Genomic DNA, 57,671 nt, shown 5'->3' on the forward strand with positions numbered 1-57,671 from the left:
GCTTGGCCCTTTACGACGGCAAAACGATCGTCGGCGCGCTTGGCGTCAGTGGCGATTCCTCTTGCGCCGACCACAATGTCGCCTGGCGCGTTCGCGCGGCTCTCGGCCTCGACAAGGTCCCGGCAGGCGTCAATCCCAACCGTAAGGATGCCATCATCTATGATCTCGATCCCGGCGGAAAAAGCGCCTCCGGCTGGGGTCACCCGCTATGCTCGGGCACCGAGGCCGACATCGCGGCGGAAATCGGTTCAGGCGTCGGAGGCGCGACACCGAAATGAAGCAAGCAGCGCGGTGTGCAACACCCTGCGTCGACGCGGTACGCACGAACCGCCCGGCGGCAGCTAGAAAACGTCTCCAGAGCTTCCTTGCGGGGTTGCTGCTGGCTTGCACTCCTCTGCTGACGGGCGCTTCCGAAGCTCCGCCACCGTCGGCGATCTCGCCGCCGGCTTCCGCCGCACCTCGCGACGATGGGCAATGGACGATGCCGGCCAAGAACTACGCGTCGACCCGCTACAGTGAGCTCACGGAAATCAACGAAGGCAACGTCAAGAACCTGCAGGTGGCCTTCACCTTCTCCACCGGCGTCAACAAAGGCCAGGAAGCGGCGCCGCTGGTCGTCGGCGGCACGATGTACATCGTGACCCCCTTCCCCAACATGGTGTACGCGCTCGACCTCACCAAGCCAGGCGCGCCGATGAAATGGAAGTTCGAACCCAATCCCGAACCCGCGGCGCAAGGGGTTGCCTGTTGCGACGTCGTGAATCGCGGCGCGGCTTTCGCGGACGGGCGCATCTTCTTCAACACACTGGACGGTCACACCATCGCAGTCGATGCGAACACCGGTCAGCCGATCTGGAACTCCCATATCGGCAACATCAACATAGGCGAGACCATCACCATGGCGCCGTTGGTGGTGAAAGGCAAAGTGCTGGTCGGCAATTCAGGCGGCGAGATGGGCGTCCGCGGCTGGGTCAAGGCGCTTGACGCCGGCGACGGTCATGTCGTCTGGACGGCCTACGGCACCGGACCGGACAAGGACGTGCTGATCGGCCCCGATTTCAAGCCGCATTACGACATGGACAAGGGCAAGGACCTTGGCGTCACGACATGGCCGCCGGAAGCCTGGAAAATCGGCGGCGGCAACATGTGGGGCTGGATTTCCTACGACCCGGATCTCAACCTGATCTTCCACGGCACCGGCAACCCTGGACCGTGGAACCCGGATCTGCGGCCCGGCGACAACAAATGGACGTCAGGGATTTTCGCCCGCGACCCCGATACCGGAGCGGCGAAATGGTTCTACCAGTGGAGCCCGCATGACCTTCATGACTATGACGGGATCAATGAGCAGGTCCTGCTCGACATGAACTGGCAGGGCAAGCCGCGTAAGGTGCTGGTCCGGCCCGAGCGCAACGGCTATCTCTACATTCTCGACCGGACCACCGGCGAAGTGCTGTCCGCGAAGCCCTACGGCCCCGTCAATTCCAGCAAGGGTGTCGACCTCGACAGCGGCCGTCTGGTCGAAAATCCGGACAAGAAGACCGGTACCGGCAAGGTCGTCCGCGACATCTGCCCGACCGCATCGGGGCTCAAGGACTGGCAGCCTTCCGCCTTTTCGCCGAAGACCGGGCTGCTCTACATCCCGCATAACAATCTGTGCATGGACGAAGAAGGCGTCGAGGTGAACTACATCGCCGGCACGCCCTATGTCGGCATGAACGTACGCATGATCCCCGGGCCTGGTGGGAACCGGGGCGCCTTCACCGCTTGGGACATCGCCGCGGAGAAGCCCGCCTGGAGCCTCAAGGAGAACTTCCCGGTGTGGAGCGGCGCGGTCGTGACCGCCGGCGATGTCGTCTTCTACGGAACCATGGAGGGTTGGTTCAAGGCGGTCAGCGCCAAAACCGGCGAGCTGCTTTGGCAATTCAAGACGTCATCCGGCATCATCGGCCAGCCCATCACATATCGCGGCCCCGACGGACACCAATATGTGGCGATCCTGTCGGGTGTAGGCGGCTGGGCCGGCGCCATCGTGTCCGGCGATCTCGATCCGCGCGACGCCACCGCTGCCCTCGGTTTCGTCAACGCGATGAAGGATCTCAAGGACGCGACAACGGCGGGAGGCACGCTCTATGTGTTCCGGCTCCCCTGAGGCACTCGAGCGGCCCTCGCGCCAGGTGCGAAAGGCGCTCCAGCGGATGGCAACCGGCATGGCCGCCCTCGCCTTGCTGCTCTTGCCGGCGACAGCGAATGTGCGTGAACTGAGGGTCTGCGCCGACCCGAACAACATGCCCTTCTCCAACGCCGCCGGTCAGGGCTTCGAGAACAGGATCGCTGAGATCGTGGCCGCCGATCTCGGCGCCAAACTGACCTACACTTGGTGGGCACAGCGCCGGGGCTTCGTGCGCAACACGCTGAAGGCCGGCCTTTGCGATCTCGTGCCCGGCACACCGGCCAATCTCGAAATGCTGCGCACCACCACCCCCTATTATCGGTCGTCCTATGTTTTCGTCACCCGCCAGGACGGTCCGGATGTGGCATCCTTCAACGATCCGCGGCTGCGCGCCATGCGGATCGGCGTGCAACTCATCGGCGACGACGGGGTCAATTCGCCTCCCGTCCAGGCGCTCGGCCGCCGTGGCATCGTCGGGCATCTCGTCGGCTATCCCGTCTATGGCGACTACTCCGCACCCAACCCTCCGGCGCGCATCGTCGAAGCGGTGGCGACCGGCGACATCGATCTTGCCGTCGTCTGGGGCCCGCTCGCCGGCTACTTCGCCGCCAAGCAGAAAGTGCCCCTCCGCGTCACGCCCGTCATGCCTCGCATCGACGGACCGCAATTGCCCATGATCTACGACATCTCGATGGGCGTTCGGCGCGAGGACGATGCGCTGCGTGGCGATGTGAACAGCGCGCTGGCCAGGCACAAGGCAGAGATCGACGCGTTGCTGTCGCAATATGGCGTGCCGCGCCTCGATGGCCCGGGGAGCCCAGTGCGATGAAGCACGGTGCCGCCATGCTCTTGTTTACGGCCCTAGCGCTTACGGCATGCCAGCGCGAGGAGCGCGACACGCGCCCGCAATCCTCGCTCGGATCGGGCGAGCAGCCGATGCCTGTGACGACATTGGAACCCGGTGGACAGCGGCCTTCGGCCAGCGACAACAAGGCAGCCAGCTTCGAGGCCAATGCCTTCCACCTCAGCGAGGGCAAGCGCCTGTTCAGCTGGTTCAACTGTTCGGGCTGTCATGCCAATGGTGGCGGCGGCATGGGGCCGGCCTTGATGGACCAGAAATGGCTTTACGGCAGTTCGATCGAGAGCATCCACGCTACCATCCGCGATGGGCGGCCAAAAGGCATGCCGAGCTTCCGCGACAAGATTCCCGATGACCAGATTTGGGAGCTTGCCGCCTTCGTTCGCTCGCTGAGTGGCAACGCACCCTCGTCCGCCGCGCCGCAACGCAACGACGACATGATGCCGCATCCGTCGGAAAACCGCATGCCGGATGCAGCCACGCTGGGGAAATCACCGTGAAGCGCCTTGCGTCGACCGGGTTCGGCACGGCCTGCGTCTTGTTTCTGCAGGGATGCGCGGGATGGCAATCAGCGCTCGACCCGAAAGGGCCAGCTGCCAGTGAGCTGGCATGGCTCATCTGGTTTTTCACCGCGCTTTGCTCGGTGATCTGGGTCCTGGTGATGATCGCTCTTGCCACACCGTTGATGATGCGGTCGCGGGACGGCGCCGAGCCGCTCGTGCTCGACGCCGGCGCCGACCATCGAAAGTTGCGCGTTGTCGTGATCGCCGTCGGGCTGACCGCAGCGATCGTGGTCGGACTGACCTTGCTGAGCTTCTTCGCCAACAGGACACTTGCGGCGATCGGCTCCGACGCCGCGCTCACCATTCGCGTCACGGGCCACCAATGGTGGTGGGAAGTCCGCTACGAAGACGCCACGCCGAGCCGCATCCTGACCACGGCGAACGAGATCCACATCCCCGCCGGGGAGCCCGTACGGCTTCTGCTGACATCGACGGACGTGATCCATTCCTTCTGGGTGCCGAGCCTTTCCGGCAAGCTCGACCTCATCCCCGGCCATATCAATGTGCTCGACATCAAGGCCGACAAGCCTGGCGTATATCGCGGCCAGTGCGCCGAGTTCTGCGGTGCGCAGCATGCGAACATGGGTACCTTCATCATCGCTGAGCCGAAGGAAAAGTTCGACGCTTGGTGGAACGACCAGTTGCAGCCGTCTGGCCCTCCGGCGAGCGACGAGGCCAAGGCTGGCGAGGACCTGTTCCTCAAGCGTCCCTGCGTGATGTGCCACAGGATCGGGGGCACTCCAGCGGGAGGAACCGTCGCGCCGGATCTGACGCATATTGCCAGCCGGCGCACGCTCGCCGCCGGCACGTTGACGATGAGCCGAGGCAATATCGCTGCCTGGATAGCGGACCCCCAAGGCGTGAAGCCCGGTTCCCACATGCCTGTGGTGGAGCTCAACGGCGACGAACTCAACGCCATCGTCGCCTACCTTGAGGGTCTGAAATGAGCAGCGCGGATCTGATCAGCGAACGCGACCTGCCGCCGAAACGCGAGACCGCCACCAAGGGCGACCTGGCTCCCGAGCATGACGGACCGCGCGATACTGGCATGGACGATGCCAGCCTGCACCACTGGCTCATGCGGGCATGGCGCACGCCGCCCGGCATCATCGGAGCATTGTCGAGCGTCGACCACAAGGTCATCGCAAGGCGCTATCTGATCACGGCCTTCATCTTCCTATGCCTTGGCGGGCTGAACGCGGTCGCCATGCGAATCCAACTCTCCGGGCCGCAGCGCGGGCTGATCGGGCCGGACCTCTACAACCAGCTGTTCACGATGCATGGCGTCACCATGATGTTCCTGTTCGCTGTGCCCATCGTTCAGGCAACGGGAATCTATCTGGTGCCGCTGATGGTCGGCACCCGTAACATCGCCTTCCCGCGGCTCAATGCATTCGGCTACTGGATCTACGTCTCGGGCGGGGCCTTTGCCTGGATCTCATTCCTCCTCAACATGGCGCCGGACGTCGGCTGGTTCGCCTATGTGCCCCTATCCGGACCGGAATTCTCTCCTGGCAAGCGCGCTGACGTCTGGGCGCAAATGATCACCTATACCGAAGTGTCGTCGCTTGCGGTCGCCGTCGCCACCATCGTCACCGTGTTCAAGCAACGCGCGCCCGGCATGTCGCTGGACAAGATACCGCTTTATGTGTGGGCACTGCTGGTCACTTCCTTCGTCGTCGTCTTCGCGATGCCGGCGGTCATGATCACCTCGACCTTCCTCATTCTCGACCGGCTTGTCGGAACCCACATTTTCAACCCCGCGGAGGGCGGCGACGCCCTGCTGTTTCAGCATCTGTTCTGGTTCTTCGGTCATCCCGAGGTCTACATCATCTTCCTGCCGGCGACGGGCATGGTCTCCTCCATCATTCCCGCTTTTGCCCGGCGACCGACGTTCGGCCATTTAGGGCTGGTCCTGTCGCTGATCGCGGTGGGTTTCCTGTCGTTCGGCCTCTGGGTGCATCATATGTTTGCAACCGGATTGCCGAAGCTCGGGGCGAGCTTCTTCACGGCGTCCAGCATGCTGATCGCCATCCCCAATGGCGTGCAGATCTTCTGCTGGCTGGCGACCTTGTGGGATGGCAGACCGGTGATCCGCACGCCGCTGCTGTTCGTCTTCGGCTTCTTCTTCATCTTCGTCATCGGCGGGCTAACCGGCGTCATGCTCGCCTCGGTGCCGCTCGACCTTCAGGTGCACGACACCTACTTCGTCGTCGCCCACTTCCACTATGTGCTGATCGGCGGATCGGTATTCCCGCTGCTGGGCGCGGCCTATTTCTGGTTCCCCAAGATCACCGGGCGCATGATGAGCGAACGTCTCGGACGCTGGCATTTCGGGCTGGCCTTCATCGGCTTCAACGCGGCCTTCTTTCCGATGCATCTCGTGGGCCTGTGGGGCATGCCGCGCAGGGTCTATACCTATCCGGCGGAGCTTGGCTGGGGCAACATCAACCTGTTCATCAGCGCCGGCGCGGTGCTGTTCTTCCTGAGTTTCGTGCTGTTCACCTTCAACCTGATACATGGCGCATTGAAAGGGGCTCCGGCCGGCGATAACCCCTGGGATGCCGGCACCCTGGAATGGGCCACGTCGTCCCCGCCTCCAAGTTACAATTTCTCGCGCATTCCGATCGTGACGAATGTCGAGCCGCTGTGGGCCGAACGAGAGGCGCTTCCCGTCGCAACTGGACTCCGCGTCGATGTCCGCGAGTTGCTCATCTCGACGGTGGCGGAGGCCTACCCCGACATCCGCGAGAAATCGGCGACGCCGTCGATCTGGCCGCTGCTGGCGGCGATCGCCGTGGGCGGCACGTTCCTCTACTCGATCTTCACGCCGTGGGCGATCGTCTGGGGCGCCATGCCGATCGCGCTCACGCTGCTCGGCTGGTTCTGGCCCAAGGGCGATCCGGAGGACGAGGAATGAACCAGCGGCCCGTCACCGACCTTTCCGCCCTCCCTACGTTTGGCCATGGTCCGCGCAGCCCAACCTGGTGGGGCACGCTCGGCTTCATGGCATTGGAAGGGACGGGCTTCGCGCTGGCGGCCGGCGCCTATCTCTATCTGGCGATGTCATGGCCCAACTGGCGTCTGAGCGCCCCGGAACCTAACCATTGGCCGGGAACGATCGTCACCCTGTTGCTGATCGCCAGCCTGGTACCAAACCACATCCTCAATCGCTACGCCGAGCATTGCGCAATGGTACCGGTGCGGATCGGCATGGTCGTGATGTCGCTGTTCGGTGTCGCCCCGCTCGTGGTGCGCTGGTTCGAGTTCCCGGCATTGAATATCTTTTGGGACACAAACGCATACGGCTCGATGCTTTGGGTGTTGCTTGGACTGCACACCACGCATCTGATCACCGACGTGGGCGACACGATCGTGCTGACGGTGCTGATGTTCACACGCCATGGGTATAGCGGCCGGCGCTTCGGCGATGTGGGCGACAACGTCTTCTACTGGGATTTCGTGGTGCTCACCTGGATCCCGATCTACCTGCTCATCTACTGGGTACCGAGGCTAGGCTGATGCGCGCGCTGCGGTTGGGAATGTCCTGGGGTGGTCTTCTGTCGGGGCCTTTGGCTTGGGCAATCTCGACGCAGCTGAACTACGCGCTTGTTCCGTGGCAGTGCAATCGCCAGGTTCCGGTCGTGCTTCCGATCGCATTGCTGCTGGCCTTCCTTTCACTTCTCGGCGGCATGCTTTCTTGGCGGGCACGGCGGCAAGGGGGCGCGGCTTTCAAGCCGGAGCGCACGCGCGGCACCGAGCAATTCGTCGCCGATCTCGGCATTCTTGCGGCTTTGCTTTTTGCCCTCGTCATCGTCATGCAGGGCAGCGCCGCACTCATTCTCGACGAGTGCCTGCGATGAGCTTCGAGGCCTTCTTCTCAACCTCGATCTGCTATGGCGCCGGCGCGCCCGAAGCGGGATGGACGCTTGCGTTTCCCATCACGCTCCCTTTGGCCGCAATCGCGCTCATCTATGCGCTCGGAGCGAGCCGGCTATGGCGCCGCAGCAGCCGGGGCCGCTCCGAGCGGACGCGGCAAGTTCTGTTGTTCACCGCCGGCTGGGGCGTGCTGACCGGAGCGCTGGTCAGCCCGATCCATGCGCTTGGCGAACGGGTGTTTGCCGCCCACATGATCGAGCATGAACTGCTGATGGCGGTAGCGGCGCCACTCCTTGTCGCCGCCTGCCCCGGCGCAGCCCTGATATGGGCATTGCCGACCGGACTTCGCCGAGGGACGGGAAGGCTCACGCACGGCAGGACTCTTCATGCGATATGGACCGTTGCCAGCCGCCCCCTCAACGCAACCGCCATCCACGGCATCGCGATCTGGATCTGGCACGTTCCCGTCCTGTTCGAGGCAGCGCTTCAGCAGGGCGTGCTGCACTATGCCCAGCATGCGAGCTTCCTCGGCACAGCCCTGCTGTTCTGGTGGGGGATTTTGCCGCGTTCCGGCCGCCAGCAGGCCTATGGCAGCGCGGTCATGCATCTCTTCTTCACGTCACTGCACACCGGTCTGCTCGGCGTGCTGCTGCTGTTGTCACCCAGACTCTGGTACCCGCAGAATGCCGCCGACGCGGCGCTCTGGGGTCTAACCCCGATCGAGGACCAGCAGCTCGCCGGACTGGTGATGTGGGTTCCGACTGGCCTGATCTATGGCGGAGCCGCCTTGCTGCTTGCCGGCCTTTGGATAAGTAAGAGCGGAATCAGGGAGGCAAGCCATGCGCTCCGGCCTGGCTAGGATGGTGGGCGGCGCGCTCGCCGCGATCCTGCTGCTGACCGCGGCAGTCGCCGCAGCGACCTTGTGGTCCGACCGGCGCGATCGTGTTCGCCACGAATCGGACATGGCGACCGGCGGCTTGGAAGCGCGCGCCATTCCGATCATGATCGCGAACGGCTGCTCTGGATGCCATACGATCCCCGGCGTGCCGGGGGCACAAGGCCAGGTTGGTCCGCGCCTCGATTCCAGCCTTGCCGACCGGGTCTTTATCGCCGGCGTGCTGGCGAACAATCCGGAGAACCTGATCCGCTGGATACGAGCGGCCAGGGAGATCAATCCGCACACGGCCATGCCATCGACGGGGATCACAGAGCAGCAGGCGCGTGATATCGCTGCCTACCTCTACGCCCTGAAATGATCAGCCCTCGCCGCCGCGCCGGGACCACAGGCCGCGGCCGGGGTCGTAGCCGACCACTGCCGCCAGGAAAAACACGACGAGGCAGGCGAGAACGATTTAGGGCGGAAACGAGATCGAAGCGCAGATAGAGCGTGAAGCGTATCAGTTCGACCGCCGAACTGAACGGCCCTCGAGCGACAGCGCCTTCATGGACCGATCACCACTCCCCAGGGGCCGCGTCCCACCGGCACCGACTTCACCACCTCCTCATTCTCCAGATCGATGAACGAGATGTCGCCGGAATTGCCATTGGCGCTGACCAGGCGCTTCTGGTCATCGGACAACGCCAAGTGCCACGGCCGCTGGCCGACGAGATAGAGGCGGCGCACCGCCAGCGTCTTGGCATCCACTTCGGCCACCCGGTTGGCCGAACCGAGCGCGACATAGGCAGTGGCGCCGTCGCGTGCCATTTCGATGTCGACCGCCTGGACGCCCTCGCTGCGGATGCCTGGGACCTCGAACTCGACCTTGCCGGTCTCTGCACGAGACGTGGTGTCGAGGCGGTCACCGTCCCGGGACCAACAGAAGCAGCAGGATCGAGAGCGCCAGTTTCATTGATGGAGAGGTTGGGCGAGAATAGGAGTTCATTGACGACCTGAGGATCGGCCACGTCGATCTTCGCCTGCGGGCCGTCAACTGGCGACGGAAGAACCGGCAATACCGATCCGTCCAATCCATAGCGAATTTTGCTTCCAGCATGTTTGATTTTAGTTGCTCTCTGCCGAGGCTGGTCAGTGTTGATCACCGAACAGCTTGGAAGCCTGTAATCTACTGCATTCTCTTTGTATTTCAGACACTTGGCGGGCGAGCATTGCCGCGATTCACGGCTGTTCGATGCTCGTTTGAATCGGTTTAGATTCATATTAATTTCAAAAATGCAATAGGCATATTGAATTATCCACAAATTGGAGTAGCTTTTTAGCTATTGCTAATAAAAGGAGGACGGCATGCACATCCGTGCGTGCCAAGGGAGGGGGGTCATCATCATGGCCTATTTATTGCCTGATAGCATCCGCCGGCTGCGGATGATCCACGCGCGCAGGACACGTCCGCGCGGGAACGCCTGACCGGGGCATGAGCGAAGGGCTTGGAACGCCCTCGACGCCCTACCCCCGATCCATTCCACCACTCCACTTTCTTTAACGAGGACGCGTAGCGTCGGCCGTACCGGCGGATGCGCGCCCATGCGGCTGGTTGTCGGCGTTGGGGCCGATTTGGGCCTGCCGCAATAACCAGGGAGAATTCCGATGGCACTCGACATCCTCGCCCAAGACATCATCATCGACGAGACGACCGGCCTCCAGCAGCCCAGTGAAATAGACCCGACCGGCAACAGCAATGGCACGTTGCTATATCTCCTCAGCCGCGACGGAGCGGGGGGGCTGGCCTCACCGCAGGTCGCCTTCCAGTCCAACTTCGTGGTGGCCTCGGCGAGCGCGGGGGAAACCATCGACTCAGTCGTTCTTACGCAGAACGCCTCCGGAACCCCGTTTTCCACCACCGTCGGTGTGAACAGCGGCATTCAGACGGCCGACGGCAATTATGTCTGGCTATTCCAAGCCGTGGGGCACCCAAATGTAGTGATCGGCGTCATTGGGACCTCTAGTCTGGTCATCGCGCCAGACGCGAACGGCCCGCTCGCCTTCTCGTTCGGGCTGGATGGCACCGGCGCGAGTGCGGACCTCTACCTGGTTCAGTATGTGCCGTTGCTCCATCTGAACCCGGCCGACCCAGACGACCGCATCGATCTGACCGGCAAGGTGTTCGCATCGGTCTCGGGAACCACCGTCGTCAATTTCAGCCAACTTGGCGATGCCCCTCCCGGACACAACAAATGGTACATTCTCGACGCCGATGCGGCGAGCTCACAGAAGATTCTCGTCACTGCTCACGACAATGGCGTGCAAGCCGAAGTCAACATCAGCACGCAAGGCCTGGGTGTCTCATCCCAGGACGTGCGCTTTGGCCGCGAGCTACAGATTGACCTCATCAATGGTGGCACCCAGAGCGCGGGCAAGAACTTCACCAACTCGCCGCTCGCGCCAGACTACGGCAGCCACATCGAAACTGTCATCAGCGCCGGTTTTTCGGTCTCGCAGTCCACACCTACCAATACCAAGGCCGATATCGAGATCCACGCCTACAACAATAACGACAACGCGGAAGGCGCCGCGTTGCCCGGCGATGACAACGATGCAGAGATAAATATCTCCGCGGTGACCTTCAAACTGAACGGCGTCACAACCACGGCCGCAGCCCTGGGCATCACCATTAATGACAGCGGCCCTGGACTGATCCTTCATGATGTCGGCGAGGGCGTGACGGTCGATTTCACTGCAGACGCTACCTTTGACCGCTTCACCATCAAGAACATCGATACGCAGAAAGATTATTTCGATGTGAAGGAAGTTCACTTTGGTGGACAATCAACCAACGCCTACACCGAACAAGTCGGCTCCTTTATCAACTTCGACGACGACGGCCCGGCGGCCAGTTTGATCGAGGAAACGGCCACGCTGCTGCAGGACGAGACATCCGGTGTCGACCTCAACTCCGATGACCAGCCGCTCGGCTCCCTGCCCGCCGCCTTCGTGGCGCTTGGCTCGGCTATTGGCTGGGCGTCCAGCGCTTCCGCCGCTGTCACGCCTAACTCGAACTTCGGCGCGGACGCACCTGGCACAGAGACGCTGTCGCTTGGCGTCAGCGGGCCAAACGCTGACTCCGGCTTTGATTCGCTTGATGGCCATAATATCCTGCTTAATGTCGAGAATGGCCTCGTGATAGGCCGGGTTGATGTCGGCAATGACGGCAGCGTCGCCAGCGACCCGATCGCGCTCGCTGTCTCGATCGACCAGAACGGCATTCTCAGCATCGCGCAGTACTTGGCGATTGCCCACTCGAATCCCGGCGACGCGGACGACGTGCAGACAATGCTCGACAGCGCGCTGGTCGCCAAGCTCCATGCCGTCGACAGCGACGGAGACAGCAGCGACACCAGCGTCGCCATCGGCGATAAGGTACAGATCAGGGATGACGGCCCGAGCGTCACGGGGGACGGCACCAAGCCGACGATCACGGTTGACGAGTCCAGCCTGGGCGACAACAGCGGCGATTTCTCTGCCGCCTTCCAGTCGAATGCCGGTGCAGATGGTGGCGACATCAGCTATGCGCTCGGAATAAATCTGGTCACGAACGACAGCGGCCTGATCGATACCTTAAGCGGCCAGTCCGTCCTGCTTTTCGTCGAAAGCGGCGCCGTGGTCGGTCGTGCCGGCTCAGCCGGTGGCGCCGTCGTGTTCACGGTTAGCGTGGATATTGACGGTAACGTCACACTCGATCAGGAGCGCGCCATCATTCATTCGCCGGACACCGGGCCGGATCAGCAAACAACATTGACGTCCGATGATCTCATCACGTTGACGGCAACCATCACGGATGGCGACGGCGATCAGGATTCTGACACCGTCAACATCGGCACGAGTCTCATCTTCAAGGACGATGCTCCGACGATCACCGTGCCGTTCGACGGCGACCAGACCGGCACTGCCGGCACCCCCGAGACTCTGGCCAATACGACCAGCGCATCAGCCATAGGAGCCTTCGGCTACGACGTTGGCGCGGATGCTCATCCGGCTGCCTTCTACACGGGTGGCGGTTCGGACTTTGTCGACCAGGACAGCGTGCTCTCCGGCATCCAGCTCAGCCTTGGTGGTAACCTCACCGGCCTTGCACCAGGCGCGACTCCGTTCATCAGCTCGTTCGCGACGCTCCAGTCGGAAGACGCCCATCAGGCATCGTTCAACTGGCAAATCACTTACGACAGCGACCCCAACTCGGCCGCCGACCCCCCGGCAACGGCGGGCGGCACCCTTGTCTTCGACAAAGATAATGACACCTACACCATCAACTTGAACGACGCGGTGGAGGGCTTCACCAAAGACATTCTTCACACCAGTGAGCTTCTATCCAAGGAGCCTACGGGCAATACCGGCCACCCGAATATCGTGGTGGAGAAGCTCTTCGAGGCGGACAGTACACCGGAGACGACCGACCGTGACTTCTTCGTGCAGTTCACGGCGAACTCGACCACCAACACCATTAAGTTCGGGCTTAACACGACCGGCGACAGTGACGGGGTCGGCGCGACACCTACCGACACCCAGTGGAACCCCGGCGACCTGGTCACAAACAGCCACGAGGATTGGGTGTCTGCCACACAGAGTACGAACGGGGTTGCTGGTGACACCATCCAGAAGGGCGAATTGCTGACGCTGCGGTTCTTCGACCACAGTCCCGGCATCGCCACCGAGGACACCGTTCCCACCCAGGCGGCCAGCGACATGGCGATCAAGTTCGACGGCATCGGCAGCAGCGAGGACCTGATGGTCATTCTTCAACTGGTCAGCAGCACCGACAGTTCGGTGCACACCTCCAAGGCGGTCTACATCTCCAACGCCGATATCTACAAGACTGGGCAGGTGCCTGCCGCCTACGCGGCGGACTTCCCGCTCGATAACAACGACGGCCTCGTGATCATCGAAAAGAACGACTACAACGCTGCCGGCGAGAACTGGGTGATCCAAGGTGCCCAGATCATGCAATCCGGCAACGGGATCACAGGCGACAACACTGCGATCGACCTGCAACGGGCGATTGGCTCTGGTGGTGGTAGCTCCCAGAACACACTGGTGAACTGGGACGCGACCGACAACGATGTGCTGAAGATCGTCGACCTCGGCTTCACCTCGACCCAGACCACGACACCGGACGCGCACCTCGACTTCGGCGTCCAAGTGGCGGACGCGGACGGCGACATGACCAACGTGCAGTTCATCCACGTCGACATCGCCTGACGGTCAACTACGGGGGCAGCAGCTGCTGCTGCCCCCACCCGCCACGCCCCAGCTGAGCGCCCGGGCACTCGCAGTAGCATCGAAGTGGGAAATCCGTGATGCAGCCAAGACCGCAATTCCAGGAGGTAATGCATCTGGCACGCCACCAGGTCCCCGCCCTCCTCCTCTTCAGCCTGGTCTCCAATCTTCTCCTGCTCGCCAGCACCGTTTACATGCTGCAAATCTACGACCGGGTACTGTCGAGCGGTTCCATCGACACATTGTTCTGGCTCACATTGGCCGTCATCGGCGCCATCGCCGTCTACGGCCTTCTGGAACATGCCCGCCGGATGATGCTGGGGCATATCAGCCAATGGCTGGACGACCAGCTCAGCGTTCCGGTGATCGAACGCGCCATGGACGCGCGGCTCGCCGGCAGCAGCCTCGAAGCCGGCCTGAAGGACGTAGCGGACCTGCGCGGTTTCATCGTCGGCGACGGCATCCTGACCTTTCTCGACGCCCCATGGACACCGGTCTTCCTGGCGTTCATGTGGTTGCTGCATCCCGCGCTGGGCGTGGTCGGTCTTGCCGGCGCTGTGCTTTTGTTCTGTGCAGCGCTCGCCAATGATTTCCTCACACGCCGCAAGAGCCAGGAGGCCGCGGCCGGACTGCGCCGCAGCCAGACCGCCGTAGGGCAGTTTATCGACGGCGCCGAGACATTGCGCTCGCTCGGCATGTCCGAGCCGGCGCTGCGGCGCTGGGAGGAAAACCAGCAGTCGCTGATGGATATCCAGACCCGGCTCCTGCGGCGCACCACCGTCATCGGCAGCTTGTCGCGTTCGCTTCGCCTAGCGCTCCAAGTGGCGGTGCTCGGGCTCGGCGCCTATCTCGTCCTGCGTCGCGAGCTGACGCCAGGCTCGATGATTGCGGCCTCGATCCTGCTCAGCCGCGCGTTGGCGCCGATCGAGCGCTCTATCGGCGCCTGGCGCGGCCTGGTCAGCGCGCGAACCGCGCGCCGCAATCTCATGAAGCTTTTCGCCGACACCAGATCGATGCAAACGGTTGGCGTCACATTGCCCCGCCCACAAGGCAGGCTGAAGCTCGAGAACCTGCATTACTGCGCGCCGGGAACGTCCCAGGCGCTTGTCAATGCCATAAGCTTCGGCGTTGAGCCGGGCCAGACCTGCGGTGTGATCGGCCAGTCCGGTTCCGGCAAGACCACGCTCTGTCGTCTTATCGTCGGCGCGCTGCGGCCTTCGCTCGGCCATGTCAGGCTGGATGGCGCGGAGGTGTGCAACTGGCCTTCAGACGAACTTGGCATGCATCTCGGCTATCTGCCGCAGCAGGTCGAGCTGTTCCCCGGAACGATCGGCGAGAACATCGCGCGCCTGCGTGACGTCGACAGCGACGCGGTCATCGCCGCGGCGCAGCTTGCCGGCATCCATGATATGATCCTGCGGCTGCCGAACGGCTACCGGACCGAAGTGGGGCCGCATGGCGCTCGCATTTCGCGCGGCCAGCGCCAGCGTATCGCGCTGGCCCGGGCACTGTTCGGCGATCCGCAGCTGATCGTTCTCGACGAACCGAACACCGGCCTGGACGGTGAAGGCGAAGTGGCGCTGTTCAACGTTCTCCAGCAACTGAAGGAGCGGGGCCGCACCGTCATTCTCGTCAGCCACCAGACCAATCTCCTGCGCACCGCCGATCATGTCGTCTTCCTCCATGACGGATCGGTTTCGATGTTCGGCACGCGCGACGAGGTGCTCGGCGCGCTCGGCGGACCGCCCAGGCGCATTCCGGTTCCGGCGGCCTTGCGGGAAAAGCTTGTTGCCAACGCGGCAGCGAAACTGAACGCAGCGGAGTGAGCCATGAGCGATCGATTTGGCGACTTCTCGACGACGCTGAACCGGCTGACGGACAGCTTGCACGAACTCACTGACAGGCTGACCGCCTCCGCCAACGACCTCAGCACAGCGGTATCGGTTTGGTTGGATGGGACCGACACGCCGTCTCGCATAATGTTGCTGGCGGTGGCTGGCGCGCTCTTCCTGCTCTTGATTGCGGGATTGCTCCGGCGACGCTCGCGCGCCTACCGCGCCAGCAGGCGCAATCTGAAGCTGCGGACGCGGCCGGCGCGAATGCTGGGCTACGCTTCGGCCATCCTTTTCGTAGGCGGCACCGCTGCTTGGTCAAGCGTCGCCCTGCTGGCGAGCGCTGTCGTTGCCAACGGCGTCGTCAGCCCCGAAGGTTATCGTAAAACCATCCAGCATCTGGAGGGCGGCATCATCGGCGCGATCCACGTTAAGGAGGGCGATAAAGTCAGCGTCGGCCAAGTGCTTATCAGCCTGAAGACGACCGATGCGCAAGGGCGATATGACGAGCTGGAGGGGCGCTATGTTCGCCTGCTGGCGACCGAGGCGCGACTTGTTTCGGAACTTGCCGGTCGGGACCGGATCACCTTCCCCAAGGAGCTGACCTCGATCGACAGCGAGAGCGCGCGAAAGGTGGTCGCCGAAGAACAGGCGCTGCTCGACAGCCGCCTCGCAACCCGCGAAGGCCGCACACAGATCCTCAACAAGCGCATCGCGCAGATCGAAGAGCAAAGCACGGGAGCGAGGGATGTCATGGCGGCCGAGGCCGAGCAACTCGGCCTGATCGACCAGGAGATCGCCTCCGCACAGGAGATGTACAGGAAGGGCCTCGAACGCCTGCCGCGGATATTGGCGCTTCAGCGCTCCCAGGCCGACATTCGAGCCAACCAGGCATCGAACCGGGCGCAGATAGCGAAGAACGATCAGCAGATCGGCGAGACCCAGTTCCAACTCCTCAACCTGCGTCAGCAGGATAGCGAGAGCGCCAACGAGGATCTTGCCAAAGCGCGCACGGATCTCGCCGAATTGCGCAGCCAATTGCCTTCGCGCCAGGACGTGCTGGCGAGGACGGACATCGTCGCGCCAATCGCCGGAACGGTGATGAACCTGCGCGTAACAACGGAATCGGGCGTGATCTCCAGCGGTCAGGCGCTTCTCGACATCGTCCCGAACGAGGCCAATCTGATCATCGATTCCCGCATCAAGCCCACGGATATCGACGTGGTGCATCCGGACATGCCGGCCCGTGTGGTGCTGTCGGCCTATCCAACCAGACACCTGCCGCAAATCCATGGCCTGCTGACCTCGATTTCGGCTGACCGGCTGACGGACGAGAGAACCGGAGAGCCTTATTTCCTTGCCAAGGTCAAGATCGACGCGGCCGATCTCAGGGATCTGCATGACATCCATCTATCGCCCGGCATGCCGGCGGAAGTCATGATCCTGACCGGCGAGCACACGCTGCTGGACTATATGTTGGCGCCGGTTCGCGATTCGCTCAATCGTGGGTTCAGGGAGAATTGAGAAGCGATACTCACCGACCTGCCCCGAGGGTCAAGCATAACCTCCATCGCGCCCGTAAGGGGCGCGATCCACCAGAGGCAGAGGGGCGTGGCGGCTATCGCCGCAGCGCGTGTATGCTCGCCATGCTGTCGCTGCCCATCGGCAGTGCCATGTCATCGTCGAGAAGCCGCGTGATCCGGGCAAATCCGGTGAACGCCTTTCTGGCTTCCTCCGCCGACATCTGTCCCGACAGGGCAGCCGAGCAGCAATTCAGCGCGCACTGATACACTGGCCCACGTCGTCCCGTCGGCCATTTACGCAAGAAAACCATCGCCTCGGCAACACTATCCACTTCTTCTACAGGATGCCCCTGCCCGCGCGATATCCGCACGGGCGCAAAGAAATGCAGGTAGTCCATTGTTTCCTCCCGGTCGATCGAGATGCGCTCGATCGAACCCTATGAAACGCCCGGCCTGGCGATTTGTTCCATGCGAAAACAGAATTTTAAAAGATTCTGGCGATCGGAATGAGGTCGGCTATACCGTCGGGAAGTGGCAAGCCGCTTTGCGGCCGGATTGGTGCTCCCTCAGCTCCGGCCGTTCCGAACGGCAGCGCTCAACCGCGATTGGGCATCGGGGGTGGAAACGGCAGCCGGATGGCGGGTTGAGCGGGCTCGGTACGTCGCCTGTCAGAATGATACGCTTGTGCGTCCCAGTGGGCGTCGCCTGCACGACGGGAACGGCCGAGATCAAGGCCTGGCTGTAAGGGTGGGCCGGGGCTGAAAACACCTCTTCCGCCGGTCCTTCCTCGACGATCGAGCCGAGATACATGACCGCGATGCGGGTCGAGACCTGACGCACCACGGACAGGTCATGGGCGATGAAAACATAGGTGAGGTCCAACTTCTCCTGCAGATCGGCAAGCAGGTTGACGATCTGCGCCTGTACGGACACGTCGAGCGCGGAGACCGGTTCGTCGAGAACGACGAGATCGGGATTGAGGGCGATGGCGCGCGCAATGCCGACACGCTGGCGCTGCCCGCCCGAGAATTCATGGGGAAAGCGCATGACATGGTCCGGCAACAGCCCGACGAGGTCGAAGAGTTCCGCGACGCGGCTGGCGATCTCGCGCGATGAAAGCCTGCCATGGATGCGCAGCGGTTCGGCCACCAGGTCGCCGACGCGCCGGCGCGGATTGAGCGAGGCCGACGGGTCCTGGAAGACCATTTGCAGGCGCCGCCGAAGCGGCCTCAGTTCAGACAGCGACTTCGAGGTGATGTTGTCGCCTTCGAACAGGAGCTTGCCGTCCGAAATGTCGTAGAGCCTGACCAGGCATCGCGCCAGCGTGGACTTGCCGCATCCGGACTCGCCGACCAATCCAACAGTTTCGCCGCGCCGCACTGTCAGGGAGACATTGTCGACCGCGTGGACGGTTCGCCTGCCCTCCGCGGAAAAACGGCTGCCGATCGAGAAGCGTTTACCGAGCCCGCGCGTTTCGAGGATTGGACGGTCTTTGTCGATCATCGGTCCGCTCATGTCTGCGCCACCCGGAAACAGGCCGCCGCGTGCGGGGCGGCGCCAAGCTCGGGCTTCCTGGTTAGGCAGGGCTCGTACCCGACGGGGCAACGCGGGCCGAAAGCGCAGCCTTGCGGCAATCGCAGCAGCGATGGCGGAGACCCGGGAATGGCCGGCAGGCGGCGGGGTTTGGCACCGGTCAGCGGCGGGATCGAACCAAGCAATGCACGCGTATAGGGGTGTCGCGGGTCGGAGAACAGCTCCGTGCGGCTGCCGCGTTCCACGATGCGGCCCGCATACATGACCATGACCCGGTCTGCGAGTTCGGAGACCACGCCCATGTCATGGGTGATGAAGACCACCGCCGATTTGTGCGTGGCGCGCAGCTTGCGCACGAGATCGAGAATGCCGGCCTGCACCGTGACGTCGAGCGCCGTGGTCGGCTCGTCCGCCACCAGCAGCGCCGGGTTGCAGGACAGCGCCATCGCGATCACCGCCCGTTGGCGCATGCCGCCCGAGAGCTGGTGCGGATAGCGCGACATGGCTTCGTGCGGGTTGGGGAAATTCACCTCCGCCAGCAGTTCCTCCACCCGCTCCATGGCCTTGGATTTGCTGATGTTGCGATGCGCGCGGATCTGTTCGGCGATCTGCCAGCCGATGGTGTAGACCGGCGTCAGCGCCGTCATCGGATCCTGGAAGATCATTGCGATCTCGTTGCCCCGCAAGCGCCTCAGTTCGCGCGGCGGCAGTCCGACCAACTCGCGACCCTTGTAGCGGATCGAGCCTTCGATGATGGCGTTGGGATCGGTGATAAGCCCCATCACCGCAAGCAGCGACACTGTCTTGCCGGAGCCGGACTCGCCAACGACACCGAGAATTTCGCTTTCCGCGAGGTCGAAGGAAACGCCATCGATGGCCCTCACCAGGCCATCATCGGTCCGGAAGGATACACGGAGATCACGCACCGACAATATCATGATGTCCTCAGGCGCGGATCGAGAAGGATGTAGACGAAATCGACGACCGCGTTGGCGACCACCACGAACATGGAAGCGTACATCACCGTCGCCATGATCATCGGCAGATCGAGGTTCTGCAGCGCGTCATAGGTGAGCTTGCCGATGCCGTGCAGCCCGAACACCACTTCGGTCAGGAGGGCCGAGCCGCCCACCAGTGCGCCGAAGTCGAGACCGAACAAGGTGACGAAGGCGATGAGCGACGTGCGCAAGGCATGGCGCAGCAGGATGCGGGTCTCCGAAAGGCCCTTGGCGCGGGCCGTACGGATATAGTCTTCCTGCAGGGATTCGATGATCGCCGCGCGCAAGACGCGGCCGTAGATGCCGATGTAGAGGATGGCGAGGGTGATCCAGGGTATGACCAGGGTCAGGAACCAGCCTTTCGGATCGTCGGAAAAATTCTTGTAGCCAAGCGGCGGCACCCAGGAAAATGCCCAGCTGTCGTGATAGCGGCTCTGGGTGATCAGGTTCATCACCTCGCCCAGCCAGTAGACCGGCATGGAAATGCCGAGCAAGCCCAACGCCATCAGCAGCCTGTCCAGCCAACTGTCGCGTGTGGCGGCGGCGATGATGCCTATGCCGATGGAGACAACCACCCACAGGATCGCCGCCCCGAACACCAGCGAGAGCGTGACCGGTATGGAATCCATCACCGCCGGCACCACCTTCCAGCCGCGATTGACGAAGGAAGTCAGATCGCCCGTGACGAAGATCTTCTCCATCATGGTCACGTATTGCACGTAGAGCGGCCGGTCGAAGCCGAAGCTGTGGCGTACCGCCTCGAGCACTTCGGGCGATGCATTGCGGCCGGCGATACGGGCCGCGGGGTCGGCGCCGGGCGTGGCGAAGAAAATCAGGAAGACGATGACCGAGATGCCGAACATCACGAACAGCATCTGACCGAAACGGCGCAGGATGGCGTAGATCATCAGTCGCGCCCCAGCCGAACCTTCGAGCGCGGGTCGAGCGCGTCGCGCAGGCCGTCGCCGAAGACATTGAGGGTCATGACGGAAATCGCGATCGCCAGGCCCGGCACCAGCGCCACGAGTGGCCTGGTGTAAAGCAGCGCCTGCCCGTCCTGGATGATGGTTCCCCAGCTCGCCGCGGGCGGCTGGACGCCAATCGAAAGGAAGGAGAGCGCCGATTCGGTAAGCATGTTGAGCGCCATCATCAACGGTATGAACACGATGAGGGTGGTGGTGATGTTGGGCAGGATGTCGCGCCATAATATCCGCCATCCCGGTACGCCCAGATTGATCGCGGCCAGCACGAACTCGCTGTGCCGCAGCGACAGAACCTGCCCCCGGATCGGACGCGCCACATAGGGTATGTACACGATACCGATGATGATGACCGGCAACCACAGGCTGCCGGACTCGATCTCGATCGGTCCGATCGAGATGCCTTGCGAAATTGTGACGATGGAAAGCGAAATCGCCAGGAGATAGATCGGAAATGCCCAGAGCACATCCAGCAAGCGCGACAGAACCGTGTCGGTAACGCCGCCGAAATACCCCGCGATCAATCCCGCCGCCGTGCCGAGGACTAGCGTGAAGATGGTCGCGGCCCCGGAGATCAGCAGCGAGCTCAGCCCGCCATAGAGCATCCGGGCCATGACATCGCGCCCCTGGCTGTCGGCACCGAGGAAATAGTTGCCGACCCGCCAGGTCGGGCCGAGCGGCGTGTAGCCAAGCCCGAGCCCCTCTGTCGATTGTTCCATCACCGGAACGTCGGCACCGTCGATCTGAATGACGGCGTCGAGCGTCGAGGCGAAGGGGTCTGTCCCTGTCCATTTCGCGTAGAGAGGCGCACTGAGACAGGCAAGGACGATGACGAGGAACACGGCCAGCGACGCCATGGCGGCCCTGTTTCTTGCCAGCTTCGCAAACGCGACGGCCCAGGGCCCTCGTGTTTTGCGCGGCACGGCAGCGACTTGGTACGACACGGACGTGCCCCTCCGCGGTTCGTTACTGCACCCAGGCCATTACTGTACCCAGGCCATTACTGTACCCACGACTGGGTGATCATCCAGTTGAACTGCCGGTTGAACTTGAAATTGCCCACGCGCTTGCTGACGAAGTCAAGCCGCTTCGGCGTAAAGAGGCCGACGGCCGGTGCCTTGTCCGTGACTTGCCTGTCGATTTCGGCCCACATTTTGTCGGCGGCTTTCTGGTCGGTCACACCGAGGTCCAATGCCTTCTGCATTTTGGCGTCGATATCCTTGTCGCAGAAGCCGGCGATGTTGATCGAAGCGTCCGAACCTTCACGGAAAGATGCGCAGCTGAACAGGATGTTCAGGAAGTCCGAAGCCGCGGGATAGTCCTTGTACCATTGGGTAACGGACATCTGCACTTTGTTGTTGGTGTTCTGGATGTAGGTGAACTGGATGTTCGACGAGATCGGCTTGACGTCGGCGACATAGCCGATGGTGGTCAGCACGCTCTGCAGATAGACGCCGATGGAGCGGGAAATGGCCGTGTCCTCGACGATGATGGTCACCTTCTGGCCCTTGGTGCCCGATTCCTCGACGAGCTGCTTTGCCTTGTCGAGGTCAGGCGCCGACCACTTGGCGCCGGGGTTCTTGGTGAAGGGGCAGTAGTCTTCGTGGCCGGGGAAATCCGGAGGCAGGACCTGACACACCGGCGAGGCCAGCACCTTGCCGCCAAACAGCTTGACCAGCGTGTTGCGGTCGACCGCGTAGGCAACGGCCTGCCGCGCCTTTTCATTGTCGAACGGCGCCAGCCGGTTGTTGAGCGGCGCATACCACCAGGCCGAGAGCGGCGAGATATGCAACTGGTCCATGGCCTTGGTACCGAGTTCGCCGAGACGATCGCTGGGCAGCGCGTCGAACATCCAGTCGGCTTCCCCGTTCTGGATCGCGGTGACGGCAGCTTCCTCGGAGAGGCCGAAATCATACTGGACGACATCAGGATAGCCGTCCGGCTGGGCGTCCTCGCTCCATTGCTTGAAATTGGGGTTGCGGGTCACCGTCATGCCCTTGTTGGGATCGAAGGCGGAGATCATGTAGGCGCCGGTGCTGGGGATGGGCTTGGAGCCCATGTCTTCCGCGGGCGTGTCCGCCGGCAGGACCACGGCATGCGGCAACGCAAGCTTGTAGAGGATCTCGGCGTCCGGCTTGGTGAGATTCAACGTAATGGTGCCTGCCGCTTCGTCGCCGACAACGCCGCCTTCCAGCGTGCAGCTCTTGGTTTCGGCAAGGCATTTGTCGGCGCCGACGATGCCGGCATAGAAGGTGCCCGAGGTCGGCCCCGAGACCTTGAAGATGCGCTGGAAGGAAGCAACGACGTCCTTCACGCCGAGATCCTTGCCGTCGGAGAACTTGATGCCCTTGCGCAGTTTGAAGGTGAAGGTCTTACCGTCATTGGTCACCTCGGGCAGCGCCTCGGCCAGATCGGGGACGATGGTGAAGCCGTCCATGCCCTCGGCCTTGCGGAAGGCGACCAGCCCGTCATAGATCGGCTGATACATCTGCCAGCCCTGGTCGGTGTAATTGATGTGCGGATCGAGCGTTCCGGCGGCCGAGCGGGCCAGCAGGCGAATAGTGCCGCCGCGATGTTCCTTGAGGTATTCGGCCTGTGCCGGAGCCAGCCACGAGCCGGCCAGCAATGCCGCGGCTGAGGCCGCCAAGAGCAGTTTCTTCATGTCGCAGTTCCCCTTTTTTCAGTTGTCGTTGTCGTCCAGGAAGTCTCCCACCACCCGCATGCATAGATCCTGCTCTTCGACATGCGGCATATGGCTGGAATGCTCGAATACCTGCCAGCGCGATCCCTCGATGCCGTCCTTGAACGGCTGCACGGTCGCGGGCGTGGCTTCGTCGTAACGGCCGGAAATGATCAGCGTCGGAACATCGACGGCGGGCAGCCGATCGATGATGCTCCAGTTCTTCAGCGTACCGATGACATGGAACTCGTTCGGCCCGTTCATGACGTTGTAAACGGTCGGATTGCGCACGACCTGGGCGAAGGTCTCGGTCACTTCGGCCGGGAACGGAACGATCCGGCAGACATGCCGCTCGTAGAACACCATCGTCGCTTCCTGGTAGTCCGGATGATCCGTCGTGCCAGCCTGTTCGTGCCGGGTCAGCGTCTCCTGTACGTCCATGGGCAGGTCGGCGCGCAGCCGGTTGGCCTCTTCTACCCAGAGCTTCATGGAAGCCGGTGAATTGGCGATGGTCAGCGACTTCAGGCCCTTCGGCCGCGTCACCCCATACTCGGCGCCCAACATGCCGCCCCAGCTCTGCCCGAGCACATGGAAGCCGCCGCGGATGCCGAGATGGTCGACAAGGTTTTCAAGCTCGTTGATGAACAGCCTGGGTGTCCAGAAATCGGCGCCTTTGTCCGGCAGCAAGGTGGAATTGCCGCAGCCCAGCTGGTCGTAGTGGATGACGGCGCGGCCTCTTCGGGCAAGAAGCTTGTAGGCATCGACGTAATTGTGGGCGGCGCCCGGCCCGCCATGCAGAATGACGATCGGAGCCTTGTCGGCATCGAGGTTACCGCTGACGCGGTACCAGGTTTCGTAGTCGCCGAAATCGGCCCGCCCTTCCCTGGTGACGATCTCCGATGACATCCCGATCTCCTGAATGTTTGAAGGCATGCCGCTGGTCACCTAGTTTGCAACTCGGCCGGCGCGAACCCATTCTTCCAGCATCTGCACGCCGAATGCGGTAGCGCCTTCCCGGCCCAGGGGCTGATCCTTCTCGGTCAGTTCCTTGCCGGCGATGTCGAGATGCACCCAGGGGCGGTCTTCCGTGAAGTGGCGCAGGAACGCCGCGGCGTAGGGAGCGTCACCGTCTTCCATGTCCTTGGCGTGATGTCGCAGGTCCGCGAACGGCGATTGCAGGCCCTCGTCATAAGCCCGGTCGAGCGGCAGCCGCCAGAACCGCTCGCCGACCATTTCTCCGGCCGCGATCATCCGCGAGGCGATGGCATCGTCGGTGCTGAAGAGACCGGCGAATACCGATCCAAGACCGCGCATCACCGAATAGGTCAAAGTGGCAAGGTCGACGATCACCGACGGATTGAAGCGCGAGGCGGCATAGTAGAGGCAGTCGGCCAGGATCAGGCGGCCTTCCGCATCCGTGTCGAACACTTCCACGGTTTGCCCGGACGCTGTCGTGATGATGTCGCGCGGCTTGAGCGCGGTGCCTGACGGCATGTTCTCGGCAATGCCGAGCACACCGACGGCGTGCACCGGGCTGCCTTGCCGGGCCAGGGCGATCAGCAGGCCGACCACGGCGGCCGCACCGCCCATATCGGCCTTCATATCGAACATCTGCTCGCCGCGTTTAATGCAGAGACCGCCGGAATCAAAACAGACACCCTTGCCGACGAACGCCAGCGGCTGCGCAGGAGCACCCTTGCCGCGATAGCGCAGGACGGCGACTCGTGGCGGCCGTACCGAACCCGACCCCACGGCCAGTATCGCGTTCATGCCGAATTCCCTGAGCTTCGCCGTATCGAGTATCTCGACGTCGATGCCGGCTTCGCGCAGAGGCTCCAGGTGATCGTGGAAATTGTCGGGATGGAGATGGTTCGGCGGCAGGTTGACCAGTGTGCGCGCATATTCGACGCCATCCGCGATGGCATTGATCCGCGCCAGCGCCGAATTCAGCTCCGGACCGCCGGCCCCGACCAGTTGCACCCGAAGGGTCCGATCGGCCCCCGCCCCTTGGCGCCGGTTGCGCATGTTGAAACGATAGCGCCGCAGCCGCATGCCAAGCGCGACTCTTGCCAGGATTTCCGCTCCCGGCAGACTTATGCCGGCAATGGGGTCCAGGACCAGGGTGGCCGCGCATTCCCCTTTGCCCTCCAGATGCGCGGCAAGCAGGCCGCCGGCACGCGCCAAGGAGAGTGCGGTGACGGCCTCGGCCTTGCCCATGGCCAGGACAATCACGCGCCGCGCCGATACCGCCTGGGGGGCGATGACATCGATACAGGCGCCGGATTGAGCCAAGGCAGCCGCATCCGCACAGGCCCGGGAGAGGATCCCGCCCATTTCGGTGTCCAGGGCCGTTGCACGCGGGCCAAAGCCGGTTTGAGCGGCCTGCAAGATCACGACGACGGAGGTTCCCGCGGAAATCTCGTCCGCCGTTTCAAAGACCGGCACTGGCGATTGAGGCATAGGTAGGCGTTCTCCTCTTTGCGGGGCTTTGGCCGAGGCGCGGCTTGCAGTTTGCGCAGGGCTTCTCCCGCCACCGGTGGAAACCGGTCAAACCGGCCGTCACCTCTGGTTGGATCGTGCCGAAGTCCCCAATTGTCGTTCTTGAGACGACTTAATTGCTCTTGCCTCTTGGGTATCCCCGAACGGGTCAGGCGATCAAACGCCAATTTTGTCCATATCGATTGACAAAAACTCAACTGGCAATTCATGATCGGCCGATGGCCCTACCCTCACTCAATGGCATGCGCGCTTTCGAGGCCGCCGCCCGTCTCGGCAGCGTCAAGGACGCAGCCGAAGAGCTGCATCTGACACCCTCGGCTATCAGCCGTCACATCCGCGCACTCGAACGGAATCTCGGCCAGGAGCTGTTCGAGCGCGGCTTTCGGCAGATAACGCCGACCATTCGGGGCTCTTATTACGCACGCAGCCTCTCCGAAGCATTCGAAGCCATCTGGCGGGCCACCGACGATGTCAGTCTCGCCGGGCCCCCAAGCCACGGCAGGACCCAGCGTGTCCGGGTTTTGTGCGTCCCTGCCGTCCTGAACCTTTGGCTGGCGGACCGGCTGCCGAATTTTCGCCGACGGCATCCGTCCGTGGATCTCGAGATCTCGACATCGGGCAAGCGGGCCAATTTCGATTTGGCCATCGTCGACGAGTTCGTCTACAAGGCCGGCCCGGCTCTGACGCTGCTGATCCCGCTGGTCCTGACGCCGGTCTGTGCGCCCTCGCTGCTTGAAGGGCCGATGCCGCTGCGATCGCCCGCCGACCTGGTCAACCACCACCTGATCCACGAATGCGAGACCATGCGATGGAAGCGCTGGCTGGAGCAGGAAGGCGTGTTGGACACGACGCCGAAATCCAGCACGACGCTGGATGATTGTACGCTGATCATGCGCGAGGCGATCAATGGCGCTGGAATAGCGCTCGCCGACACGATGATGGCCCAGGATCTGCTGCAGCAGGGCAAACTGGTCGCCCCGTTCAGCGCCCGCCATACCTATCCGGCCGGCATCTACCTGCATCAGCGCCGCAGCATCGGCAACAAGCCGGGTACGGGCCTGTTTCAGGATTGGCTGCTTTCCGAAGTCGAGGACCACAAGCGGGTGATGGCCATCGGCTAGGCAGCCTTGCTTGCCGATAGGCGTCGGGAACGCGGATTTGTCCAGCTTGGAAGCCGTGGATCGAGAATTCGAATCGACAGGCAGGCCTGTTTCAAAAGCGGCTCACCATCACGGGCTCTCGATAATCGCGGTTCGCATTGAATATCTTTAAGGCCAAAGCCGGCAAATCGATTGCTTGCCGGTTCCCCTGCGTCAGGCGTAACCTCTGCGGTCAACGCGTGAGGGCGCGTGCTGCAAGAAGGGGACATTGCAATGACGATACAAGGCGCATCGCCTGACCTGTATAATGAAGACCTCGCTCCTGCCAAGGTTCGAAACTGGGGACCGTTCTCGATCTTCAACGTCTGGACGTCGGACGTCCATAGCCTGTGGGGCTACTACCTCGCCGCCAGCCTGTTTCTGTTCTGTGGCGGCTTCGTCAATTTCATCATCGCCATCGGCATCGGTTCGCTGATCATCTACGCACTGATGAACATGGTCGGTTATGCCGGTGTGAAGACCGGTGTGCCCTACCCCGTGCTCGCCCGCGCCTCCTTCGGCATCTGGGGCGCCAACATTCCGGCACTGGTGCGCGCCATCGTCGCCTGCTTCTGGTACGGCGCGCAGACAGCGGCCGCCTCAGGCGCCATCGTCGCATTGCTGATCCGCTCGCAATGGTTCGCCGATTTCAACGCCAATACCCATTTCCTTGGCCATTCCGGCCTGGAGGTGATCTGCTTCGTGATCATATGGGCACTGCAACTGCTGATCATCCAGCGCGGTATGGAAACGGTGCGCCGCTTCCAGGACTGGGCCGGCCCGGCGGTCTGGGTGATGATGCTGATCCTGGCCATCTATCTCTGCGTCAAATCAGGAACCTTCGCTTTCACCAGCGATATCCCAATGGATGTGCTGCTGGAAAAGACCAAGGATGCGGGCGTCCCTGGTACTCCAGGGTCTTGGACCGCACTGTTTGCCGTGGCGGCGATCTGGGTGACGTACTTCTCGGCGCTCTATCTAAACTTCTGCGATTTCGCCCGTTATGCCCCCGACCAGGCATCGCTGCGCAAGGGCAATATCTGGGGCCTGCCGATCAACCTGATCCTGTTCTCGCTGGTCGCCGGCGTCACCACCATCGCCGCCTACGACGTCTACCATGAGGTGCTGCTGCACCCCGACCAGATCTCGGCCAAGTTCGACAGCTGGTTCCTGGCCGCGCTCGCGGCGCTCACCTTCGCGGTGGCGACGCTCGGCATCAATGTCGTGGCCAACTTCGTCTCGCCGGCCTTCGACTTTTCCAATGTCTTTCCCCGCCAGATCGACTTCAAGAAAGGCGGCTACATCGCGGCCGTCATCGCGCTGGTGCTCTATCCCTTCGCACCGTGGGAAGGCAGTGCGGCTTCCTTCGTCAACGTCATCGGCGCAACGATGGGGCCGATCTTCGGCGTGATGATGGTCGATTACTATCTGATCCGCAAAGGTGAAGTCGACGTCGAGGCGCTGTATCGCGAGGACGGCGAGTTCCGCTTCCAGGGTGGCTGGCACGTCAATGCGTTCATCGCCGCCGGCATTGGCGCCATCTTCTCGTCGATCCTGCCCAACTTCACCAACTGGCTGCCGTCCTGGTGGGGCGTCTATGGCTGGTTCGTCGGCGTGGCGATTGCCGGCGTCATCTACTACGTGCTGCGCACCGCGGCCGTGAGCGCCGGCGCCAAGGTGGCGAAAGCTTGATGAACCAGAGCGGGGTGGCCCGAGCCGCCCCGCTCTACCGCGCGACCATTTCGGCCAGCTTGCGCACGGTGTTCCAGTTGCGCGAGGTGCCGACGCCCATGCGCTTGTGGTTGGCGGCGGCAAGCAGGCGCGAGCTAGGCCTCTCCCTTGAAAAGGCGACCCAGATGTCGCCGCCGACCAGAAATACCTTCTCGTCCATGGCGGCACAGGCCTGAAGCCCGGATATGGCGTCTTCGGCTACAGGTTTGCGCATTACGCGCACCGCCACCTGGTCGCCGGCTTCCACCGACTCGGTCGGGAATGGATTGCCGCTTGCGAGTTTGCGCCAGTCTTCGGCGGCACGCACGATGATATCGACGTGGCGGCCAAAGGCCTGTTCGAAGGCGGATTCCAGGCGTGTCTCAAGCGTAGTGATCGAGGTCTTTTCACTCTCGAAGACCAGGTTGCCGGTCGCCACCAAGGTGCGGACATTCTTCAGGCCGAGACTTTCCGCCATGGCCTTGAGGTCGGACATGACGACCCGCCGCCCCTCTCCCAGGACGATGCTGTAGAGAAGCGCGACATAGGTCCGCATGGGAGCGATCAGACTAGGCGGCTCTGCTCCACCGCCGCCTCGATGAAGCTGGCAAACAGCGGATGCGGATCGAGCGGCCGGCTCTTCAGTTCGGGGTGATATTGCACCCCGATGAACCAGGGATGGTCGGGGTATTCGACCGTCTCCGGCAGCACACCGTCGGGCGACATGCCTGCAAATACCAGCCCGCAATCCTCCAGGCGCTGCTTGTAGTCGATATTGACCTCGTAGCGGTGCCGGTGACGTTCGGAAATCTGGGTGTCGCCGTAGATGTCGGCGATCTTCGAACCCTTGGCGAGCTCGGCCTGATAGGCGCCGAGCCGCATGGTGCCGCCGAGATCGCCAGTCGCCCTGCGCTTTTCCAGCATGTTGCCTTTCAGCCATTCGGTCATCAAACCGACGACCGGTTCCTTGGTCGGGCCGAATTCGGTCGACGAGGCATGTTCGACACCGGCCAGCGATCGCGCCGCCTCGATGCACGCCATCTGCATGCCGAAGCAGATGCCGAAATACGGCACCTTGCGCTCGCGTGCGAATTTGGCCGCCAGGATCTTGCCTTCTGAGCCGCGTTCGCCGAAGCCGCCGGGCACCAATATGCCGTGCACCTTCTCCAGCCAAGGCGTCGGGTCTTCCTTTTCGAAGATTTCCGATTCGATCCAGTCGAGCTTGACCTTGACGTGGTTGGCCAGCCCGCCATGCGAAAGCGCCTCGATGAGCGATTTGTAGGCATCCTTGAGGCCGGTATACTTGCCGACGATGGCGATGGTGACCTCGCCCTCCGGATTGTGGATGCGGTTGGAGACTGCCTGCCACGGCTCCATGCGCGGCTTGGGCGCCGGCTCGATGCCGAAGGCAGCGAGCACTTCCGAATCCAGACCTTCCTTGTGATAGGCCATCGGCACGTCGTAGATATGTGGCACATCGAGCGCCTGGATGACGGCGCTTTCCCTGACATTACAGAACAGCGACAGCTTGCGGCGCTCTTCCTTGGGGATGGCGCGGTCGGCGCGCACCAGAAGAATGTCGGGCGCGATGCCTATGCCGCGCAGCTCCTTGACCGAATGCTGGGTCGGCTTGGTCTTCAGTTCGCCCGCCGTCGGGATATAGGGCATCAGCGTCAGGTGGACATAGACGGCGTTGTTGCGCGGCAGATCGTTGCCGAGCTGGCGGATCGCCTCGAGGAACGGCATCGCCTCGATGTCGCCGACGGTGCCGCCGATCTCGCACAGCACGAAATCATAATCGTCATTGCCGTCGAGGACGAAATTCTTGATCTCGTCGGTGACGTGCGGGATCACCTGCACGGTGGCGCCGAGATAATCGCCGCGCCGCTCGCGCTCGATGATGTTCTTGTAGATACGCCCGGTCGTGATGTTGTCCTGCTGATTGGCGGACCGGCCGGTGAAGCGCTCGTAATGGCCAAGATCGAGGTCCGTCTCGGCACCGTCATCCGTGACGAACACCTCGCCGTGCTGGTACGGCGACATCGTGCCGGGATCGACGTTCAGATAAGGGTCGAGTTTTTTGATGCGTGCGCGATAACCTCGCGCCTGCAGGAGAGCCCCAAGGGCCGCTGCGGCAATGCCTTTTCCAAGTGAGGAAACCACGCCGCCTGTGATGAATACATATCGCGCCATGGGAGTCATCGCTTAACGCGGCCGGATTGATTCCGCCAGAGAAAAAACCGCCGCGAAGGCTTTTTCCCAAAAAGGCGCTCGGACCATGATCCCGAAAAGTGGGATCCGGCTTTCGGACAGGCATCACGGCCAAAGGGTTTTGAATCGCTCTAAGCAAAACAAAAGGGCCGGCTGAGCCGGCCCTTCGGCATGATGACGGAAACGTCAGATGATGACGACTTTGGTGCCGATCCGGACGCGGCTGTATAGATCCATGACGTGCTCGTTCATCATGCGGAAGCAGCCATTGGACGCGCTGGTGCCGATCGACTGCGGCGCGATGGTGCCGTGGATACGCAGATGCGTGTCCTTCCTGCCATCGTAGAGATAGATGGCGCGGGCGCCGAGCGGGTTCTGGCCGCCGCCTGCCATGCCGTCCTTGTACTGGCCGTAGTGCTTGGGCTCGCGCTTCTGCATGTCGAGCGTCGGGATCCAGCGCGGCCACTCCTGCTTGTCCCCGACCGCGACCGTGCCCTTGAACTGCAGGCCTTCGCGGCCGACCGCGATGGCGTAACGGCGTGCGGTGGTCGATGATTCGACGAGGTAGAGTCGGCGAGCGCTGGTGTCGATGACGATTGTGCCGGCGTCATAGCCGGTGAATTCCACGTCCTGAGGCACGAATTCCGGCTTCACCTTGAACGGCTTCTTGGCGTTCTTCTGGGCAAGTGCCGAGTCGAGCGCGCGTGTCTCGGGCAGATAGCTGATCGATGAGCCAGACGATGTTCCACCGAACAGACCCGCGAACAGGCCGCCGCTTGACTGCTTCTGGCCGCCGACGACCTCGCTGCGCAGTTCGCCATTGTTGCCCGTCAAAGCGACATTCATCGCCTCGGCTGGGATCGGCTCGGCCGCCGGGATCGGGGTGACAGGTTCGATCGGTTCGATGATCTTGACGGTCTTCTTGGCCGGCTTGGCATCGGCCACTTCGGTTGCCGCTGCTTTCTGGCCCTTGCTGGCCAGGAACGCCTGCCGATCTGCGTCAGCCCTGGCCTTGGCCGCCTCGCGCATCGCCATTTTCCTGGCCTCAAGCGCCTTGGCCTTGGCATCCTCCTTGTCGGCAACGATCTTGGCCTCGATCTTCTTGATCTGGGCAAGATCCTCCGGCGTGGGGTTTTTCTTCTTCTTGAGAAGCTTCAACTGCGTCGCATCGCTTTTGGCAGCGACGGGGATGGCGTCGGTCTTTTCGAGCGACACCGACTGTTGTGCGGCCATGTTTGCCGGCATGGCGGCGGAGGCCGGGGAACTTATGCCGATTGCGGCGCAAAGTCCCAGGAAAATGAAGCTGCGAAGCTGCATGGCGAAGATCCGATCGTTCAATGCTTGTTGCCCACGGCGTCGCCCGGCGTCCCCCAAGGACGCCGAAAATGCCGCGTGCAATCTATAGTCGAATAAGCGCGTATGCCTCAAGCGCGAGACCGCGCCGTGATCCGTCGAATCTTCGTGATTGCGCAGCATTTGCCGCGACTGTGTTCAAACGAACACAGATCGCGGTTTAGAACATAAGGTTATTGGTTCGGAACCTGAGGCGACGCCGGCGCGGTGTTGGTGGTTCCATTGGCCGCTGGCGGCGTGGTGCTGCCGGCGGGCGCGGTGGCCGGGGCCGTTGCCAGCGGTTTTGTCGCGGCGTCGTTGCCGGACGGAGGCGTCGGCGTGGTGCTGCCGGCGGGTGCCGGCGTGGCCGTACCCGGCAATTGGTTGAGCACGCCCTTGCCGGCGCCATCCGAGGTCGCGGGAACCCGATCGAGAATGTCGATCGGCTTTTCGCCGTAGCGGGCAATGATCGACAAGGTCAGCGACGTCACAAAGAACGCTGCCGCCAGGATCGCCGTCGCCCGGGTCAATGCGTTGGCCGCGCCGCGCGCGGTCATGAAGCCCGATCCGCCACCAATGCCGAGACCGCCGCCTTCGGAGCGCTGCAGCAGCACCACGCCGACAAGGGCGAGCACGACCATGAGATGAATGACGATCAGTACGGTTTGCATAATTTATCCTGGCAAGGCCCTGCCCGGCCGCGGACACGGCCGGTGAATTGGAGGCGGCTCAATACAATGCTTTCACGGCATTTCCAAGCCCGTGGCCGGAATATGGGAAGCAACGCCCTCTTTGCAACGAATTTGAACGGGACGAGACCCGTCCATCCTCGTGAATCTCAGCCAGCAATGCTGCGATAGGCTTCGGCGATGCCCAGGAAATCAGCCGCTTTCAGGCTGGCACCGCCGACCAGCGCGCCGTCGACATTCCTGACGCCCAGCAGTTCAACGGCATTGGAAGGCTTGACCGAGCCACCGTACAGGATGCGCATCCTGGCGGCGGCGGCCCCAAGTTTTTCCGCCAGCTTTTCGCGGATATGCGCATGCGCCTCGGCCACATCGGCCGCGGTTGGCGTCAGGCCGGTGCCGATCGCCCAAACCGGCTCATAGGCAATGACGGTGTTCGATGGCGTGGCGCTTGGCGGCACCGAGCCGGCGACCTGGCGCGACAGCACCTCCAGCGTCGCTCCAGCCTCACGCTCCTGCCGCGTCTCGCCTATGCACACGATGGCCACGAGCCCGGCCCGCCAGGCGGCGGAGGCCTTGGCCTGGACCGTCGCATCGTCCTCGCCGCTTTGCTCGCGGCATTCGGAATGGCCGACAATGACATGGCTGGCGCCTGCGTCCTTCAGCATCTCCGCGGAGATGCAGCCGGTATAGGCACCGCTTTCCTTGGGATGGCAGTCCTCGCCACCGGCATGGACCGGCGTGCGCGACAAAATCTCCGCGGCATGGGAAAGCAGCGTCGCGGGAACGCAGACCAGCGCTTCGGTGTCGGCGTCGAGCCCGCTCATGAAACCGTTGCCGATCATCCTGAGCTCGTTCAGCGAGGCGCTGGTGCCGTTCATTTTCCAGTTGCCGGCGACAAGCGGGCGAATTCCTGGTGTCATGGTGTGCTTCTCCGGGCGATATCAAGCTCTGGCCCTCACTACCAAAATCAGGCCACAAAGCAATCGACAGTGGGCAGGAAGGGCGCTATTGCGCTTGGTTCAGACTCGGCGCATGCGAAAATGCGCATAAATCGGAAGTAACCATGCTTGGTATATTGAGAAGCGCGGCGGGTACCTGGGTCGCGAAGACATTGCTTTCGCTGCTGGTGGTCAGTTTCGCCGCCTGGGGCATCTCCGGACGGCTGATGGGCGGCTTCGCGGGCCACGATTCGGTAATAACGGCCGGCGGCACCAAGGTATCGATCAACGAATACCGCCTCGCCTATGACCGCCAGCTCGCCGTCATGTCGCAGCAGTTTGGTCAGCGCCTCACGCATGAACAGGCAAAGGCGCTCGGCATCGACAACCAGGTGCTGGCGCAACTCGTTTCCGGTGCCGTCCTCGACGAGCAGGCACGCAAGCTCGGCCTCGGCCTTTCCAAGGATCGGCTGGCCGAACTCACCCGCGAAGACCCGGCTTTCAAGGGCCCTGGCGGTCAGTTCGACCGAAGGACATTCGACTACATGCTGCACCAGGTCGGCATGCGGCCCGAGGATTATCTGAAGAACCGTGCCCAGGTAGCGGTGCGCCAGCAGATCGTCGAGGCGGTCTCGGACGGCCTCAAGGCGCCGGACACGTTCTTCAAGGCGGTCGCGCTCTACCGCGGTGAAGACCGCACCGTCGACTATTTGACTTTGCCGAAGGCGCTGGTCGAGCCGATCGCGGCGCCGAGCGACAGCGTGCTTCAGGCCTATTTCGAGGCCAACAAGAAGAGCTACGCCGCACCTGAATACCGCAAATTCTCGTATGTTCGCCTCGAACCGGCGGACATAATGGATACGACCGCGGTCACCGACCAGCAGGTCAGTGACGACTACAACAAGAACAAGTCACGCTACACCACGCCCGAAATGCGCACCATCGAGCAGCTTGTGTTCAAGACACCGGATGCCGCCAAGGCGGCGCTCGATTCGCTCAAGGCCGGCGCTACCTTCGACAAGCTGGTGACCGCCGAGGGCAAGACCCCGGCCGACACGCTGCTTGGCACGCTCGCCAAGGACAAGATCGCCGACAAGGCGGTTGCCGATGCCGCCTTCGCGCTCAACGCCAACGAAGTCAGCCAGGTCGTGCAGGGCGCCTTCGGTCCGGTGCTGCTGCGCGTGACCGAGATCAAGCCCGAGGTGGTGAAGCCGCTCGCCGAAGTGTCGGACCAGATCCGCAAGGATCTGGCGCTGGGCGAGGCAAGCCGCATCCTTCTGGATGTGCACGACAATTATGAAGACACCCGCGCATCGGGCAGTTCGCTGGCCGATGCCGCCGCCAAATTGAAGCTTAAGGACATCACCATCGACGCCATCGATCGCAACGGCCTGAGGCCCGATGGCTCCATCGTCAAGGACCTGCCGGAATCGCCGGCGCTGATCAAGGCCGTCTTCGATGCGGAACCGAACACCGAAAACGAGGCGCTGACCACAGCGGACAACGGCTTTGTCTTCTATGAGGTCGGTTCGATCACACCGGCCCGCGACCGCACTCTTGATGAGGTGCGCCAAAAGGTTGTCGCCGACTGGACGGCGGCCGAGACCGCCAAGCGGCTCGCCGCCAAGGCGGACGAACTCGAGAAGCGCCTCAAGGCCGGCACCACGCTCGACGTCATCGCCGGCGAACTCAAGCTGGAGAAGCAGACCAAGCGCGGCTTGAAGCGCGAAGCCGACGATGCCGATTTCGGCAAGGAAGGCGCCGCCGTCATGTTCGGCGTCGGCGAAGGCGGCACCGGATTGATCCCCTCGCCCACCGGCGACGGCCAGATCCTGTTCAAGGTCGCCGAAGTGTTCGAACCGGCCGGCGCCGACGCCAGCTCGGTGCCGGACGACGCGCAGAAATCATTCACCTCCGGCATGTCCGACGACCTGCTCGACCAGTTGGTGGCGCAGTTGCAGACGCAGTACGACGTCCGCGTCGACCAGGCCGCCGTTGCCCAAGCCTCGACAAGATGAGCGCGCTGAAAACCCATATCGCCAAGGTCGCGACCGGCACCGCCCTGTCCTTCGAGGAGGCGTGCGAGGCCTTTGACATCATCATGTCGGGCGATGCGACTCCAGGGCAGATCGGCGGCTTCCTGATGGCGTTGCGCGTACGCGGCGAGGCGGTGAGCGAGATTTCGGGCGCTGTCGCCACGATGCGCGCCAAGATGCTGCGCGTCGATGCTCCTGACGGCGCCATCGACATCGTCGGCACCGGTGGCGATAATTCGCATTCGGTCAACATCTCGACGGCTTCCGCCTTTGTCATTGCCGGCAGCGGCGTGCCGGTCGCCAAGCACGGCAATCGCGGCCTGTCCTCGCTGACCGGCGCGGCCGACGTGCTGATTGCCCTTGGCGTCAGGATCGACATCGCGCCGGAGCTAATCGGCAAGTGCATCCATGAAGCCGGCGTCGGCTTCATGTTCGCGCCGGCGCACCATCCGGCTATGAAGCATGTCGGTCCGGTTCGTGGCGAGCTTGGTACGCGCACCATCTTCAACCTGCTCGGCCCGCTTTCGAACCCGGCTAGCGTCAGGCGGCAGATGGTCGGCGTGTTCATGCCGGAATGGATCATGCCGGTGGCCCAAACGCTGAAGGCGCTCGGCACCGAGCATGCCTGGGTCGCCCACGGCGATGGTTATGACGAGATCACCACCACAGGCGAGACACAGGTAGCTGAACTGGTTGGCGGCGAAATCCGCAGCTTCACGCTGACCCCGGAAGAGGTTGGACTGAAGCGTCATACCAAGGATGAGTTGCGTGGCGGTGATGCCGCCTACAATGCCAAGGCCTTGCGCGATATGCTAGGCGGGGCCGCCGGCGCCTATCGCGACACGGTTTTGATGAATGCCGGCGCCGGACTGGTGATTGCGGGCAAGGCGACGACGCTCGGTGATGGCATCGCCATTGCCGCACAGGCCATCGACAGCGGCCGGGCGCTGCAGGTGCTCGACCGCCTGGTCGAGATTTCGAACGGGTGAACCGTGTCTGACATTCTGCGCAAGATCGAAGCCTACAAGCGCGACGAGATCGCCGCCGCCAAGGCAAGCGTGCCGCTGGCAGAGATCAAGGCGCGCGCGAAGGACGCCGACGCGCCGCGCGGGTTCCTCGCCGCGCTCGAAGCGAAGCGCGGATCGGGTGGCTTCGCACTGATCGCCGAGATCAAGAAGGCAAGTCCGTCCAAAGGGTTGATCCGTGCCGATTTCGATCCGCCGAGCCTGGCCAGGGCCTATGAAAAAGGCGGCGCGGCCTGTCTTTCCGTGCTGACCGATGCGCCCTCCTTTCAGGGCGCACCGGAGTTTCTGGCCGAGGCGCGAGCGGCCGTGACGCTGCCCGCCCTGCGCAAGGATTTCCTGTTCGATCCCTACCAGGTCTACGAGGCGCGGGCCTGGGGCGCGGACGCCATTTTGATCATCATGGCCAGCGTCGATGATGCCATGGCCAGCCAACTCGAATCGACTGCGTTCGAGCTCGGCATGGACGCCCTGATCGAGGTGCACGATGAAGCCGAGACCGAGCGAGCGCTGAAACTGTCATCGCAATTGATCGGCATCAACAACCGCAATCTGCGGACATTCGAGACCAGCCTCGATACGTCGGAGCGGCTGCGGGCGATGGTGCCGGGGGGTCATTTGCTGGTCAGCGAAAGCGGCATTTTCTCGCATGACGATTGCCTTAGACTGCAAAGGATGGACATCGGGGCCTTCCTGGTGGGCGAGAGCTTGATGCGCCAACGGGACGTGACCGCTGCAACGCGCTCGCTGCTCACGGGCAAGGCGTCCGATGCGGGTCGAAAATCGGAATCGATTTTCGGAGAGCACGATGCATAGAGTCAAAGTGACAGAGCGCACTCTGTGCGTCCGAATGGACGCACGTCGCTCTATGGCGATTTGACGATGACAGGCGCTCTCACCCATCTTGGCGCACAGGGCGAGGCCAACATGGTCGATGTCGGCGGCAAGGACGAGACGACGCGCACCGCGATCGCCGAGGGTTTCGTCTCGATGCAGCCAGAGACGTTGAAGACCATCCTCGCCGGCAATGCCAAAAAAGGCGATGTGCTCGGCACGGCGCGCATCGCCGGCATCATGGCGGCGAAGAAGACCCATGAGTTGATCCCGCTCTGCCACCCCCTGCTGCTGACCAAGGTTTCCGTCGACATAGAGCCTGACCATACTCTGCCCGGCCTGAAGGTCACCGCCCTTGCACGCGTCACCGGCAAGACCGGCGTCGAAATGGAAGCATTGACGGCAGCCTCGGTGGCCTGCCTGACCATTTACGACATGGCCAAGGCGGTTGACCGCGCCATGGTCATCTCCGGCATACGGCTGGTCGAAAAGACCGGCGGCAAGTCCGGCGACTACAAGGCAGGGCTCTGATGGCACTGGTTCCGGTCGCCGACGCGCTCGAGCGCCTGCTCGACGGCGCCGTGCCGCTGGCCGGCGAAAGCGTCCCGCTCATCGAGGCGATCGATCGTGTGCTGGCGGAGCCGGTCATGGCGCTGCGCACCCAGCCGCCCTTCAACGCTTCGGCCATGGACGGCTATGCGGTGCGAGCCGCCGATGTCGCGTCGGTGCCGTCGAAACTCTCGGTGATCGGCATGGCGCCGGCCGGACGCGGCTTTGACGGCGCGGTCGGCCAGGCACAGGCAGTGCGTATCTTCACCGGCGCACCGCTGCCTGACGGCGCCGACACCATCGTCATCCAGGAAAACGTCCGGGATCTCGGCGGCGGCAACATCGAAGTGATCGAGCCCACCGCCGTGTGGCGTAACATTCGCCGCGTCGGCCTCGATTTTTCCAAGGGCGACGTGCTGCTGGAGACCGGGCGCGTGCTCGACCCGGCGGCACTGTCGCTGGCGGCATCGGCCAATCATCCCCGAGTAGGCGTGGTGAAACGGCCGCTGGTCGCCATCATCGCCACCGGTGACGAGTTGTTGCCGCCCGGCAGCGAACTCGGGCCTGACCAGATCATCTCGTCCAACGCCTACGGCGTCGCCGCGGCGGCACAATCGGTCGGTGCCTGTGCGCTCGATCTCGGGATCGCCGCCGACCGCAAGGACGACATCGCCGGCCTGGTCAGGAAAGCGGTCGCGGCGGGTGCCGATGTCATCGTCACGCTGGGCGGCGCATCGGTCGGCGACCACGACCTGGTTCATGACGTGCTGACCGGCGAAGGCATGACGCTCGGCTTCTGGAAGATCGCCATGCGTCCCGGCAAGCCGCTGATGTTCGGGCGCCTCGGCGATATCAGATGCATCGGCCTGCCCGGTAATCCGGTAGCAAGCCTGGTCTGCTCGCAATTGTTCCTGAAGCCGCTTCTGGCAAGGCTGGGCGGTCGCGACCATCGTCAGGATATCCGCCCGGCACGGCTGGGCGCCGCAATGGCGGCCAATGACCTGCGCCAGGATTATGTGAGGGCGGTGGTCAGGGAGGATGACGGCGAACTGGTGGCGACGCCGTTCGGCATCCAGGATTCCTCGATGCTGAGGATGCTGGCCGATGCCAACGGACTGGTCGTTCGCGCGCCTTTTGCCCCTGCATCCGCTGCGGGCGACGCTTGCAGCGTTCTGATGTTGCGCTGAAGTATTTCGTAATAACTTACTGATCACAGGGCTTATTCCGAGATCAAGGTCCGCGTCAATGCATGCGCCGGATCGGCCAGGCCATCAACTACATCGTAGTGATGCCGGTCGGGCTCGACCACGGCACTGGTGGTGGCGCCAAGCCCGGTCCAGATGTTGGCCAGCAACGCATTCTGTCGCAGGAACTCCGAGCGCTCGCCGCCGCCGGCCCAGCAGGTGATGCGGGCACCATCGATTGGCCGCAGCAGTGCCGGGCTTTCCGTCAGCGCCTCATGCTCATCGATTTTCAGCACGGCGTTCATGCCGGTGCGCATCAGCGGGCGCAAATCATGCAAGCCGGAAATCGAAACGACGTGGCGTATGCGCCGCACGACATCGGTGGCGAGCGGTGTGGTTGTGGTCACCATGCGGCTGGCGAGATGTCCACCGGCCGAATGTCCGGTCAACATCAGCGGTCCCCCGACCATTGCCGCCGCTTTGCCGATCGCCGCCCCGATTTCGCTGACAATGCCGGCAATGCGGATGTCCGGGCACAGCGTGTAGGAAGGCATAGCCACCGCAAAGCCGTTGCCGACCGCGCCCTTGGCGAGATGCGACCATCCGCTTTTATCGGACTCCAGCCAGTAGCCGCCATGGATGAACACGACGAGCCCCTTGGGCGTGGTCTCCGGCAGGAAAAGGTCGAGCCGGTTGCGCGGCCGATCGCCATACGCGATGTCGAACCGTGCCCGGCCCTCCCCCGACAGTGCGTCACGGAACGCTTGCGCTGGTCCCGACCAGGCGGCCGGCCAACGGTCGCTGCCGGCAATATTCGCGCCGTTGGCATAGGCATTGTCCCAATCGGCAATGCGATGGTCGAGCATCGGCACCCTCCCCGAACAGCGTCGTCTCAGTGCTAGCAATGGCCGCCACCATACCGTGCGTCAAGGCTTTGGGGTGAAACATTTTAGGCTTGAAACAAATTTCGACTGGTGCGATCCTGCCTTCGGAACAGCCGACAAAATGGGAGGTCCGCTGTGCCGTCCGAACCCGCCGATAGTCACCTTTCCGGTGACATGTCGACAAGGGTGTAGCCGGCCGCACGAAGCCTTCCGCGAGAGACAGGAATTCAGATCCACCGCCTCCCGCCACGTGCCTCGCGCGCTGGCCGGCGGCAGACAGGGACAGCGGCGACATGCTTGGGCCTTCAGCGCATACCGACACGTTCACCCGCGATAATCTGCCGCCGCCGGAGCAATGGCCCGACTTCCTGCTCGACGGCTTCGACTATCCAGAACACCTGAATGCCGGTGTCGAATTGACCGACAGGCTCGTCGAGAAGGGCCTTGGTGACCATACCGCGCTGATCGGCAATGGCCGCCGCCGCACCTACAAGGAACTATCCGACTGGACGAACCGGCTCGCCCATGCGCTGGTCGAGAACTACGGCGTCAAGCCGGGGAACCGGGTGCTGATCCGCTCCGCCAACAACCCGGCAATGGTCGCCTGCTGGCTGGCCGCCACCAAGGTCGGTGCTGTCGTCGTCAACACCATGCCGATGTTGCGCGCCGGTGAACTCACCAAGATCGTCGACAAGGCCGAGATCACGACCGCGCTCTGCGACACCAGGCTGATGGACGAGATGACCGCCTGCGCCAAGGACAGCGCGTTCCTGAAGCAGGTGATCGGCTTCGACGGCACCGCCAACCATGACGCCGAGCTCGACCGCGCCGCCCTCGACAAGCCGGTTACCTTCACCGCCGTCAGCACCGGCCGCGACGATGTCGCCCTGCTCGGCTTCACTTCGGGCACGACCGGCGTGCCGAAGGCGACGATGCATTTCCACCGCGACCTGCTGATCATCGCCGATGCCTACGCCCGTGAAGTCCTGCAGGTGACGCCCGACGACATCTTCGTCGGCTCGCCGCCGCTCGCCTTCACTTTCGGCCTTGGCGGGCTTGCCATCTTCCCCCTGCGCTTCGGCGCGGCGGCAACGCTTCTGGAACAGGCGACGCCACCCAACATGGTCCACATCATCGAGACCTACAAAGCGACCATTTCCTTCACCGCGCCGACCGCCTACCGGGCCATGCTGAAGGCCATGGACGAAGGCGCCGATCTGTCATCATTGCGCGTTGCCGTCTCGGCCGGCGAGACCTTGCCGGCCCCGGTCTTCGAAGAGTGGACGCGAAAGACCGGCAAGCCTATCCTTGACGGCATCGGCGCCACCGAAATGCTGCACATCTTCATCTCCAACCGCTTTGACGACAGGAAGCCCGCTTCGACGGGCAAGCCGGTGGGCGGTTACGAGGCGCGCATCGTCGACGAGGAGATGCGCGAGGTGCCGCGTGGCGAGACCGGACGGCTGGCGGTGCGCGGGCCGACCGGCTGCCGCTACATGGCCGATGACAGGCAGAAGGACTATGTGCGCGACGGCTGGAACCTCACCGGCGATACCTTCACGCAGGATGAGGACGGCTTCTTCCACTTCGCCGCGCGTTCCGACGACATGATCGTCAGCGCCGGCTACAACATCGCCGGACCCGAGGTCGAGGCGGCGCTGCTGTCGCATCCCGATGTCGCCGAATGCGCGGTCATCGGTGCCGAGGATGGCGAGCGCGGCCAGATCGTCGAAGCGCATGTCGTGCTGGTGCAAGGCGTCCCGCCAGACGCAATGACCGTCAAGCGCCTGCAGGACCACGTCAAGGCAGCCATCGCGCCCTACAAATATCCCCGATCGGTCAAATTCATCGCCGCTCTGCCGAAGACCCAGACCGGCAAGATCCAGCGGTTTCGGCTGCGCACGGAGAAGATCAATTGAGCGAGCCTTACGATCCGGCCTCTGAAGGCGCAGAGATGTCGTTCAAGGAGCGCATGTCCTACAGCGACTATCTGCACCTGGAGAAAGTGCTGGAGGCCCAGACACCGCTGTCCTCGGCGCATGACGAAATGCTGTTCATCATCCAGCACCAGACATCGGAATTGTGGATGAAACTCGCTTTGCACGAGATTGGCGCGGCGATCCGCTCGATCCGTGCCGACCGCCTCGAACCGAGCTTTAAGATGCTGTCGCGTGTCGCCCGCATTTTCGAGCAGTTGAACAATGCCTGGGACGTGCTGCGCACGATGACGCCCAGCGAATACACCGAGTTCCGCGACGCGCTCGGCCAGTCCTCGGGTTTCCAGTCCTGGCAGTATCGCGCCATCGAGTTCATGGCCGGTAACCGCAACCTCGCCATGCTCGGGCCGCACAAGCACCGGCCGGACCTCAGCCAGAAGCTGGAGGCGATCCTGGCCGAGCCGTCGCTCTACGATGAAGCGCTGCTGCTTCTGGCCCGCAATGGCTTCGACATCGGGGCGGACGCAAAGCGCACGGATTGGCGCGAGACGCGGACCGGGAACGAAGAAGTCCTGGTCGCCTGGCAGACGGTGTACCGCGATCCACAGCGCTACTGGATGTTTTATGAACTGGCCGAGAAGCTGGTCGACTTCGAGGACTATTTCCGCCGCTGGCGCTTCAACCACGTCACCACCGTCGAGCGCATCATCGGCCTGAAGCGCGGCACCGGCGGCACGTCGGGCGCCTCCTATCTCAAGAAGATGCTCGAAGTCGTCCTGTTTCCGGAACTGTGGACGGTTCGCACCCGGCTCTGAACTCTCGTCTGACGCAATTCCTGTGGGAAACCGTGTCACACTTTTCCCGACTTCGCGCCGGCTTCAGGTCACTGCCGTCTTGACCGCGAAGCGTGCATACTGCCAGGCGCCAGTGCGCAGGATATCTTCCAGGACTTCGACCGCCTGCCATACATCGGCGTAGCCGACATAGAGCGGGGTGAAGCCGAAGCGGATCGTCGACGGCGCACGGAAATCGCCGATCACACCGCGCTCGATCAAGGCCCGCATCACCTGGTAACCGTTGGGATGGAGGAAGGACACCTGGCTGCCACGCTGATTGCCGTCGCGCGGGCTTTCCAGCTCCAGGCCGTAGGCGCCGCATCTGGTCTCGACGAGCTGGATGAACAGGTCGGTGAGCGCGATGCTCTTCTTGCGCACCGTCGCCATGTCGACATCGTCCCAGATATCCAGCGCCCCCTTCAGCGCCCGCATCGATAACACCGGCTGCGTGCCGCACAGGAACCGGCGGATACCGCTGCCGGCCGCATAACCCTGCTCGAAGGCGAAGGGCCGCGCATGGCCCCACCAACCGCTGAGCGGCTGCTGGACTTTATCGTGATGACGCTCGGCGGCGTAGATGAAGGCCGGCGCGCCCGGGCCGCCATTGAGATATTTGTAGGTGCAGCCGATGGCGAAATCGGCATTGGCGCTGTCGAGCTCGACAGGCAGCGCGCCGGCGGTGTGGCAGAGATCCCAGACGATCAGCGCTCCGACCTGATGGGCCTTGCATGTCAGTGCCGCCATGTCGCGCAGCTGGCCGGACTTGTAGTTGACGTGGTTGATCAGGATGACCGCAACGCGCTCGTCGATCAGCTCCTCAATGGTCGGCGCATCAACGCCCTCAAGCCGCAACACCGTGCCGGGGCGCGTCGAGGCCACGCCTTCGGCCATGTAGAGATCGGTTGGAAAGCTGTCGCCCTCGGCGACGATGACCGAGCGGTCCGGCCGCATGCCGAGTGCGGCATGCAGCACCTTGTAGATGTTGATCGAGGTCGTATCGCAGACCACCGTCTGGCCGGTCGCCGCGCCTATCAGCCGCCCCAGTTGGTCGCCGAGCGCGACCGGCATGTCGAACCAGCCGGCGGTGTTCCAGGCACGGATCAGATCCTGCGCCCACTCCTGGGTCGCGGCTTTCCGCAGCTCGTCGAAGACGGCGGGTGCCGCGGCGCCGAGTGAATTGCCGTCGAGGTAGATCACGCCTTCCGGCAAGATGAACCGGTCGCGCATGGCACGCAGCGGGTCCGCCGCATCCATGGCATCGACGGCTGCGAGATCGAGCGTCGTAGGCATCATTTGTGACATTCCCTGGTTATTCACGCCTTGGTCATTCACGCCGGGTTACTCACGAATCGCTTCGCGAACCGGTGCGGGCCCCCGGCTGCGCTTGAGGCTGGGCAAGGCAAGCATGGCCAGTACGAACAGGCCCGTGGCAAGCTTCAGGTCAGGCGGCGGCATGCCGGCCGCCAGGCAGAACGACACCAGCTGGTAGTAGATGATCGCGCCGGCGAAGGGCGCCAGCAATTGCCGCCACACTGTTTGCTTGCCGACGACGGCTTCGCCGATCATCAGCGCGGCAAGGCCGTTGATGAGAATTCCCAGGCCCATATTGACGTCGGCGAACCCTTGCGACTGCACCATCAGCGCACCGCTTGACGCCGAAAAAGCGCTGGCCAGCCCGACACCGCCTATGGTCGCGGCCCAGACATTGATGCCTTGCGCTTCGGCCATGTCAGGATTGGCGCCCACGGCGCGCACGGCGGTCCCCTTCTCGGTCCTGAAGAACATGTAGAGCAGCATGAAGGCGGCAAGCGCGAGGAGACCCGCGACGACAATCTTGCTGGCGGGGAAACCCGGCCGCGCGAACGGCACCCAGTCGAACACCGAGGGCGAACCGAAGACGGACAGGTTGGACTTGCCCATAATGCGAAGGTTGATGCTGTAGAGCATCGTCATCATCAGGATGCCCGCAAGCAGCGTGTGGATGCGGAAGCGCAGATGGATGAAGGCGGTGCAGCAGCCCGCCGCGAAGCCGGCGACAAGGGCGGCAGCAACGCCCATCAGCGGCGATGCGCCGGCGGCAAGGAGAACGCCGCAGACGCAGCCGCCCAGCGGAAAAGCGCCTTCGCTGGTGAGATCGGGAAAATTCAGCATGCGAAACGGGATCATGATCCCGAGCACGACAAAGGCCAGGATCAGGCTTTGCGCCAGGGTGACCGGCATGATCGCGACGAAGCTGGTGAGAACGTCCCCAACAAACCCCATGATGATCAGCTCGCCAGCAACATGCGATCGGTCTTGACCGAGAAATGGCCGATCAGATCGATAACCGTGACCCTCGCCTTCTCCTGCCCGGCGACTTCCAGGAGCACCCGGCCCGCATCGAGCATGATCACCCGGCTGCCATAATCGACGGCGTGTTGCATGTTGTGGGTCACCATCAAAGTCGTCAGTTTCAGCGCGTTGACGGCGCGCACGGTCGCTTGCATGACGATTTCGGCCGTGCGCGGGTCGAGGGCCGCGGTATGCTCGTCGAGCAGCAGCAAGTCCGGCGATCCGCCGACCGCCATGATCAGCGACAAGGATTGCCGCTGCCCGCCGGAGAGCAGGTCGACGCGCGTGTCGAGACGATTTTCCAAACCGAGACCCAGTATCGACAGTCGTTCCCTGTAGGACGCAAGCCGGGTGGTGTTCAGCCCCGGGCGCAAGGTGCGCTTTTGGCTACGCAAATCGGCCAGCAGCATGTTTTCCGCAACCGTCATGCTGGCGGCGGTGCCGCGCATCGGGTCCTGGAACACGCGCGCCAGTTTCGCGGCGCGCTTGTGCACCGGCATTGCAGTCACGTCGGCGCCGTTGATCAGGATCTGGCCGGAATCGAGGATCAGGGCGCCGGAAATGGCGTTGAGCATGCTGCTCTTGCCGGCCCCGTTGGAGCCGATGACGATGCCGAACTCTCCGGTGGCCAAGGACAGGCTGAGACCGTCCAGCGCGACCTTCTCGTCGGCCTGGCCCTTGTAGAACACTTTGCGCGCGGATCGAATCTCGAGCATCGTTTCTCCCTGACCTCGGGATAGCGGCGCCGACGCCGTCACCCCGGCAGTTCCGATGTTAGTCGACGATGCAGCCGCAATCGGCCATTGAAGCCGGTATCTCGATGCCGAACGCGGCCATCGCCTTGCGCGAGATCGTTGCCATGTGGTCCTTGTAGGCCGGGCGCGACGGCGCGATCGTCTTGGGATCCTTGCCCTTGAGGATCTCGGCGGCGATGTTGCCGGCGTTGACGCCGACCTGCGTGTAATTGACCGCGAAGCTCGCCGGCACGGTGCCGTTACGGACCGCACTGTCATCGGAGTTGACGACCGGGATACCGGCCTGGCGCGCGGCCGCGGAGACAGCGGCGATCGCCGGCTGGATCAGGTTCGAGGCCGGGCCGTAGATCACGTCGGCCTTGCCGGCGAGCGAAGCGATGCGTTGCTGGATGTCATTGACGTTGTCGATGCCGACCTCCACCACCTCGAAACCGGCGGCCGGTGCCGCCGCCTTGATCTTTTCGACCAAGGCAACGTCATTGGCCTCACCGGGATTATAAGGCACGCCGAAGCGCTTGGCGTTCGGCAGCAGCTTCTTGGTGAAGGCCATCACCGCGGCGACGTCCTGCAGATCGCTGGCGCCGGTCATGCCTTCGTCTCCGGCGTCCCATGACGGCACCAGCTTGGCCGCCACCGGATCGGTGACCGCGGCAAAAACGATCGGAATGCCGGAACCGGCGAGCGCTTTCTTGGCGATCTGTGAGACCGGCGTGGTGATGGTGTAGATCAGCTTGGGCTGCTCGGCCTGCAGCTTGGCGATCATCTGCGGCACCAGCGACGCATCGAAATTGGTGTGGCTCTCCGTGTAGACGACGTCCTTGCCCTCGACGAAGCCGTTATCCGTCAGCGCCTTCTTGAAGCCGGCTATGGCGGCGTTCAATTGCGGATGCTCGCCGAAATTGGCAATGCCGATACGGATCTGATCGGCCGCGGCACTGCCGGCACTGACCATCAATGCGCCTGCCAGGGCCAAGCCCGACAACCAAGCGGATTTCGACTTCAACATCATTTCCTCCCAGATTTGATCAGGGCCGCTTGGAAACGCGGCGGCTACGGCGATCATGGTGAGTCCGCCGGTCTGTGTCAAACATTATATATAATTGTTGCTGTGACCCAATATCATATATACTTTCGCCAGACGACGGATTGATCACCATGCGGGATGAAACGAGTTCCACAAAAACGGAAGCCGCCTATCAGCTGTTGCGGCGCGACATCCTGACCACGCGCCTCATGCCCGGCGCCCCGCTCAAACTGAGTGCGCTGCGCGGCACCTATGGCGTCGGCTGGACACCGTTGCGCGAAGCCCTGTCGCGGCTCGAGGCCGAACGCCTGGTCACCGCCATCAGCAATCGTGGTTTTGCCGTGGCTCCGGTGTCGCGGGCCGAGCTGGAGGATCTGGCACGCGCCAGGATGGTGGTCGAGATACCCCTGTTCCTCGAATCGATGGAAAAAGGCGGCAGGGAGTGGGAGGATGCCGTGGTCACCGCCTACTACCGGCTCTCGCGTTGCAAGACGGCGGTCGACGATCCCTCGGACGCGGCCGTCGACAGATGGGACGAGAACCACGAGGCCTTCCATGCGGCGCTGCTGAGCGCCGCCACATGCGACTGGCTGTTGCGGTTCCGCTCGACGATCTCGGATCAGCTGCGCCGGCATCATCGCTTTCTTGGTCTGGCGCCGACACTGCGGGCCGCGGCCGGCCTCAAGGATGGCTATGAAGAGGCAATCGAAGCGCTGCGCGAAGCGATTGCGATCGAACACCATACCGCGATCATGGAAGCGGCGCTCGACCGTGACATCGAGCGGGCCAAGGCGCTGATGACGGCGCATATCGGCTACACACTGCACGTCTATGTCCACAGCGAAGACAGCGGCGCTACCAGATACGCCGCTCGCGCCGGCAGCTTGAAGGCGGGTTCGGGATAACCTCAGCGACGCCTATTCGAACGCGCTGGCCGGTGCGCCGAACGCCCGGATCCATGGCCGCCCGAAGCTACCAATCGTTGGCATTTTGGTTTCGTTTCGTTCCGCGAATAATGGCTCCGCGAATTATACGTCCCCCCGAGGAGAACCTTCCAACTAGCTGATGCCAAAGCCTCGTCGGCGGATGGGCCACAGGCCATTAACCAAAACGATTTCAATGCGCCTGCCGATGGCGGAAAGGGCTGGTTGCTGCCCGCCGTCGCGGGCAAAAAACTTCCGACCCCTTAACAAATTCATTAAACTTTAAACGGTTGCAGAACACAACTGGAACAGATAGTGTTTGTTCTGGGTTTGTTTTTTCGATTCTGGTTCAACCTTTCGTTCAATGTCTTGGGGGCCGCCATGCTGACACGCAAGCAACATGAACTGCTGATGTTCATCCACGAACGGCTCAAGGAAAGCGGGATACCGCCTTCCTTCGACGAGATGAAGGAAGCACTCGATCTTGCCTCCAAGTCGGGGATCCATCGCCTGATCACGGCGCTGGAGGAGCGCGGCTTCATTCGCCGGCTACCCAATCGGGCACGCGCGCTGGAAGTGCTGCGGCTGCCGGACTCGATCGCGCCGGGCCTCAATGCGGCAAAGAAGTTCTCGCCAAGCATCATCCAAGGCAGCCTTGGCCAAGGCAGCGCCGGACGCCAGATCAGGCCGGCCGCTGCGCCTTCGCGCCTGCCCGCGGCCGGCAACGACGACGATGCGGTTTCAGCCGTGTCCATCCCGGTCATGGGCCGTATCGCCGCCGGTGTGCCGATCGATGCCATCCAGCATCAGACGCATTCGATCTCGGTGCCGCCGGACATGATCATGGGCGGCGAGCACTATGCGCTGGAGGTCAAGGGCGACTCGATGATCGAGGCCGGTATCTTCGATGGAGACACGGTCATTATCCGCAATGCCGACACGGCAAGCCCGGGCGAAATTATCGTGGCACTGGTCGACGAAGAGGAAGCGACGCTGAAGCGGTTCCGCCGCAAAGGCGCTTCGATCGCGCTCGAGGCCGCCAATCCAGCCTACGAAACACGCATTTTCGGGCCGGACAGGGTCAAGGTACAAGGCAAGCTGGTCGGGTTGATCAGGCGCTACTGAGCCGGCTTGCCATCGGGCTTGTCGGGTTTTTTGTACGGCGGCAGCCCCCTCGCCTCGCGTGAGAATTTTCGCTGTTCGTGCCAGGGCCGGTATGGTCCGTCGACGGCGAATGCGATCGCGGCCCGGGTCGTGGCCGACTGGGGATTGAAGAAGACGGCAGCGCTTCCCTTGCGGGCGAGCTGCCGTTTGGTGACGACGAGAACCAGTGGATTGTGGCAGACGTCATAGGCGGTTGCGTCATTGACGATGATCAGGTCGGCGAAAGCGCAGGCTTTCCAGGTGGTCTTGCGGTCCTCGACATAGGCAATGATCGCGCCGGAAGGGTGCCTGGCAAGGCACAGGCCTTCGCGGCAGTAGAAAGGCGATCCTGGCGGCAGGTCGGTGGGACTGGCAACATCGAATTGCCCGTCTGTCGTGTCGAACATTTCCGGTTTGACGATTGTTTCGGAGATCAGGGCGCGCTTCCAGTTGTCGGTTGCGAATTCGTTCGGACGTTCCTGGTTGACGGCCAGTTCGCCATTGCCGATCGGCAGCGCGACCAGCCGCGCATCTTCCGAGATCAGCACATCGGGCGCGCGCGTGTGCGACACAGTCAACAGGCCGGCAAGCGCGAATGGCAGCGCCGCGAACCGCAGCCATGTCGTCGCCATCGTCGCGATAACCAGCGCGACGGTGACCAGCAGCACGGATTGCTGCGAAATCAGCCCGACTCCATCGACCGGAGAGCGCTCCGATATCCACGCCGACACGGCGATCATTGCTGTCAGGCCCTTGCCCATAAGGTAGAGAGCCGGCCAATCCAGTCCGAATGGCATCAGCAGGGCGCTGGCGACGGCCAGGAACATCACGACCGACACGATCGGCATCACGGCCAGATTGGCGAACAGGCTGAGCGGCGATACCCGCTGGAAATGCCAGATGGCAAACAGTGCCGTGGCGCTGCCGGCGATAATGGACGTCATGGCCAATCCTCCTGTCGCCAGCAGGAATTTTCGCGTCAGGAATCCCGCCAGGGAACGCTTTGGCGGCGGTGGCCGCGTCTTTCCTGCATGGTGATCGGCCCAGCCGGCATAAGCGCCAACCAGGGCCGCGGTCGCGGCGAACGACATCTGAAAGCTCGGGCCGACAACCTCGTGAGGCGAGACCAGGATCACGGCGATCGCCGAGATCGCCAGATTGCGCATGGTCAGGGCAGCGCGATCGAAGAAGACGGCAATCAGCATCACCGCCAGCATGATGAAGCTGCGTTCGGCGGCAACGACGACACCGGAAATGATGAGATAGGCGGCGATCGAGAACAGTGCGGCGGCGGCCGCGTATTTCTTCACCGGCCGGCGCGCGGAAAAGTCTGGAAACAGCGCGAAGGCACCACGCAGCAGACCCATGATGGTGCCGGCCACAAGCGCCATATGCAGTCCCGAAATAGAGATGATGTGATAGATGCCGGTACGCCGCATCGCTTCATTGATTTCATCGGGTATGCCGGCGCGCACGCCGACGATCAGCGCCGCCGCGATCTCGCCTTCAGCGCCGCCGACGCTGCCCCTGATGTGGTCGGCGATGGCTTCGCGGGCATTTTCGATGCCTGAAAAAAGGCGAGCCGATAGCGGCATCTCACCGTCGTCGGCGGAAACAACCGTTGGATTGCCGAGAAAGAAGCCGCTGCCGCCGATGCCGGCGAAATAGCTGTCGAAAGAGAAGTCGTAGCTGTCCGGCCGCACCGGGCCGGTCGGCGGCAACAGTTTGGCGTAGCCTGTGATGAGCGAGCCGGCGGTCATTCCCGGCGGTATCTTGCGTGCGGAAAGCCGGACCCTTTCCGGCGCATAGCGCAGTTTTGGCCGGGCGGTCGAAATCACGTCCATGGTCAGCCGGATGCGGCCGCTCTCCATCTCTTCGAGCGAGACCACGCGGCCGGTCAGTTGCGTGGAGATTTCCGAACCCAGCATCCGGGTTCCGGCTCGCCATGTTTCGACCTTCGCCGCGAGCAGGCCCAGCGCGCACAACAGCACTGCCATGAGACACAGATGGGTTTTGGGCCAGGAACGCGAGACGAAGGCACAGACCGCCATCAGCACCACGACCGCGACGGGCTTTGCAAAGTCGGGCTCGGACGCCAGCGAGAAATAGGCGATCGCCCCAACGGCCAGACAGACCGGCACCAGCAGGAACGCGATGCCCCGGTCGAGTTCAAGCTCCGCCGCCCGGGCCACGCCATGGCGCAGGCGAGGCAAGGATACCAGGCCGATTTGCCGGCGCACGCGCACGATCCTGCCCGCGGCAGGAGCCGGCGCCGGCGCCTGCCCACCTGCCTGCAGCGACCTGGTTTCGGGTGCAGCCACGAGCGGAGATGGCAGTGGGATCGTCGCAGGCGCCGCAAACAGGGATCGCTCGCTGACGCCGATAGCGGCATCCTCGCCCCGATCCAAGCCCCGGCCTCGTCCAGTCATCGGGTCTGCCCCTTGCGCCCTCGACGTCCTATGCTACATGAACGCGCAACGCGCGAAAGTCCGCACGCTCTGCACCCAGCTTCAGACGTTTTCCGAGAGTTCCATGCCCGACAAGGTCATCACCCGTTTTGCCCCCTCGCCGACCGGCTATCTGCACATCGGCGGCGCGCGCACGGCGCTCTTCAACTGGCTCTATGCAAAGCATACCGGCGGCACGATGCTGCTGCGCATCGAGGACACCGATCGCGAGCGTTCGACCGATGCGGCCACATCGGCCATTCTCGATGGCCTGACCTGGCTTGGCCTTTCGTGGGACGGTGACGCGGTCTCCCAATTCGAGCGCGCGCCGCGCCATCGCGAGGTGGCCGAGGAGCTGGTGCGCCTGGGCAAGGCCTATTACAGCTACGAGACTTCAGCCGAGCTCGAGGCAATGCGCGAAGCTGCACGCGCCAAGGGCCTACCGCCACGCTATAACGGCCATTGGCGTGACCGCGACCCGTCGGAGGCGCCGTCCGGCGTCAGGGGCGCCATCCGCATCAAGGCACCGGCCGAGGGCGAGACGGTGGTGCAGGACCGGGTCCAGGGAGACGTGCGCTTCCCCAACAAGGATCTCGACGACTTCATCATCCTGCGTTCGGACGGCAACCCGACCTACATGCATGCCGTCGTCGTCGACGATCACGACATGGGCGTCACCCACATCATCCGTGGCGACGATCACCTGACCAACGCCGCCCGCCAGACCGTGATCTACAACGCCATGGGCTGGGACGTGCCGTCGATGTCGCATATCCCGCTGATTCACGGCGCCGACGGCGCCAAGCTGTCGAAGCGCCATGGCGCGCTCGGCGTCGAAGCCTATCGCGCCATGGGCTATCTGCCGGAGGCGCTGCTCAATTATCTTGCGCGGCTCGGCTGGAGCCATGGCGACGACGAGATCATGTCGATCGAGGACATGGTCTCGTGGTTCGACATTGGCGACGTCAACAAGGGCGCGGCGCGCTTCGATTTCGCCAAGCTGGAAGCGATCAACGGCGCGCATATGCGACGTATGGCCGACACCGAGCTGTTCGATATCTTTATCGCCACCTTGCCCTATCTGGAGGGCGGCCCGGCGATGGCGGCGCGGCTCAACGAGAAGAACAAGGCGCAGCTGCTGGCAGCACTTCCGGGCCTGAAGGAGCGCGCCAAGACGCTGGTCGAGCTTGTCGACGGCGCCGCCTTCCTGTTTGCCGCGCGGCCGCTGCCGATCGACGACAAGGCGGCACTCCTGCTCAATGACGACGCGCGCAAGATCCTGCGTGGCGCTCACGAAGCTTTGAAGTCGCTGTCAGGCGACTGGACGGCGGCCACGGCCGAGGCCGCGATCCGCGACTTTGCGCTGGCTGGCGGGCACAAGCTTGGCGCCGTGGCCCAGCCGTTGCGGGCTGCGTTGACCGGCAAGAGCACGTCACCGGGCGTATTCGACGTGCTTGCCGTTCTGGGGCGTGAGGAAAGCCTGGCGCGCGTAGCGGATCAAATCGATTAGGAGCAAACTGGCCCAAGAAGATTGGCATTGAAAGGCGGGTTTCGCAGTGCAACATTAGGCCTTGGCCCAATCTGGCACGCACCTCCTAGAATGCGGTGGCGAATACGCGCATTGCGGTGATTTCGACGTGTCGCTCTGCGGATTTTGCCTTTGCCGGCATGAGGAAACAAGAAGGAGTTTGCAATGACCGAAGCTGCGAAAAAACTGGATGTGGGCGGCCAAGAGGCCACGGCAACGCTGGAATTCGCCGGCAAGACTCACGAATTCAAGGTGCGAAGCGGCTCGGTCGGACCTGACGTCATCGACATCGCCTCGCTCTACAGCACCACCGGCGCCTTCACCTATGACCCCGGCTTTACCTCGACGGCAAGCTGCGAGTCGGAGATCACCTTCATCGATGGCGACGCCGGCATCCTCCTGCATCGGGGCTATCCGATCGACCAGCTGGCCGAACATGGCGACTTCCTCGAAGTCTGCTACCTCCTGCTCTACGGCGAATTGCCGACCAAGGCGCAGAAGGACGATTTCGACTACCGCGTAACGCGCCACACAATGGTGCACGAGCAGATGTCGCGCTTTTTCACCGGCTTCCGCCGCGACGCGCACCCGATGGCGGTGATGTGCGGCGTGGTTGGCGCGCTGTCGGCCTTCTATCATGACTCGACCGACATCTCCGACCCGTACCAGCGCATGGTTGCCTCCATGCGCCTGATCGCCAAAATGCCGACGATCGCGGCCATGGCCTACAAGTACCACATCGGCCAGCCCTTTATTTACCCGAAGAACGATCTCGGTTTCGCGGCAAACTTCCTGCACATGTGCTTTGCGGTGCCGTGCGAGGAGTACAAGATCAACCCGGTGCTGGCGCGCGCCATGGAGCGTATCTTCATCCTGCATGCCGATCATGAGCAGAACGCTTCGACCTCGACCGTTCGCCTCGCCGGCTCCTCGGGCGCCAACCCGTTCGCCTGCATCGCCGCCGGCATTGCTTGCCTGTGGGGTCCGGCCCATGGCGGCGCCAACGAAGCGGCGCTCAACATGCTGGGCGAGATCGGCCATGTCGATCACATCCCGGAATTCATCGCCCGCGCCAAGGACAAGAACGATCCATTCCGCCTGATGGGTTTTGGTCACCGCGTCTACAAGAACTACGATCCGCGTGCCAAGATCATGCAGAAGACGGCGCATGAGGTTCTGGGCGAACTCGGCATCAAGGACGATCCGCTGCTCGACATCGCGATGGAACTGGAAAAGATCGCGCTGACCGATCCCTATTTCATCGAGAAGAAACTCTACCCGAACGTCGACTTCTATTCCGGCATCACGCTGAAGGCGCTGGGCTTCCCCACCACCATGTTCACCGTGCTGTTCGCGGTGGCCCGCACGGTCGGCTGGATCGCCCAGTGGAAGGAAATGATCGAGGATCCACGCCAGAAGATCGGCCGTCCGCGCCAGCTCTATACCGGTGCGCCGGAGCGCGACTACGTGCCGATCGCCAAGCGCTGAGACAAGTGAGTAGTGAGTAGTGAGTAGTGAGGTTGGAGAGTTTGCTAACTCACTACTCACTACTCACTACTGCCTACTCACTCGCTTGATACACCCCATCACCACCTGCGCCGCGATCTCACCGGACGGTTTGTCCGTTGCCATGCGCCGTGAAATCTCGGCGAACCCGTCTTTCTGCCAGGCGCGCATGCCACTGTCGGCCAACAGCGCTTCCAGCTGGCGTGCCAGATTGTTCGGTCTGACGTATTCGTCGTAGAACTCCGGGATCAACGCGCGATCCGAGATCAGGTTGGGCAGCAGCGCCGACCAGACGGATACGAAATACCGCGCCACGGCGCGTGCGACAGGGTCGAGCCGGTAGCAAGAGATCATCGGCACGCCGGACAGTGCCAGTTCCAGGGAGACGGTGCCGGACGCGATCAACGCCGCGTCGGCCTTGCCGAAGGCCTGCCATTTGCGTTCCGGCTCCAGGATAATCTCGGGTTTTTCATCCCAGCGCGTGACCGCGGATCGTACGGTGTCCGCGACATGCGGCACCGTCGGCAACATCAGCCGAAGCCGATGCCCGCGTGCCCGCAGCATCGACACGGTCTCACCGAACGGCTCGAGCAGCCGCCGCACCTCGCCGCGCCGCGAGCCGGGCAGGACAAGCAGCGTCTTCACGCGGTCTGGTGAAAGATCACGCGGCTGGGCCTGCGCCCTGGCGGCCGACAGCACGCCTGGATCATGCGTCAGGCGATGGCCGACATAGGTGCCGGGCGGGCCACCCAGCCTATCGAGCTCCTTCACCTCGAACGGCAGGATGCACAGGATGTGATCGACATACGGCTTCATCGCCACCGCCCTGCCCGGCCGCCATGCCCAGACGCTCGGGCAGACATAGTGGACGATCGGGATCGTCGGGTTGGCGGCGCGCACCTTTTTGGCGACGCGCAGCGAAAAATCGGGGCTGTCGATGGTGACGAGGCAGTCCGGCTTGGCATCCGCAACCAGCCCCGCCAGCTGACCGATCCGCCGCATCAGGCGCGGCAGGTCACGCAGGACGGCGCTGAACCCCATCAGCGCGACCTCGCTGGCGTCGAACGGCGAAACCAGCCCAAGCGCCTGCAGGTGGCGGCCACCGAGGCCGACGAGCTGCACCTCGCGCCCCGTTATTTGGCGCAGCGACTGGACAATGTCGGCGCCAAGCAGATCGCCTGACTCCTCGCCCGCGACGATTGCGATCTTCAGCGCCCTGTCAGCCATGACCTGACTCCGTTGCGGCCAGGCCGACAATGAACAGCCCAAGGTCATTGGCACGCGAGAGGGTTGCGGGAGCTTCGAGGATCAGGGAGCGTCCCGCCTCGACGGCAATGCCGGCAAGCCCGGCCGCATGCGCTGCTTCTACCGTCTGGGGCCCCATGGAAGGAAGATCCGCGCGCAGCTCCTGGCCAGGCTTGGCGCATTTGACCAGCACACCGCGCGTCTTGCCGGCGATACGGCCGTGGCCGCGCAGCAGCCTGGCGCGGTCCAGCAATCCGGCCGTGCCCTCGATGCCTTCAAGCGCGATGGTCCGGCCGCCGACCGCGATCGCCGCCTGGCCGATATCCAGCGCCCCGATGGCTTTTGCCGCGGCAAAACCTGCCTCAATGTCGCGCCAGTCCGACTTCCGGGGCGTGGCCCTGGTCAACACCCCTTCGGCGGCGACAAGGTTCGGCACGATCTCGTGGGCGCCCACGACCTTTATCCCCCGGGCCTCGAGCCCGCGCGCCACCACCTTGAGCAGTCCATCGTCGCCGCGCGCCAACGCCATGACGACGACGGGTATCACAGCGAGCAGGCTGAGGCTTGGGCGCATCTGTGTCAGCCTTGGCCTGCGCTTAATCTCGCCGGCAAGCACCAGATGCGTAATCCGGTTACGCTTGAGCAGCGGAATGAGCGATCCTATCGCCTCCAGGGCAAGGGTCTCATGCTCGTAACGGCACAATTCAGCCAGGCGGTCGGCCTCACCGTCCATGAGCACGACGAAGGGCGGATGACCCTGTCCGGCCAAACCGGCAGCGACTTCGACCGGAAGGCTGCCGCCGCCGGCGATGATGCCGACCCTGGCACCAGGCGGGAGATCAAGACCAGCCGCGGCTGTCTCAGCCTTCGTCATCGGCATCGTCGCCATCGCCGCCCTTGAGCGATGGCACCGCATAGTGCCGCTTGCCGCGACTGGTGATGAAGTCGATGATCTTCATCGCTGTCGGCGACGAGGCGAACTCCACCTTGGCGAACTCGATGTTCTCGCCGACGGTGCGGGAGCGGTCGAAGATCGTCTTGTAGGCCTTGCGCAGCAGATGGATTTCGGAACGCGGCAGACCGGCGCGCTTGAGGCCGATGATGTTCAAGCCGCGCAGGCTGGCGCGGTTACCGACGGCGATGGCATAGGGAATGACATCACCGACAAAAGCCGAGCACCCGCCAAGAAAGGCGTTGTCACCCACGCGCACGAATTGATGTACGGCGCTGAGGCCGCCAATATAGACGTTGTTGCCGATCTCGCAGTGGCCGCCCAATGTCGCCCCATTGGCGAAGGTGGCGTTGTTGCCGACGGCACAGTCATGGGCGATATGGGCGTAGGCGAGGAAATTGCCATTGTCGCCGACCGTGGTTTCGCCACGGCTGGTGTCGGTGCCGACATGCATGGTCACGCCTTCGCGGATGGTGCAGTTGGCGCCGATGACCAGCGTGGTGCGGCCGCCCTTGTGCTTGGTGTTTTGCGGCGGTGCGCCCAGTGTCGCCATCGGATAGATCTTGGTCGACGCCCCGATAGTGGTCGCGCCCATCACCGAGACATGGCTGACCAGTTCGACCCCGTCGCCGATCACGGCATCGGCGCTGACGTGGCAGAACGGCCCAATGCGCACACCCTGGCCGATCTGGGCGCCTTCTTCCACGACGGAGGAAGGGTGGATTGACGTCTTGATTTTCATAGGCACTCGATCGTCAGTCGCCGGTGACCATCATGGCTGAAATCTCGGCCTCGGCCGCCTTGGTACCTTCGACCAGGGCTTCACAGGCG

At 63.1% G+C, this 57,671-nt stretch carries 50 protein-coding genes (2 of these 50 only partly in view); 26 read left to right on the forward strand and 24 right to left on the reverse strand.

Annotated features, from left to right (window positions below; genetic code table 11):
* The 10 genes in view from LB554_RS23760 to LB554_RS23805 are tightly spaced (each overlapping or abutting the next) and all read left to right on the forward strand, a layout consistent with a single transcriptional unit that may run on beyond the window.
* Window positions 1-278, forward strand: the final stretch of a protein-coding gene (locus tag LB554_RS23760; RefSeq protein WP_224587218.1) for a heme-binding protein. The gene continues 457 nt to the left of window position 1, outside the view; only the last 278 of its 735 coding nucleotides appear in the window; the start codon falls outside the window, past its left edge; the stop codon is at window positions 276-278.
* Window positions 275-2,152, forward strand: a complete 1,878-nt coding sequence (locus LB554_RS23765; RefSeq protein ID WP_224587219.1) for a methanol/ethanol family PQQ-dependent dehydrogenase — start codon at window positions 275-277, stop codon at window positions 2,150-2,152. The genes LB554_RS23760 and LB554_RS23765 overlap by 4 nt, the downstream gene beginning before the upstream one ends.
* Entirely contained in the window at window positions 2,133-3,002 is an 870-nt protein-coding gene (locus tag LB554_RS23770) for a substrate-binding domain-containing protein (protein WP_411962647.1), read from the forward strand. The genes LB554_RS23765 and LB554_RS23770 overlap by 20 nt, the downstream gene beginning before the upstream one ends.
* Window positions 2,999-3,532, forward strand: a complete 534-nt coding sequence (locus tag LB554_RS23775) for a c-type cytochrome (protein ID WP_140664568.1) — start codon at window positions 2,999-3,001, stop codon at window positions 3,530-3,532. Before LB554_RS23770 ends, LB554_RS23775 begins: the two co-directional genes overlap by 4 nt.
* A complete protein-coding gene (gene coxB / locus LB554_RS23780) occupies window positions 3,529-4,542 on the forward strand; it encodes a cytochrome c oxidase subunit II (RefSeq protein ID WP_224587223.1) in 1,014 nt (337 codons plus the stop codon). The genes LB554_RS23775 and coxB overlap by 4 nt, the downstream gene beginning before the upstream one ends.
* Window positions 4,539-6,515: a cytochrome c oxidase subunit I gene (ctaD, locus tag LB554_RS23785; protein ID WP_224587225.1), complete on the forward strand. Its 1,977-nt coding sequence runs from the start codon at window positions 4,539-4,541 to the stop codon at window positions 6,513-6,515. Before coxB ends, ctaD begins: the two co-directional genes overlap by 4 nt.
* Window positions 6,512-7,117, forward strand: coding sequence for a heme-copper oxidase subunit III (locus LB554_RS23790; RefSeq protein ID WP_015317834.1), 606 nt, complete (start codon window positions 6,512-6,514; stop codon window positions 7,115-7,117). The genes ctaD and LB554_RS23790 overlap by 4 nt, the downstream gene beginning before the upstream one ends.
* A complete protein-coding gene (locus tag LB554_RS23795) occupies window positions 7,117-7,458 on the forward strand; it encodes a hypothetical protein (RefSeq protein WP_015317833.1) in 342 nt (113 codons plus the stop codon). The genes LB554_RS23790 and LB554_RS23795 overlap by 1 nt, the downstream gene beginning before the upstream one ends.
* A complete protein-coding gene (locus tag LB554_RS23800) occupies window positions 7,455-8,333 on the forward strand; it encodes a cytochrome c oxidase assembly protein (protein ID WP_224587226.1) in 879 nt (292 codons plus the stop codon). The genes LB554_RS23795 and LB554_RS23800 overlap by 4 nt, the downstream gene beginning before the upstream one ends.
* Window positions 8,314-8,730, forward strand: a complete 417-nt coding sequence (locus LB554_RS23805; RefSeq protein WP_015317831.1) for a c-type cytochrome — start codon at window positions 8,314-8,316, stop codon at window positions 8,728-8,730. The genes LB554_RS23800 and LB554_RS23805 overlap by 20 nt, the downstream gene beginning before the upstream one ends.
* A 185-nt stretch (window positions 8,731-8,915) precedes the next feature.
* Here LB554_RS23805 and LB554_RS23810 read toward each other — a convergent pair whose 3' ends face one another.
* On the reverse strand, window positions 8,916-9,179 hold the full coding sequence (locus tag LB554_RS23810; protein ID WP_224587228.1) for a hypothetical protein: 264 nt from the start codon (window positions 9,177-9,179) through the stop codon (window positions 8,916-8,918).
* 837 nt (window positions 9,180-10,016) lie between these two features.
* Here LB554_RS23810 and LB554_RS23815 point away from each other — a divergent pair.
* The 3 genes from LB554_RS23815 to LB554_RS23825 all read left to right on the forward strand — a co-directional run bounded on the left by LB554_RS23815 (window position 10,017) and on the right by LB554_RS23825 (window position 16,996).
* Window positions 10,017-13,622 carry a DUF5801 repeats-in-toxin domain-containing protein gene (locus LB554_RS23815; RefSeq protein ID WP_224587230.1) on the forward strand — a complete coding sequence of 1,202 codons (3,606 nt, stop codon included), beginning with the start codon at window positions 10,017-10,019 and terminating at the stop codon, window positions 13,620-13,622.
* Window positions 13,623-13,750: 128 nt separating this feature from the next.
* Entirely contained in the window at window positions 13,751-15,466 is a 1,716-nt protein-coding gene (locus tag LB554_RS23820; RefSeq protein WP_224587233.1) for a type I secretion system permease/ATPase, read from the forward strand.
* A gap of 3 nt (window positions 15,467-15,469) precedes the next feature.
* Complete coding sequence (locus LB554_RS23825; RefSeq protein ID WP_224587235.1) at window positions 15,470-16,996, forward strand: HlyD family type I secretion periplasmic adaptor subunit; 1,527 nt, start codon at window positions 15,470-15,472, stop codon at window positions 16,994-16,996.
* A gap of 94 nt (window positions 16,997-17,090) precedes the next feature.
* On the opposite strand, the gene LB554_RS23830 is transcribed toward LB554_RS23825, so the two are convergent.
* The 8 genes from LB554_RS23830 to LB554_RS23865 form a co-directional block, all read right to left on the reverse strand.
* Window positions 17,091-17,393 carry a DUF982 domain-containing protein gene (locus tag LB554_RS23830; protein ID WP_015317826.1) on the reverse strand — a complete coding sequence of 101 codons (303 nt, stop codon included), beginning with the start codon at window positions 17,391-17,393 and terminating at the stop codon, window positions 17,091-17,093.
* A 118-nt stretch (window positions 17,394-17,511) separates the two neighbouring features.
* A complete protein-coding gene (locus LB554_RS23835) occupies window positions 17,512-18,498 on the reverse strand; it encodes an ABC transporter ATP-binding protein (RefSeq protein ID WP_224587237.1) in 987 nt (328 codons plus the stop codon).
* A gap of 8 nt (window positions 18,499-18,506) precedes the next feature.
* Window positions 18,507-19,466: an ABC transporter ATP-binding protein gene (locus LB554_RS23840; protein WP_224587239.1), complete on the reverse strand. Its 960-nt coding sequence runs from the start codon at window positions 19,464-19,466 to the stop codon at window positions 18,507-18,509.
* The gene (locus LB554_RS23845; RefSeq protein WP_140717983.1) at window positions 19,463-20,434 is read right to left on the reverse strand and encodes an ABC transporter permease; all 972 of its coding nucleotides are present in this window, start codon (window positions 20,432-20,434) and stop codon (window positions 19,463-19,465) included. The genes LB554_RS23840 and LB554_RS23845 overlap by 4 nt, the downstream gene beginning before the upstream one ends.
* Window positions 20,434-21,450: an ABC transporter permease gene (locus LB554_RS23850; RefSeq protein ID WP_224587241.1), complete on the reverse strand. Its 1,017-nt coding sequence runs from the start codon at window positions 21,448-21,450 to the stop codon at window positions 20,434-20,436. The genes LB554_RS23845 and LB554_RS23850 overlap by 1 nt, the downstream gene beginning before the upstream one ends.
* Window positions 21,451-21,506: 56 nt before the next feature.
* The gene (locus LB554_RS23855; protein ID WP_140616442.1) at window positions 21,507-23,168 is read right to left on the reverse strand and encodes an ABC transporter substrate-binding protein; all 1,662 of its coding nucleotides are present in this window, start codon (window positions 23,166-23,168) and stop codon (window positions 21,507-21,509) included.
* An 18-nt stretch (window positions 23,169-23,186) separates the two neighbouring features.
* Window positions 23,187-24,092: a proline iminopeptidase-family hydrolase gene (locus LB554_RS23860; protein WP_224587243.1), complete on the reverse strand. Its 906-nt coding sequence runs from the start codon at window positions 24,090-24,092 to the stop codon at window positions 23,187-23,189.
* Between the two features lie 39 nt (window positions 24,093-24,131).
* Entirely contained in the window at window positions 24,132-25,646 is a 1,515-nt protein-coding gene (locus tag LB554_RS23865) for a leucyl aminopeptidase (protein ID WP_224587245.1), read from the reverse strand.
* 257 nt (window positions 25,647-25,903) lie between these two features.
* Between LB554_RS23865 and LB554_RS23870 the strand changes: the two genes are divergently transcribed.
* Both LB554_RS23870 and LB554_RS23875 read left to right on the forward strand, forming a co-directional pair.
* The gene (locus LB554_RS23870) at window positions 25,904-26,806 is read left to right on the forward strand and encodes a LysR substrate-binding domain-containing protein (protein ID WP_224587246.1); all 903 of its coding nucleotides are present in this window, start codon (window positions 25,904-25,906) and stop codon (window positions 26,804-26,806) included.
* A gap of 252 nt (window positions 26,807-27,058) precedes the next feature.
* Window positions 27,059-28,516: an NCS1 family nucleobase:cation symporter-1 gene (locus LB554_RS23875; protein WP_224587247.1), complete on the forward strand. Its 1,458-nt coding sequence runs from the start codon at window positions 27,059-27,061 to the stop codon at window positions 28,514-28,516.
* A gap of 34 nt (window positions 28,517-28,550) precedes the next feature.
* Here LB554_RS23875 and LB554_RS23880 read toward each other — a convergent pair whose 3' ends face one another.
* The 5 genes from LB554_RS23880 to tpiA form a co-directional block, all read right to left on the reverse strand.
* A complete protein-coding gene (locus tag LB554_RS23880) occupies window positions 28,551-29,090 on the reverse strand; it encodes a DUF1697 domain-containing protein (protein WP_140664059.1) in 540 nt (179 codons plus the stop codon).
* An 8-nt stretch (window positions 29,091-29,098) separates the two neighbouring features.
* Window positions 29,099-30,736, reverse strand: a complete 1,638-nt coding sequence (locus LB554_RS23885) for a CTP synthase (protein ID WP_083883046.1) — start codon at window positions 30,734-30,736, stop codon at window positions 29,099-29,101.
* A 195-nt stretch (window positions 30,737-30,931) separates the two neighbouring features.
* Window positions 30,932-32,062: a L,D-transpeptidase gene (locus tag LB554_RS23890; RefSeq protein WP_015317813.1), complete on the reverse strand. Its 1,131-nt coding sequence runs from the start codon at window positions 32,060-32,062 to the stop codon at window positions 30,932-30,934.
* Window positions 32,063-32,271: 209 nt separating this feature from the next.
* Window positions 32,272-32,748 (reverse strand): preprotein translocase subunit SecG, encoded by a 477-nt coding sequence (secG, locus tag LB554_RS23895; RefSeq protein ID WP_140727010.1) that lies wholly within the window; start codon window positions 32,746-32,748, stop codon window positions 32,272-32,274.
* A gap of 167 nt (window positions 32,749-32,915) precedes the next feature.
* Entirely contained in the window at window positions 32,916-33,686 is a 771-nt protein-coding gene (tpiA, locus tag LB554_RS23900; RefSeq protein WP_224587249.1) for a triose-phosphate isomerase, read from the reverse strand.
* Window positions 33,687-33,829: 143 nt separating this feature from the next.
* Here tpiA and LB554_RS23905 point away from each other — a divergent pair, with 143 nt between their 5' ends.
* From LB554_RS23905 to glp, 5 genes are all read left to right on the forward strand, one after another.
* The gene (locus LB554_RS23905; protein WP_015317810.1) at window positions 33,830-35,722 is read left to right on the forward strand and encodes a SurA N-terminal domain-containing protein; all 1,893 of its coding nucleotides are present in this window, start codon (window positions 33,830-33,832) and stop codon (window positions 35,720-35,722) included.
* Window positions 35,719-36,729 carry an anthranilate phosphoribosyltransferase gene (trpD, locus tag LB554_RS23910; RefSeq protein ID WP_224587251.1) on the forward strand — a complete coding sequence of 337 codons (1,011 nt, stop codon included), beginning with the start codon at window positions 35,719-35,721 and terminating at the stop codon, window positions 36,727-36,729. Before LB554_RS23905 ends, trpD begins: the two co-directional genes overlap by 4 nt.
* 3 nt (window positions 36,730-36,732) lie before the next feature.
* Window positions 36,733-37,578, forward strand: coding sequence for an indole-3-glycerol phosphate synthase TrpC (gene trpC / locus LB554_RS23915; RefSeq protein WP_224587253.1), 846 nt, complete (start codon window positions 36,733-36,735; stop codon window positions 37,576-37,578).
* Window positions 37,579-37,644: 66 nt separating this feature from the next.
* On the forward strand, window positions 37,645-38,127 hold the full coding sequence (moaC, locus tag LB554_RS23920) for a cyclic pyranopterin monophosphate synthase MoaC (protein WP_140718001.1): 483 nt from the start codon (window positions 37,645-37,647) through the stop codon (window positions 38,125-38,127).
* Entirely contained in the window at window positions 38,127-39,332 is a 1,206-nt protein-coding gene (gene glp / locus LB554_RS23925) for a gephyrin-like molybdotransferase Glp (RefSeq protein ID WP_224587254.1), read from the forward strand. Before moaC ends, glp begins: the two co-directional genes overlap by 1 nt.
* Window positions 39,333-39,364: 32 nt before the next feature.
* Here glp and LB554_RS23930 read toward each other — a convergent pair whose 3' ends face one another.
* Window positions 39,365-40,195 (reverse strand): alpha/beta hydrolase, encoded by an 831-nt coding sequence (locus LB554_RS23930; protein WP_015317805.1) that lies wholly within the window; start codon window positions 40,193-40,195, stop codon window positions 39,365-39,367.
* Window positions 40,196-40,506: 311 nt separating this feature from the next.
* On the opposite strand from LB554_RS23930, the gene LB554_RS23935 reads away from it, so the two are divergent.
* Window positions 40,507-42,132 carry an AMP-binding protein gene (locus LB554_RS23935; RefSeq protein WP_224587256.1) on the forward strand — a complete coding sequence of 542 codons (1,626 nt, stop codon included), beginning with the start codon at window positions 40,507-40,509 and terminating at the stop codon, window positions 42,130-42,132.
* Complete coding sequence (kynA, locus tag LB554_RS23940; RefSeq protein WP_140718007.1) at window positions 42,129-42,965, forward strand: tryptophan 2,3-dioxygenase; 837 nt, start codon at window positions 42,129-42,131, stop codon at window positions 42,963-42,965. The genes LB554_RS23935 and kynA overlap by 4 nt, the downstream gene beginning before the upstream one ends.
* A gap of 63 nt (window positions 42,966-43,028) precedes the next feature.
* On the opposite strand, the gene kynU is transcribed toward kynA, so the two are convergent.
* From kynU to LB554_RS23960, 4 genes are read right to left on the reverse strand one after another with little or no spacing between them, the layout of a single operon-like run.
* Window positions 43,029-44,276 carry a kynureninase gene (gene kynU, locus LB554_RS23945; protein ID WP_224587281.1) on the reverse strand — a complete coding sequence of 416 codons (1,248 nt, stop codon included), beginning with the start codon at window positions 44,274-44,276 and terminating at the stop codon, window positions 43,029-43,031.
* 48 nt (window positions 44,277-44,324) lie between these two features.
* Window positions 44,325-45,248, reverse strand: coding sequence for an ABC transporter permease (locus LB554_RS23950; protein WP_224587259.1), 924 nt, complete (start codon window positions 45,246-45,248; stop codon window positions 44,325-44,327).
* Between the two features lie 5 nt (window positions 45,249-45,253).
* Window positions 45,254-46,033, reverse strand: a complete 780-nt coding sequence (locus LB554_RS23955) for an ABC transporter ATP-binding protein (RefSeq protein ID WP_015317800.1) — start codon at window positions 46,031-46,033, stop codon at window positions 45,254-45,256.
* Between the two features lie 58 nt (window positions 46,034-46,091).
* The gene (locus LB554_RS23960) at window positions 46,092-47,078 is read right to left on the reverse strand and encodes an ABC transporter substrate-binding protein (RefSeq protein WP_015317799.1); all 987 of its coding nucleotides are present in this window, start codon (window positions 47,076-47,078) and stop codon (window positions 46,092-46,094) included.
* A gap of 149 nt (window positions 47,079-47,227) precedes the next feature.
* Here LB554_RS23960 and LB554_RS23965 point away from each other — a divergent pair, with 149 nt between their 5' ends.
* On the forward strand, window positions 47,228-48,001 hold the full coding sequence (locus LB554_RS23965) for a GntR family transcriptional regulator (protein ID WP_224587261.1): 774 nt from the start codon (window positions 47,228-47,230) through the stop codon (window positions 47,999-48,001).
* 399 nt (window positions 48,002-48,400) lie between these two features.
* Entirely contained in the window at window positions 48,401-49,144 is a 744-nt protein-coding gene (gene lexA, locus LB554_RS23970; RefSeq protein WP_224587263.1) for a transcriptional repressor LexA, read from the forward strand.
* Here the strand turns inward: lexA and LB554_RS23975 are convergent.
* The gene (locus LB554_RS23975; RefSeq protein ID WP_224587265.1) at window positions 49,138-51,591 is read right to left on the reverse strand and encodes a ComEC/Rec2 family competence protein; all 2,454 of its coding nucleotides are present in this window, start codon (window positions 51,589-51,591) and stop codon (window positions 49,138-49,140) included. The genes lexA and LB554_RS23975 overlap by 7 nt on opposite strands.
* A gap of 103 nt (window positions 51,592-51,694) precedes the next feature.
* Between LB554_RS23975 and gltX the strand changes: the two genes are divergently transcribed.
* Together gltX and gltA are read left to right on the forward strand one after the other, a co-directional pair.
* Window positions 51,695-53,119, forward strand: coding sequence for a glutamate--tRNA ligase (gene gltX / locus LB554_RS23980; RefSeq protein ID WP_140718017.1), 1,425 nt, complete (start codon window positions 51,695-51,697; stop codon window positions 53,117-53,119).
* Window positions 53,120-53,302: 183 nt separating this feature from the next.
* A complete protein-coding gene (gene gltA, locus LB554_RS23985) occupies window positions 53,303-54,625 on the forward strand; it encodes a citrate synthase (RefSeq protein WP_015317794.1) in 1,323 nt (440 codons plus the stop codon).
* Between the two features lie 66 nt (window positions 54,626-54,691).
* On the opposite strand, the gene lpxB is transcribed toward gltA, so the two are convergent.
* The 4 genes in view from lpxB to fabZ are tightly spaced (at most 13 nt apart) and all read right to left on the reverse strand, a layout consistent with a single transcriptional unit that may run on beyond the window.
* Window positions 54,692-55,870, reverse strand: a complete 1,179-nt coding sequence (gene lpxB / locus LB554_RS23990; RefSeq protein ID WP_015317793.1) for a lipid-A-disaccharide synthase — start codon at window positions 55,868-55,870, stop codon at window positions 54,692-54,694.
* Entirely contained in the window at window positions 55,863-56,777 is a 915-nt protein-coding gene (locus LB554_RS23995; protein WP_411962648.1) for an LpxI family protein, read from the reverse strand. Before LB554_RS23995 ends, lpxB begins: the two co-directional genes overlap by 8 nt.
* Entirely contained in the window at window positions 56,749-57,582 is an 834-nt protein-coding gene (lpxA, locus tag LB554_RS24000; RefSeq protein WP_224587269.1) for an acyl-ACP--UDP-N-acetylglucosamine O-acyltransferase, read from the reverse strand. The genes LB554_RS23995 and lpxA overlap by 29 nt, the downstream gene beginning before the upstream one ends.
* Window positions 57,583-57,595: 13 nt before the next feature.
* Window positions 57,596-57,671, reverse strand: partial view of a 3-hydroxyacyl-ACP dehydratase FabZ gene (fabZ, locus tag LB554_RS24005; protein ID WP_015317790.1) — the 3' end only. Its footprint extends 392 nt past the window's final position; only the last 76 of its 468 coding nucleotides appear in the window; its start codon lies off the right edge, out of view; it ends in the stop codon at window positions 57,596-57,598.

Source organism: Mesorhizobium sp. CO1-1-11 (genome assembly GCF_020164995.1).
GTDB classification, from domain to species: Bacteria; Pseudomonadota; Alphaproteobacteria; order Rhizobiales; family Rhizobiaceae; genus Mesorhizobium; species Mesorhizobium australicum.

Bases quoted from the DNA above. Each gene is read 5' to 3' on its own strand.
- moaC (WP_140718001.1), top strand. From the start codon at position 37,645: ATGACAGGCGCTCTCACCCATCTTGGCGCACAGGGCGAGGCCAACATG.
- LB554_RS23805 (WP_015317831.1), top strand. From the start codon at position 8,314: ATGCGCTCCGGCCTGGCTAGGATGGTGGGCGGCGCGCTCGCCGCGATC.
- lexA (WP_224587263.1), top strand. From the start codon at position 48,401: ATGCTGACACGCAAGCAACATGAACTGCTGATGTTCATCCACGAACGG.
- LB554_RS23840 (WP_224587239.1), bottom strand. From the start codon at position 19,466: ATGATATTGTCGGTGCGTGATCTCCGTGTATCCTTCCGGACCGATGAT.
- LB554_RS23845 (WP_140717983.1), bottom strand. From the start codon at position 20,434: ATGATCTACGCCATCCTGCGCCGTTTCGGTCAGATGCTGTTCGTGATG.
- LB554_RS23765 (WP_224587219.1), top strand. From the start codon at position 275: ATGAAGCAAGCAGCGCGGTGTGCAACACCCTGCGTCGACGCGGTACGC.
- LB554_RS23870 (WP_224587246.1), top strand. From the start codon at position 25,904: ATGGCCCTACCCTCACTCAATGGCATGCGCGCTTTCGAGGCCGCCGCC.
- LB554_RS23865 (WP_224587245.1), bottom strand. From the start codon at position 25,646: ATGCCTCAATCGCCAGTGCCGGTCTTTGAAACGGCGGACGAGATTTCC.
- LB554_RS23995 (WP_411962648.1), bottom strand. From the start codon at position 56,777: ATGGCGACGATGCCGATGACGAAGGCTGAGACAGCCGCGGCTGGTCTT.
- LB554_RS23960 (WP_015317799.1), bottom strand. From the start codon at position 47,078: ATGTTGAAGTCGAAATCCGCTTGGTTGTCGGGCTTGGCCCTGGCAGGC.
- lpxB (WP_015317793.1), bottom strand. From the start codon at position 55,870: ATGGCTGACAGGGCGCTGAAGATCGCAATCGTCGCGGGCGAGGAGTCA.
- LB554_RS23890 (WP_015317813.1), bottom strand. From the start codon at position 32,062: ATGCAGCTTCGCAGCTTCATTTTCCTGGGACTTTGCGCCGCAATCGGC.
- LB554_RS23830 (WP_015317826.1), bottom strand. From the start codon at position 17,393: ATGGACTACCTGCATTTCTTTGCGCCCGTGCGGATATCGCGCGGGCAG.
- LB554_RS23790 (WP_015317834.1), top strand. From the start codon at position 6,512: ATGAACCAGCGGCCCGTCACCGACCTTTCCGCCCTCCCTACGTTTGGC.
- secG (WP_140727010.1), bottom strand. From the start codon at position 32,748: ATGCAAACCGTACTGATCGTCATTCATCTCATGGTCGTGCTCGCCCTT.
- LB554_RS23875 (WP_224587247.1), top strand. From the start codon at position 27,059: ATGACGATACAAGGCGCATCGCCTGACCTGTATAATGAAGACCTCGCT.
- LB554_RS23800 (WP_224587226.1), top strand. From the start codon at position 7,455: ATGAGCTTCGAGGCCTTCTTCTCAACCTCGATCTGCTATGGCGCCGGC.
- LB554_RS23855 (WP_140616442.1), bottom strand. From the start codon at position 23,168: ATGAAGAAACTGCTCTTGGCGGCCTCAGCCGCGGCATTGCTGGCCGGC.
- LB554_RS23885 (WP_083883046.1), bottom strand. From the start codon at position 30,736: ATGACTCCCATGGCGCGATATGTATTCATCACAGGCGGCGTGGTTTCC.
- tpiA (WP_224587249.1), bottom strand. From the start codon at position 33,686: ATGACACCAGGAATTCGCCCGCTTGTCGCCGGCAACTGGAAAATGAAC.
- LB554_RS23975 (WP_224587265.1), bottom strand. From the start codon at position 51,591: ATGACTGGACGAGGCCGGGGCTTGGATCGGGGCGAGGATGCCGCTATC.
- lpxA (WP_224587269.1), bottom strand. From the start codon at position 57,582: ATGAAAATCAAGACGTCAATCCACCCTTCCTCCGTCGTGGAAGAAGGC.
- LB554_RS23775 (WP_140664568.1), top strand. From the start codon at position 2,999: ATGAAGCACGGTGCCGCCATGCTCTTGTTTACGGCCCTAGCGCTTACG.
- LB554_RS23815 (WP_224587230.1), top strand. From the start codon at position 10,017: ATGGCACTCGACATCCTCGCCCAAGACATCATCATCGACGAGACGACC.
- LB554_RS23820 (WP_224587233.1), top strand. From the start codon at position 13,751: ATGCATCTGGCACGCCACCAGGTCCCCGCCCTCCTCCTCTTCAGCCTG.
- LB554_RS23825 (WP_224587235.1), top strand. From the start codon at position 15,470: ATGAGCGATCGATTTGGCGACTTCTCGACGACGCTGAACCGGCTGACG.
- LB554_RS23955 (WP_015317800.1), bottom strand. From the start codon at position 46,033: ATGCTCGAGATTCGATCCGCGCGCAAAGTGTTCTACAAGGGCCAGGCC.
- glp (WP_224587254.1), top strand. From the start codon at position 38,127: ATGGCACTGGTTCCGGTCGCCGACGCGCTCGAGCGCCTGCTCGACGGC.
- ctaD (WP_224587225.1), top strand. From the start codon at position 4,539: ATGAGCAGCGCGGATCTGATCAGCGAACGCGACCTGCCGCCGAAACGC.
- LB554_RS23880 (WP_140664059.1), bottom strand. From the start codon at position 29,090: ATGCGGACCTATGTCGCGCTTCTCTACAGCATCGTCCTGGGAGAGGGG.
- LB554_RS23860 (WP_224587243.1), bottom strand. From the start codon at position 24,092: ATGTCATCGGAGATCGTCACCAGGGAAGGGCGGGCCGATTTCGGCGAC.
- LB554_RS23950 (WP_224587259.1), bottom strand. From the start codon at position 45,248: ATGGGGTTTGTTGGGGACGTTCTCACCAGCTTCGTCGCGATCATGCCG.
- kynU (WP_224587281.1), bottom strand. From the start codon at position 44,276: ATGCCTACGACGCTCGATCTCGCAGCCGTCGATGCCATGGATGCGGCG.
- gltX (WP_140718017.1), top strand. From the start codon at position 51,695: ATGCCCGACAAGGTCATCACCCGTTTTGCCCCCTCGCCGACCGGCTAT.
- LB554_RS23810 (WP_224587228.1), bottom strand. From the start codon at position 9,179: ATGGCACGCGACGGCGCCACTGCCTATGTCGCGCTCGGTTCGGCCAAC.
- LB554_RS23965 (WP_224587261.1), top strand. From the start codon at position 47,228: ATGCGGGATGAAACGAGTTCCACAAAAACGGAAGCCGCCTATCAGCTG.
- LB554_RS23795 (WP_015317833.1), top strand. From the start codon at position 7,117: ATGCGCGCGCTGCGGTTGGGAATGTCCTGGGGTGGTCTTCTGTCGGGG.
- LB554_RS23770 (WP_411962647.1), top strand. From the start codon at position 2,133: ATGTGTTCCGGCTCCCCTGAGGCACTCGAGCGGCCCTCGCGCCAGGTG.
- LB554_RS23930 (WP_015317805.1), bottom strand. From the start codon at position 40,195: ATGCTCGACCATCGCATTGCCGATTGGGACAATGCCTATGCCAACGGC.
- LB554_RS23935 (WP_224587256.1), top strand. From the start codon at position 40,507: ATGCTTGGGCCTTCAGCGCATACCGACACGTTCACCCGCGATAATCTG.
- trpD (WP_224587251.1), top strand. From the start codon at position 35,719: ATGAGCGCGCTGAAAACCCATATCGCCAAGGTCGCGACCGGCACCGCC.
- LB554_RS23835 (WP_224587237.1), bottom strand. From the start codon at position 18,498: ATGATCGACAAAGACCGTCCAATCCTCGAAACGCGCGGGCTCGGTAAA.
- LB554_RS23905 (WP_015317810.1), top strand. From the start codon at position 33,830: ATGCTTGGTATATTGAGAAGCGCGGCGGGTACCTGGGTCGCGAAGACA.
- gltA (WP_015317794.1), top strand. From the start codon at position 53,303: ATGACCGAAGCTGCGAAAAAACTGGATGTGGGCGGCCAAGAGGCCACG.